Origin of the sequence: Streptomyces sp. NPDC017520, assembly GCF_044329855.1 — a bacterium.
Taxonomy (GTDB): Bacteria; Actinomycetota; Actinomycetes; order Streptomycetales; family Streptomycetaceae; genus Streptomyces.
Genome location: NZ_JBIRKB010000004.1, coordinates 1 through 57,671 on the forward strand (window position 1 = coordinate 1; position 57,671 = coordinate 57,671).

General features: G+C 70.8%; 44 protein-coding genes (1 of these 44 running past the window's edge). 19 read left to right on the top strand and 25 right to left on the bottom strand.

What is annotated here, in order from left to right:
- Positions 1–211 precede the first annotated feature (211 nt).
- Complete coding sequence (locus ACH4KB_RS10805; RefSeq protein ID WP_398065645.1) at positions 212–895, bottom strand: alpha/beta fold hydrolase; 684 nt, start codon at positions 893–895, stop codon at positions 212–214.
- A 182-nt stretch (positions 896–1,077) separates the two neighbouring features.
- Positions 1,078–1,407, bottom strand: a complete 330-nt coding sequence (locus tag ACH4KB_RS10810; RefSeq protein WP_398065646.1) for a hypothetical protein — start codon at positions 1,405–1,407, stop codon at positions 1,078–1,080.
- Positions 1,408–1,709: 302 nt separating this feature from the next.
- Here ACH4KB_RS10810 and ACH4KB_RS10815 point away from each other — a divergent pair, with 302 nt between their 5' ends.
- On the top strand, positions 1,710–2,648 hold the full coding sequence (locus ACH4KB_RS10815) for an RICIN domain-containing protein (protein WP_398065647.1): 939 nt from the start codon (positions 1,710–1,712) through the stop codon (positions 2,646–2,648).
- Positions 2,649–2,753: 105 nt separating this feature from the next.
- On the opposite strand, the gene ACH4KB_RS10820 is transcribed toward ACH4KB_RS10815, so the two are convergent.
- The 10 genes from ACH4KB_RS10820 to ACH4KB_RS10865 form a co-directional block, all read right to left on the bottom strand.
- A complete protein-coding gene (locus ACH4KB_RS10820) occupies positions 2,754–4,211 on the bottom strand; it encodes a nucleobase:cation symporter-2 family protein (protein WP_398065648.1) in 1,458 nt (485 codons plus the stop codon).
- A 365-nt stretch (positions 4,212–4,576) separates the two neighbouring features.
- Entirely contained in the window at positions 4,577–5,965 is a 1,389-nt protein-coding gene (locus ACH4KB_RS10825) for an 8-oxoguanine deaminase (RefSeq protein WP_398065649.1), read from the bottom strand.
- A gap of 45 nt (positions 5,966–6,010) precedes the next feature.
- The gene (locus ACH4KB_RS10830) at positions 6,011–7,414 is read right to left on the bottom strand and encodes a nucleobase:cation symporter-2 family protein (RefSeq protein ID WP_398065650.1); all 1,404 of its coding nucleotides are present in this window, start codon (positions 7,412–7,414) and stop codon (positions 6,011–6,013) included.
- Positions 7,415–7,482: 68 nt separating this feature from the next.
- Complete coding sequence (pucL, locus tag ACH4KB_RS10835) at positions 7,483–8,406, bottom strand: factor-independent urate hydroxylase (RefSeq protein WP_359617874.1); 924 nt, start codon at positions 8,404–8,406, stop codon at positions 7,483–7,485.
- A 7-nt stretch (positions 8,407–8,413) separates the two neighbouring features.
- Positions 8,414–8,803 (bottom strand): hydroxyisourate hydrolase, encoded by a 390-nt coding sequence (gene uraH / locus ACH4KB_RS10840; protein WP_018514694.1) that lies wholly within the window; start codon positions 8,801–8,803, stop codon positions 8,414–8,416.
- A 20-nt stretch (positions 8,804–8,823) separates the two neighbouring features.
- The gene (uraD, locus tag ACH4KB_RS10845; protein ID WP_398065651.1) at positions 8,824–9,360 is read right to left on the bottom strand and encodes a 2-oxo-4-hydroxy-4-carboxy-5-ureidoimidazoline decarboxylase; all 537 of its coding nucleotides are present in this window, start codon (positions 9,358–9,360) and stop codon (positions 8,824–8,826) included.
- 174 nt (positions 9,361–9,534) lie between these two features.
- Positions 9,535–9,972 carry a helix-turn-helix domain-containing protein gene (locus ACH4KB_RS10850; protein WP_398065652.1) on the bottom strand — a complete coding sequence of 146 codons (438 nt, stop codon included), beginning with the start codon at positions 9,970–9,972 and terminating at the stop codon, positions 9,535–9,537.
- A complete protein-coding gene (locus ACH4KB_RS10855; RefSeq protein ID WP_398065653.1) occupies positions 9,969–10,220 on the bottom strand; it encodes a hypothetical protein in 252 nt (83 codons plus the stop codon). Before ACH4KB_RS10855 ends, ACH4KB_RS10850 begins: the two co-directional genes overlap by 4 nt.
- Positions 10,221–10,329: 109 nt before the next feature.
- Positions 10,330–11,628, bottom strand: a complete 1,299-nt coding sequence (locus tag ACH4KB_RS10860) for a lactonase family protein (protein ID WP_398065654.1) — start codon at positions 11,626–11,628, stop codon at positions 10,330–10,332.
- A 124-nt stretch (positions 11,629–11,752) separates the two neighbouring features.
- The gene (locus ACH4KB_RS10865) at positions 11,753–12,592 is read right to left on the bottom strand and encodes a GntR family transcriptional regulator (RefSeq protein WP_398065655.1); all 840 of its coding nucleotides are present in this window, start codon (positions 12,590–12,592) and stop codon (positions 11,753–11,755) included.
- Between the two features lie 323 nt (positions 12,593–12,915).
- Here ACH4KB_RS10865 and ACH4KB_RS10870 point away from each other — a divergent pair, with 323 nt between their 5' ends.
- The 8 genes from ACH4KB_RS10870 to ACH4KB_RS10905 all read left to right on the top strand — a co-directional run bounded on the left by ACH4KB_RS10870 (position 12,916) and on the right by ACH4KB_RS10905 (position 22,960).
- The gene (locus tag ACH4KB_RS10870; protein ID WP_398065656.1) at positions 12,916–14,184 is read left to right on the top strand and encodes an extracellular solute-binding protein; all 1,269 of its coding nucleotides are present in this window, start codon (positions 12,916–12,918) and stop codon (positions 14,182–14,184) included.
- A 37-nt stretch (positions 14,185–14,221) separates the two neighbouring features.
- Positions 14,222–15,217: a carbohydrate ABC transporter permease gene (locus tag ACH4KB_RS10875; protein ID WP_398065657.1), complete on the top strand. Its 996-nt coding sequence runs from the start codon at positions 14,222–14,224 to the stop codon at positions 15,215–15,217.
- On the top strand, positions 15,214–16,059 hold the full coding sequence (locus tag ACH4KB_RS10880; RefSeq protein ID WP_398065658.1) for a carbohydrate ABC transporter permease: 846 nt from the start codon (positions 15,214–15,216) through the stop codon (positions 16,057–16,059). The genes ACH4KB_RS10875 and ACH4KB_RS10880 overlap by 4 nt, the downstream gene beginning before the upstream one ends.
- A 57-nt stretch (positions 16,060–16,116) precedes the next feature.
- Positions 16,117–17,757 carry a beta-N-acetylhexosaminidase gene (locus ACH4KB_RS10885; protein WP_398065659.1) on the top strand — a complete coding sequence of 547 codons (1,641 nt, stop codon included), beginning with the start codon at positions 16,117–16,119 and terminating at the stop codon, positions 17,755–17,757.
- A gap of 41 nt (positions 17,758–17,798) precedes the next feature.
- The gene (locus ACH4KB_RS10890) at positions 17,799–19,247 is read left to right on the top strand and encodes a cellulose binding domain-containing protein (protein ID WP_398065660.1); all 1,449 of its coding nucleotides are present in this window, start codon (positions 17,799–17,801) and stop codon (positions 19,245–19,247) included.
- A gap of 215 nt (positions 19,248–19,462) precedes the next feature.
- On the top strand, positions 19,463–20,302 hold the full coding sequence (locus tag ACH4KB_RS10895) for a TIM barrel protein (protein WP_398065661.1): 840 nt from the start codon (positions 19,463–19,465) through the stop codon (positions 20,300–20,302).
- Between the two features lie 79 nt (positions 20,303–20,381).
- The gene (locus tag ACH4KB_RS10900) at positions 20,382–21,275 is read left to right on the top strand and encodes a 2-hydroxy-3-oxopropionate reductase (protein WP_398065662.1); all 894 of its coding nucleotides are present in this window, start codon (positions 20,382–20,384) and stop codon (positions 21,273–21,275) included.
- Positions 21,276–21,502: 227 nt separating this feature from the next.
- Complete coding sequence (locus tag ACH4KB_RS10905) at positions 21,503–22,960, top strand: catalase (protein WP_398065663.1); 1,458 nt, start codon at positions 21,503–21,505, stop codon at positions 22,958–22,960.
- A 596-nt stretch (positions 22,961–23,556) separates the two neighbouring features.
- Here ACH4KB_RS10905 and gcl read toward each other — a convergent pair.
- On the bottom strand, positions 23,557–25,341 hold the full coding sequence (gene gcl / locus ACH4KB_RS10910; RefSeq protein ID WP_398065664.1) for a glyoxylate carboligase: 1,785 nt from the start codon (positions 25,339–25,341) through the stop codon (positions 23,557–23,559).
- Positions 25,342–25,602: 261 nt separating this feature from the next.
- Here gcl and ACH4KB_RS10915 point away from each other — a divergent pair, with 261 nt between their 5' ends.
- The 4 genes from ACH4KB_RS10915 (at position 25,603) to ACH4KB_RS10930 (ending at position 29,304) form a co-directional block, all read left to right on the top strand.
- Positions 25,603–26,313, top strand: a complete 711-nt coding sequence (locus ACH4KB_RS10915; RefSeq protein WP_398065665.1) for a hypothetical protein — start codon at positions 25,603–25,605, stop codon at positions 26,311–26,313.
- Positions 26,314–26,451: 138 nt separating this feature from the next.
- Positions 26,452–27,081, top strand: coding sequence for a GNAT family N-acetyltransferase (locus ACH4KB_RS10920; RefSeq protein ID WP_398065666.1), 630 nt, complete (start codon positions 26,452–26,454; stop codon positions 27,079–27,081).
- Between the two features lie 9 nt (positions 27,082–27,090).
- A complete protein-coding gene (locus ACH4KB_RS10925; RefSeq protein ID WP_018956753.1) occupies positions 27,091–27,288 on the top strand; it encodes a hypothetical protein in 198 nt (65 codons plus the stop codon).
- A gap of 213 nt (positions 27,289–27,501) precedes the next feature.
- On the top strand, positions 27,502–29,304 hold the full coding sequence (locus ACH4KB_RS10930; RefSeq protein WP_398065667.1) for a SpoIIE family protein phosphatase: 1,803 nt from the start codon (positions 27,502–27,504) through the stop codon (positions 29,302–29,304).
- 91 nt (positions 29,305–29,395) lie between these two features.
- Here ACH4KB_RS10930 and ACH4KB_RS10935 read toward each other — a convergent pair whose 3' ends face one another.
- Complete coding sequence (locus ACH4KB_RS10935; protein ID WP_398065668.1) at positions 29,396–31,003, bottom strand: AMP-binding protein; 1,608 nt, start codon at positions 31,001–31,003, stop codon at positions 29,396–29,398.
- Positions 31,000–32,676, bottom strand: coding sequence for an AMP-binding protein (locus tag ACH4KB_RS10940; RefSeq protein ID WP_398065669.1), 1,677 nt, complete (start codon positions 32,674–32,676; stop codon positions 31,000–31,002). Before ACH4KB_RS10940 ends, ACH4KB_RS10935 begins: the two co-directional genes overlap by 4 nt.
- A 132-nt stretch (positions 32,677–32,808) precedes the next feature.
- Between ACH4KB_RS10940 and ACH4KB_RS10945 the strand changes: the two genes are divergently transcribed.
- Complete coding sequence (locus ACH4KB_RS10945; protein WP_398065670.1) at positions 32,809–33,651, top strand: response regulator transcription factor; 843 nt, start codon at positions 32,809–32,811, stop codon at positions 33,649–33,651.
- Between the two features lie 46 nt (positions 33,652–33,697).
- On the opposite strand, the gene ACH4KB_RS10950 is transcribed toward ACH4KB_RS10945, so the two are convergent.
- The 5 genes from ACH4KB_RS10950 to ACH4KB_RS10970 all read right to left on the bottom strand — a co-directional run bounded on the left by ACH4KB_RS10950 (position 33,698) and on the right by ACH4KB_RS10970 (position 47,893).
- Positions 33,698–34,834: a winged helix DNA-binding domain-containing protein gene (locus ACH4KB_RS10950; protein WP_398065671.1), complete on the bottom strand. Its 1,137-nt coding sequence runs from the start codon at positions 34,832–34,834 to the stop codon at positions 33,698–33,700.
- 486 nt (positions 34,835–35,320) lie between these two features.
- Complete coding sequence (locus ACH4KB_RS10955; protein ID WP_398065672.1) at positions 35,321–35,584, bottom strand: hypothetical protein; 264 nt, start codon at positions 35,582–35,584, stop codon at positions 35,321–35,323.
- Positions 35,585–35,659: 75 nt separating this feature from the next.
- Positions 35,660–44,458 (bottom strand): SpvB/TcaC N-terminal domain-containing protein, encoded by an 8,799-nt coding sequence (locus ACH4KB_RS10960; protein WP_398065673.1) that lies wholly within the window; start codon positions 44,456–44,458, stop codon positions 35,660–35,662.
- Between the two features lie 901 nt (positions 44,459–45,359).
- Positions 45,360–46,397 carry a glutathione S-transferase family protein gene (locus ACH4KB_RS10965; protein WP_398065674.1) on the bottom strand — a complete coding sequence of 346 codons (1,038 nt, stop codon included), beginning with the start codon at positions 46,395–46,397 and terminating at the stop codon, positions 45,360–45,362.
- Positions 46,394–47,893, bottom strand: a complete 1,500-nt coding sequence (locus ACH4KB_RS10970) for an MFS transporter (RefSeq protein WP_398065675.1) — start codon at positions 47,891–47,893, stop codon at positions 46,394–46,396. The genes ACH4KB_RS10965 and ACH4KB_RS10970 overlap by 4 nt, the downstream gene beginning before the upstream one ends.
- Positions 47,894–48,021: 128 nt before the next feature.
- On the opposite strand from ACH4KB_RS10970, the gene ACH4KB_RS10975 reads away from it, so the two are divergent.
- From ACH4KB_RS10975 to ACH4KB_RS10985, 3 genes are all read left to right on the top strand, one after another.
- Complete coding sequence (locus ACH4KB_RS10975; protein WP_398065676.1) at positions 48,022–48,417, top strand: VOC family protein; 396 nt, start codon at positions 48,022–48,024, stop codon at positions 48,415–48,417.
- A 204-nt stretch (positions 48,418–48,621) separates the two neighbouring features.
- On the top strand, positions 48,622–49,701 hold the full coding sequence (locus ACH4KB_RS10980) for a glycoside hydrolase family 5 protein (protein ID WP_398065677.1): 1,080 nt from the start codon (positions 48,622–48,624) through the stop codon (positions 49,699–49,701).
- Between the two features lie 188 nt (positions 49,702–49,889).
- On the top strand, positions 49,890–52,298 hold the full coding sequence (locus ACH4KB_RS10985; protein ID WP_398065678.1) for an endonuclease/exonuclease/phosphatase family protein: 2,409 nt from the start codon (positions 49,890–49,892) through the stop codon (positions 52,296–52,298).
- 89 nt (positions 52,299–52,387) lie between these two features.
- Here ACH4KB_RS10985 and ACH4KB_RS10990 read toward each other — a convergent pair whose 3' ends face one another.
- From ACH4KB_RS10990 to ACH4KB_RS11000, 3 genes are read right to left on the bottom strand one after another with little or no spacing between them, the layout of a single operon-like run.
- Positions 52,388–53,296, bottom strand: coding sequence for an alpha/beta fold hydrolase (locus ACH4KB_RS10990; RefSeq protein ID WP_398065679.1), 909 nt, complete (start codon positions 53,294–53,296; stop codon positions 52,388–52,390).
- A 22-nt stretch (positions 53,297–53,318) separates the two neighbouring features.
- A complete protein-coding gene (locus tag ACH4KB_RS10995; RefSeq protein ID WP_398065680.1) occupies positions 53,319–54,584 on the bottom strand; it encodes a beta-ketoacyl-[acyl-carrier-protein] synthase family protein in 1,266 nt (421 codons plus the stop codon).
- Positions 54,581–54,814, bottom strand: coding sequence for an acyl carrier protein (locus tag ACH4KB_RS11000; protein ID WP_398065681.1), 234 nt, complete (start codon positions 54,812–54,814; stop codon positions 54,581–54,583). The genes ACH4KB_RS10995 and ACH4KB_RS11000 overlap by 4 nt, the downstream gene beginning before the upstream one ends.
- A 243-nt stretch (positions 54,815–55,057) precedes the next feature.
- Here ACH4KB_RS11000 and ACH4KB_RS11005 point away from each other — a divergent pair, with 243 nt between their 5' ends.
- Positions 55,058–55,504: a nitroreductase family deazaflavin-dependent oxidoreductase gene (locus tag ACH4KB_RS11005; protein WP_398065682.1), complete on the top strand. Its 447-nt coding sequence runs from the start codon at positions 55,058–55,060 to the stop codon at positions 55,502–55,504.
- A 169-nt stretch (positions 55,505–55,673) separates the two neighbouring features.
- On the opposite strand, the gene ACH4KB_RS11010 is transcribed toward ACH4KB_RS11005, so the two are convergent.
- Both ACH4KB_RS11010 and ACH4KB_RS11015 read right to left on the bottom strand, forming a co-directional pair.
- A complete protein-coding gene (locus tag ACH4KB_RS11010) occupies positions 55,674–56,222 on the bottom strand; it encodes a hypothetical protein (protein ID WP_398065683.1) in 549 nt (182 codons plus the stop codon).
- Positions 56,219–56,821, bottom strand: a complete 603-nt coding sequence (locus ACH4KB_RS11015; RefSeq protein ID WP_398065684.1) for a TetR/AcrR family transcriptional regulator — start codon at positions 56,819–56,821, stop codon at positions 56,219–56,221. The genes ACH4KB_RS11010 and ACH4KB_RS11015 overlap by 4 nt, the downstream gene beginning before the upstream one ends.
- A 152-nt stretch (positions 56,822–56,973) precedes the next feature.
- Here ACH4KB_RS11015 and ACH4KB_RS11020 point away from each other — a divergent pair, with 152 nt between their 5' ends.
- Positions 56,974–57,671 carry the 5' portion of a nitroreductase family protein gene (locus ACH4KB_RS11020; protein WP_361874796.1) on the top strand. It continues 34 nt past the right edge of the window, so 698 of the gene's 732 nt are visible here — the first part of the coding sequence; the start codon lies at positions 56,974–56,976; its stop codon lies beyond the right edge, outside the window.

A 57,671-nucleotide genomic window follows, 5' to 3' on the forward strand; every position in this document is an offset into this window, starting at 1 on the left:
GATCCCACTCCGCATTCGTCAGATCCCCACGACCCATGAAGCCAGCCTGGCCCCAACACCCCACCCAAGTCAGGCGATCCGAGAAACAGTGCCTAAAACACCTACCCAACGCGATCAACTTCACCAGCTCCGCTTGAACCTCGACGGGTCCCGCTCAATCTTCGATGAGAATCGCTCAACCTTCGCTGAGACAGGTCAACTCGGTAGCGCGTCAGCTGGTGAAGAACTCCGTGATGTGCGCGGCCACCTGGTCCGCCCGGGTCTCGTGCATCCGGTGGCCGCCCGGGACCGTGATCAGCCGGCAGTCCGGGATCAGGGAGGCCACGTCGGCCTGGCGGTGCTGTTCCATCGTGCTCTCCGGGCCGCCGGTGATGATCATCGTCGGGGAGACGATGTCGCCGAGGGCCTCGTCGGCGTCCGGGCCGGGGTCGGCCAGCTGGTCGTGTACGGCGGGCACCGCGTTCTCGTCGTAGTCGACCGGGCCCTCGGCCCGGCCCGCCGGACCCGGGTCGCCGGGGAACGGGGCCGGGGTCTCCACCAGCACCAGCCGCTCCACCCGGTCGGAGTGCTCCTGGGCCACCAGCCGGGCGACGACGCCGCCCATGCCGTGGCCGACGAGGCCGACCCGGTCCAGCTCCAGTTCGTCGAGGAAGCCCACGACGTCCTCGGTCATCAGGTCCAGGTCGTAGTCGTCGGGCCAGTCGCTCTCGCCGTGGCCGCGCAGGTCCAGGGCGTAGACCCGCCACTCCTGGCCCAGCAGGGAGCCGGCCGCCTCCCAGTTCGCGGCCGAACCGCCGAGGCCGTGCAGCAGCACGACGGGCGAGCCGAACGCGTCGCCCCAGGTCCGGTACGCGAGGCGCACATCGCCGACATCCACAACAGACTGGTCTTCCATGCCCCTGACGCTACAGCCGGCCGGTGCCGGCCGGCCGCCGGGGGCCCGGCCGCCGGTCCGGGGCGACGTGCCACGGGTGACGTCTGGCGGAACGCCCGGCGAGGACGCGTCGCGCGTAGCGGTGCGGAGGGCCCCGAAGAGCCCTCCGCATCGCCGCTACCCCCGGCCGGGAACCCCCTCGGTCAGCAGGGAGCCTCGTCGTAGGCGGCGTAGATGTTCTTCCACTGGCCGACGTCCCAGTCCGCGTTCGGCAGCACGCAGAAGGTCTCGTTCGCGGTGAAGTACTTCGTCACCAGGATGCGGCGGCTCTCACCCTTGCAGTTGTGGTAGACCCCCCGCTCCCCCACCTGCCGAAGACCGCAGATCACCGCGGCACGGTCCGCCTCGGACGCCGCCGCACGGGGAGGCTGTACAGGCGTCTCCGCCCGGGCGGGGCCGACCAGGGTCACGAGGGTGGCTGCCAGGGTGGCCGAGGCCACCAGCCCTCCGGTCAAACGCTTGCGCAACGACACGGGATTCTCCTTGTTCGGAAGCGGGACGCCGGTCCCGCGAGGGTGGGCGAAGCGGCCTTGGCCGGCCCGACCGTGAACACCGGCACGCTCACCCGTGCAGGTGAAGCGCGGAGGCGGGGCACCGAGTGGCCCGCCCTGCCGGTAGGCCGAGTTTGCACAGGTTGCTCCCGTCCCACACCCCGATCCCGGTTGCTTCCGTCAAGTCGGGATAAATACACTTCCGACCTGCTGGGACGTGCCTGTCCCGGGACGTGGAAGAAGCGAACGGGACACCGTTTCGGCCCTTCAGGGAGACGCCCTCGATGATCGCCCGCGGACGACGTGAGCACGCGGTGGAGCTGGGCGCCGCGTTACGCGCACTGCAACAGCGCTCGGGCCGCACACTGCGGGCCCTGGAGGAGCAGGTACGCATCAGCGACTCGTCCCTGTCCCGGTACTTCCGCGGCGACACCGTGCCGCCCTGGCCCGTCGTCCGCGACCTGTGCAGGGCGCTGGGGGCCGACCCCTTCGCGTACCGGACCCTGTGGGAGGCCGCCGAACGCGGCCCCGACGGGCCGCCCCCGCCGGCAGACGCCCAGGTCCCCCCACCGTCCCCGGTCCCGGTCCCGCTCCCGGCCCCGCTCCCGCCTCCGGCCGAGGAGCCGCCACCGGCCGAGGAGTCGGCCCCGGGGGCGGCCCCCGCCGGGCGCCGCCCGCGCACTCTCCTCACCGGCCGCGCCACCGCGGCCGCGACCGGCGCCCTCGGCGGGCTCACGGCCGGATTCCTTCTCGCTCTCCTGGTCCTGCCCACCGCCCCCACGGGCTCCCCCGGGCACGGAACGGCCGCCGAAGGAGACGCGCCGACGACCCGGGCCACCTCCGCCGGGGCTCCCGAACGCTCCGGAGCCGCCCGTACCTTCGTCAGCCGCGCCACCGGGTACTGCCTGGACTCCAGCCTCGATCACGGGCTGCGGTCCTATCCCTGCAACGGGATGTCCTACCAGCGGTGGGGCGTGCTTTCCGGTGCGGACGGCACGCACCGGCTCCGTAACCACGCCACCGGGCTGTGCCTGGAGGACAGCGGCACGGCAGTGCGTGCCCGCCCGTGCGACGGCTCGACCGCCCAGACCTGGACGCTCACCGAGCGGGAGGACGAAGCCGTCCGCCTCCAGAACGCGTCAACCGGTCACTGCCTCGACGAGAGCTCCGCGGGCCTGCGCGCCCTCACCTGTGCCGACGGGCGCCGACAGGAGTGGGGCTGACCCGGCCGGACGCCGTGCTCCTGGACAGCGGCGGCCCGAACGGCACGGCAGCCGGGGCCTCGCGTCGCGCGGGGCCCCGGCTGCTCCGGTCGAAATCCGCAGGGGTCAGTGGACGCCGACCCCGGCCGCGGCAGGCACCACGTGCTCGCCCGGTGCCTGCTCCTCGTCCGCCGTGTCGGCCTTGCGGCCCAGGTGGTTGAAGGCGAGGTTCAGCACGATCGCCACCACGCAGCCGGTGGAGATGCCCGAGTCGAGGACGACCAGCAGGCTCTCCGGGAAGGCGTGGTAGAACTGCGGCGCCGCGATCGGGATCAGGCCGATGCCGAGGGCCGCCGCCACGATCAGCGCGTTCTCACCCTTCTCCATGGCCGCGGTGGCCAGGGTCTGGATGCCGCTGGCCGCGACCGTGCCGAAGAGGACGATGCCCGCGCCGCCGAGCACCGGCAGCGGTACGAGGGCGATGACGGAGGCCGCGACGGGGACCAGGCCGAGCACGATGAGGATGCCGCCACCCGCGGCGACGACGAAACGACTGCGGATCTTCGTCATGGCGACGAGGCCGACGTTCTGGGCGAAGGCGCTGCACATGAACCCGTTGAAGAGCGGGCTGATGGCACTGCCGAGGGTGTCGGCGCGCAGACCGCCCTCGATGATCTTCTCGTCGGCCGGGCGGCCGACGATCTTGCCGAGGGCCAGCATGTCCGCGGTGGACTCGGTCATGCAGACCAGCATCACGATGCACATGGAGATGATGGCGGCGATCTCGAACTGCGGGGCGCCGAAGGCGAACGGCGTCGGGAAGCCGACCACGTCGGCCTCCTTGATGGCGCCGAAGTCGGTGATGCCGGCCGGGATGGCGACCAGGGTGCCGATGACCAGACCGAGCAGGATCGCGATCTGCTGGAGGAAGCCGCGCAGGAGCTTGCGCAGGGCCAGCACGATGACCAGGGTCACGGCGGCCATGGTGATGTTGGTCATCGAACCGTAGTCGTCGGCCGTGGCGTTGCCGCCCTGGGACCAGTTGAAGGCGACCGGGAGGAGCGAGACGCCGATCAAAGTGATCACGGTGCCCGTGACGACGGGTGGGAAGAAGCGCACCAGTTTGCAGAAGTACGGGGCGAGGACGAACCCCAGAAGACTTGCGACGATGATCGCGCCGAATATGACGGCTATCCCGTCGTGTCCCCGGTCCCTGCCTATCGCGATCATCGGGGCGACCCCGGCGAACGAGACGCCGTTGACGAAGGGCAGCCGGGCGCCGACCTTCCAGAAGCCGATGGTCTGGAGCAGGGTGGCGATCCCCGCGGTGAAGAGGCTCGCCCCCATCAGGAAGGCGGTCTCCTTGGCGGTGAGGCCGACGGCGGGCCCCACGATGAGCGGCGGGGCCACCACGCCCGCGTACATGGCGGCCACGTGCTGGAGGCCGCTGGTGAACATCTTCAGTGGGGGGAGGGTCTCGTCGACCGGATGTTTCCGGTCGCCTCCCGCTTCCGCGGCGTTGTCGGCCGTCGTGTCGGGGGCGGCTGCATCTGCGTCTTTGCGAAACCTGGGCTTGGCGGCCACGGCGGTTCCTCCGGTCGGTTACACGTCGTCGGCGACGTGGGATTCAGGGAGGTGGTGCGTAAGTGGTGCGGCGGTGCGGCTCTCTCAGGTGGTGCAGGTCGTGCAGGTCGTGCGGGTGGTGCGGGTGGTGCGGATGGGGGTGCGGATGGGCGTGCACGGGGGTGTGTGCGGGCAGCGTTCATCACCGGTCCGGCGGGCGCGCACCATGCGCGCGTCCGCCGGACCGGCTGCCGTGGGCCCCGCTCGGGTCCACGGCGGCCGGTCTCGGGCCGTCCCCCTCGACCGGCCGGTCGGGGATACCGCGCGGAGCCGGGCTCCGCGGGGATGCCGCACGGAGCCGGGCTCCGGCGGGGTACCGCTCGGAATCAGGCTCCGGCGGCGATCTGCGCGAGGCGGCGGGCCTCGTCGCGGGTGACGTGGGCGATGGCGTCCTCGTCCACCGTGGTGAGGTGGCTGCCCTCGACGACCGGCTTGCCGTCGACGAGGGACAGGGTCACCGGGGCGGCCGCGCCGAAGATGAGCGCGGTCACCGGGTCGGCGATCGAGGAGTGGGCCAGGGTGTCCAGCTTCCACAGGACGAGGTCGGCGAGCTTGCCGGCCTCCAGGGAGCCGATCTGGTCGGCGCGGCCCAGCACTTGGGCCCCGCCGTAGGTCCCGAGGCGCAGGGCCTGACGGGCGTTCAGGGCGGCCTCGCGGTGGGCGCCGAGGCGGTTGATGAGGAGGGCGTTGCGCAGCTCGGTGTGGAGTTCGCCGGACTCGTTGGAGGCGGTGCCGTCCACGCCGAGGCCGACGGGGACGCCGGCGGCGAGCATGTCGGGGACCCGGGCGATGCCGGCGGCGAGGCGGGCGTTGGAGGACGGGCAGTGGGCGACGCCGGTTCCCGTACGGGCGAAGGCGGCGATGTCCGCGTCGTTCATGTGGACGCAGTGGGCCATCCACACGTCGTCGCCGAGCCAGCCGGTCGACTCGAAGTAGTCCGTCGGGCCCATCCCGAACAGTTCCTTGCAGAACTGCTCCTCCTCGACGGTCTCGGAACCGTGGGTGTGCAGCCGTACGCCCTTGCGGCGGGCCAACTCGGCACCCTGGCGCATCAGTTCGGTGGAGACGGAGAACGGCGAGCAGGGCGCGACGGCGACCTGGGTCATGGCGTCGAAGGAGGCGTCGTGGTGGGCGTCGACCGTCGCCTCGGTGGCGGCGAGGGCGCCTTCCAAGGTCTCGACGGCGAAGTCCGGGGGCAGGCCGCCGTCCTTCTCGCTGCGGTCCATGGAGCCCCGGGCGAGGGTGAACCGTACGCCCATCTCGCGGGCGGCGCCGATGATCGCGCCCGAGAGGTCGCCGGAACCCTTCGGGAAGACGTAGTGGTGGTCCATGGCGGTGGTGACGCCGCCGCGGGCCATCATGGCGAGCGAGCCCTGCGCGGCGGCGCGGGCCATCGGCTCGTCGATGCGCGCCCAGGTCGGGTAGAGGGCGACCAGCCAGTTGAAGAGGTTGTGGTCGGTGGCCAGGCCCCGGGTGATCCACTGGTAGAAGTGGTGGTGCGTGTTGACCAGGCCGGGGGTCGCGAGGTGTCCGGTGCCGTCGATCCGCCGGACGACTCCGGCGAGGCCCTCCGGAGCCTTGCCGGCGCCGATGGACTCGATGCGGTTGTCCGCCACGACGATGTACCCGGACGCGTACTCCGTGTCGTGGGCGTCGACGGTGGCGATCGAACAGTTTTCGATGACGATGCGCTGAGGGTCTGCCGAAGCTGCCATGGCGCTTCCTTCTTCTCTCTGTGGCGATGTGGGCACGGCAGGACCCTAGGAGGATTTGAGTGCCACAGCGGCGCGGCTGTGGGTGCCGAGATGGTGGAAGAACAGATTGAGCACGACCGCGAGCAGCGCTCCCGCACTGATTCCGGAGCCGAGGACGGTCTGCGCCCAGGCGGGGAATCCGGCGTAGAAGGTGGGCGCGGCGAGCGGGATGATGCCCGCGCCGAGCGCGACGGCGACCAGGATGATGTTGGAGCTGTCGTCCAGGCCCGCCTCGGAGAGCGTGCGGATGCCGCTGACCGCGATGGAGCCGAAGAGGACGATGCCGGCGCCGCCGAGGACGGGCATCGGGACGAGCGAGACGACGGCGCCGAGGACCGGGAAGGCGCCGAGGACCAGGAGCGCCCCGCCGGCGGCCGCGACGACGTACCGGCTGCGTACGCGGGTCAGGGAGACGACGCCGACGTTCTGGGCGAAGGCACTGGTGGGAAAGCCACCGAAGACCGGGCCGAGGAGGGTGGCGATGCCGTCCGTGCGCAGGCCCCGGGTGATCGTGCGGCCGTCGGTGCGGCGGTCGCAGATCTCGCCGAGGGCGAGCATCCCGGCGGAGGACTCCGTCATCAGGACGAGCATGACGATGCAGAGCGACAGGATCGCGGCGGGCTGGAACTCCGGCGCGCCGAAGGCGAAGGGGGTCGGCAGGGCGGCGAGCGGTGCGGACTTCAGCGCGGAGAAGTCGGCGAGTCCGAACGGGATCGCGGCCAGCGTACCGACGAACATGCCCATGAGCAGGGCCACTTGCTTGAGGAAGCCGCGGCCGAAGCGCTGGATGAGCAGGATGACGACGAGCGTGAAGGCGGCCAGCGCCAGGTACTTCATGGCGCCGAAGTCGGCGGCGGTGGCGTCGCCGCCCTGCGCCCAGGCGACCGGGACCGGCATCAGGGTGACGCCGATGAGGGTGATGACCACGCCGGTGACGAGCGGCGGGAAGAAGCGCAGCAGCCTGCCGAAGAAGGGGCCGACAGCCAGACAGAAGACTCCGGCGACGAGCACCGCCCCGTAGATCGCCGGGAGTTGGTGACCGGGTGCGCTGGTCTCGGCGATGGCGAGCATCGGCGCGATCCCGGCGGAGGAGGCCGCGTTGACGAAGGGCAGCCGGTTGCCGGCGAAGCTGCCGAGACCGACGGTCTGAAGGATGGTGGCGAGCCCGGCGATCAGAAGGCTCGCCGCGATGAGCCGGGTCATCCCGGCGGTGTCCAGGCCGACGGCCTGGCCGATGATCAGCGGAGGGGTGACGACGCCCGCGTACATGGCGGCGATGTGCTGGAGCGCGGCGGGGAAGAGCCGCGCGGGAGGAAGCTTCTCGTCGACCGGGTGAACCGCCGTGTCGGCAGCGGTGGTCGGTGAGGTCGTGCATGGGCCTTCTGCCGGCCCCGTTGCAGGCTGTGCCATGGGATTTCCCTCCGGGATGACCGGCCGCCGTCCGGCTGTGGACGGACGGCGGCCGGTTCAGTGCCGCGTCAGAGGTTGGTCATGTCGACCGGGATCTTCGGCTCTACGCCGTCCCGGAGCACGGTGGCCTCGATCAGACCGTAGGGACGGTCGGCCGCGAAGTAGACCTCGTTGTCGTTCTTGAGGCCGAACGGTTCGAGGTCCACCAGGAAGTGGTGGTTGTTCGGCAGCGAGAAGCGGATCTCGTCGATCTCGCTGCGGCTGTTGATGATGCGCGAACCCATCTGGTACAGGGTCTGCTGGAGCGAGAGGGAGTACGTCTCGGCGAAGGCGTGGAGCATGTGCTTGCGCGCCTGCTCGTAGGACTTCTCCCAGTTCGGCATCCGCTGCTCGTCGCTGGTCCAGTTGTAGCGCCAGCGTGCGGAGACGTCCGTCGCCAGGATGCGGTCGTACGCCTCCTTCAGCGTCGTGTACCGGTCCTTGACGTAGCCCCAGAACTCGGAGTTGGTCGAGTTCATCACCGTCAGGTCCTTGAGGCCCGAGATGACCTCCCAGTTCTCTCCGTCGTAGGTGATCTGGGAGACGCGCGTCTCCTGGCCCTTGCGGACGAAGGAGTGCTTGACCTCGTCGGCGCCGATGAAACGGGAGTTGCCGTCGGAGGTCGCGATGCGCTCCCAGCTGTACTCCTCGATCCGGATCCGGGCGCGGTGGATCGGTTCCTGGGAGGAGACGAAGTGCCGGGCGAGGTGGATGCCGAACTGCTCGGCGGACTCGATCCCGTGCTCCTTGGCGAACGCGAACACCGTGTTCTTGGTGGTGTCGGTCGGCAGGACGTTGGCGTTGGAGCCGGAGTAGTGGACGTCGTCCATGTCGCCGGAGAGGGCGACCGAGACGTTCAGGTCCTTGATGTGGTGGGTGTCGCCGTCCCGCGTGATCTTGACGACGCGGTTCTCTGCTTTGCCGTACTGGTTCTGGCCGAGAATCGTGGGCATGTCGGTGCTAGCTCCCTCGGTAAACGGAGTAGCCGAACGGGTTGAGCAGCAGCGGTACGTGATAGTGCTCGCCCGGGACGACCGCGAACGCGATGGTCACCTCCGGGAAGAACGCGCCGCTGTCCCTTACGCGGGGGGCGTCCTGCTGCGCCTCGGCTTGCTTCTTGGAAAAGTACGTCTCGGTGTCGAAGTCGAGACGCACGTGGGTCGTACCCTCCGGCAGCGCCGGGAGGTCCTTGCAGCGCCCGTCCGCATCGGTCGCGGACGCTCCGAGCGTCACGTACGGCGCGTCGCTTCCGCTGCGGGCGGCGAGCGAGACGGCGACGGACGCGGCGGGGCGGCCGATGCTGGTGTCCAGGATGTGGGTGGACACCGATGCGGTCGTGTCGGTACTCAAGACCGTCACTCTCCTAGATCTCAAGAGTCCTGTGAGGGAGCGCCCTCTGCGAGGGTCTCCGTCACGAGACGGGTCAGCCGGATGCGGTTGATCTTGCCCAGTTCGGTGCGCACGATCTCCTGCTCCTGCTCGGGCGAGTTCCCGATCCGGGACTTCACCGCGTCGCGCATCTGCTCACCGGTGGCGCCGGTGGCACAGATCAGGAAGACATGTCCGAACCGCTCCTGGTAGGCCAGGTTCAGTTCGAGCATCTCGGTCTTGAGCTCCTCGGAGGCGCCGGCCATCCCCCGCTGCTCGCGGGAGGAGGTCGGGTCGCCGGGCTTCGGGCGGCCGATCGGCGGGTGGCCCGCCATCGCTTCGGCCAGGTCCTCCGCGGAGAGCTCCGCCATGGCGGCGTCGCTCGCGGAGAGCAGGGCTTCTTCGGTGGCGTACGGGCGCCCGGCGAGGATGGTGTTTCCCCAGGTCGCACTGGCACACACCTCGTGCAGTGCGGGAGTGGCCTCGCCGTCCGCCAGGGTGTTGAACCGGGTGAGGCCCGGTGTGTTGCTCGAAGTCACGGGAGCCTCCGTGGCTGTTTTTCGCTGTGCGTTGTTCGGGCTGCGGATAGCTAACGCCCTCCGCAACACGACGTCAACACTTTGTTGAAATCTCGCGAACGAAGAAAGCCGCCGTCCCGGCATGCGGACGGCGGCTTTTCCTGCTTCTTCGGCGTGTTCGGTGGTTTCGGTCAACTACTCACCCTTGGCCGCATGTTCCCGGTTCAGGTAGTTGTACACGGTGAACCTGGAGACGCCCAGGGCGCCGGCCACCGTCTCCACCCCGTGCCGCACGGAGAAGGCACCGCGTGCCTCCAGCGTGCGGACGACGCTCTGCTTGGCCTTGCGGTCCAGGTCGGCGAGCGGCATCCCGTGCCGTCGCTCCATCGCGGCGAGGATGTGGTCGAGCGAGTCGGAGAGCTGTGGCAGGCGTACGGCTATGACGTCCTGGCCCTCCCAGGCGAGCACGACGTCGTCCTGCTGGGCCTGGTCCGGGCCCAGCAGCTCCGCCCCCATCGCGTCGACGAGCGGCTTGACCGCGGAGACCAGCGGGTGGTCGAGCGTTGCCGAAGGGTTATCGAACGCGGCGGAGGTGTCGGCGGCGGCCGGGGGGTGATCGGCGGATTCGGTCACGACACGTCACCCTCGATCACGTTCACCTGGAGCGAGACCCGGGTGGCGCCCGAGGCCAGGGCCCGCCGCAGCAGGGAGTCGACGGCGGTGAGCACCTCGTCCGCGCCCCCTTCCGCGGTGTTGCCGAAGGGGCCGACGTCCACGGCGTCGAGCCCGGCGCCCTGAATCACCTCGCGGGCGACCACCGCGTGGGCGGGCGCCTCGTCGAGATCGAACGGCTCGGTGGTGAATTCCACCCTCAAGCGCACTGTGCCTCCATGAAGTCCTCGCCCCGGGTGCGGGCTCCCGCGGCTCGGCCACGACTGTAGCCGCTGGACGGGGCCCCGAACCGGTGCGCCGGGGCCCCGAGGTTGTTGGTTACGGAAGCGGCAGGACGCAGGCCGCGACCGGAGCCGGGAAGGGGCCGCCCGCACCGGTCAGGGAGCCGTCGGGGCCGACCCCGAACACGGTGACGGTGGAGGAGCGCTGGTTGGCGGCGAGGAGCAGGGAGCTGTCCGGGGACAGGGCCAGCTGCCGGGGCCAGTCGCCGCCGACGGGCACGGTGTCGAGCAGCCGCAGGACCGCCCCGTCGCTCTCCACGGCGTAACGGGTGAGGCTGTTGTGGCCCCGGTTGGCGAGGTAGACGTACGCCCCGTCCCCGGTGACCACCGGCTGGGCGGGGTAGCTGGTGCCGCATCCCGTACCGGTGGACTGCTGGGGCCCCGGGGTGAGAGCGCCGGTGGCGGGGTCGTACGCGCAGACGACCATGGTGTTGTCCAGCTCGCAGGCCAGGTACGCGAAGCGCCCGCCGGGATGGAAGGCCAGGTGGCGGGGGCCGGAGCCGGGAACCAGAGCGGCCCGGGCGACCTCGGTGAGGGTGCCTGCCGACTCGTCGAGCGCGTACGTGTACACGGTGTCGGTGCCCAGGTCGACGGCGAGGACGTGACCGCCGTCGGGCGAGGTGACGACCTGGTGGGCGTGGGGTCCGCCCTGGCCGGGCCCGGACGGCGGCGAGCTGTGGGCGACCAGGTCCGTCCGCTCCCCCAACGAGCCGTCCCCGGCGATCGGGTGGACCGCGACGCTCCCGGAGGTGTAGTTGGCGCTCAGCAGCCAGCGTCCGGACGGGTGGACGGAGAGGTGGGTGGGGCCGGAGCCGCCGGTGGGGCGGCTGCCGAGCACCTCGTACGTCCCGTCCGGCGCGATCGCCACGGCGGTGACCGCGCCCGCGCCCTGCTCGGCGACCGCGTAGACGGTGGCGCCGGAGGGGTGGAGGGCCAGGTAGGAGGGGTTCTCGACGCCGGTGATCACCGGGCCGGGAGTGATCGCGCCGGTGCCGGTGTCGTACGCGGCGGTGCCGATGCCGGCGCCGCCTCCCGCCTCGGAGGTGTACGTGCCGAGGAGCAGCGGGCGGGTGACGCGCGGGCCGGCGGGCGGGGCGGGCATGGGGGCCGGACGGACCCCGGCCCGGGCCGGCGCGGCGTGGGCGGGGGCGGCGTGGGCGGGGCCGACGGCGGCCAGGGCGGCTCCGGCCAGCAGGCCGCCGAGGAGGTCGCGACGGCTGGGGAGGCCGGGCGCGGAGGCGGAGGCGGAGGCGGAGGCGGAGGCGGAGGCGGAGGCGGAACGGTCACCGGGGCTGGGGCGGGCGGGGCCGGAGCTCGGGCGGGGGGCTGGGTTCATGCGAAACACCTCGTGTGGGGGTTCGGCTGCTTCGGATGCGTCCGCCACCCTGGCCCGCCGACGACCGTTCGACAAGAGGTGCAACCGGAGTTGCATCCTGCGCAACGCGACCGGCGTTCGGCGGTCAGCCACCCGCCTGGATGTCCCCCCTGGTCGAGGAGGCGATGGCGTCGCCGTGCGCGAAGTCGCCGGGCGGGATGCCCGGATGGTGCCCCTCCCGGTCGGGGGCGACCTCGGCCGCCGGGCCGAGCGCGAGCCGGGAGACGATCCGGTAGCGGTCGCCCCGGTAGAGCGAGTGGACGTACTCCACCGGGCGGCCCGCCGTGTCGGAGGTCAGCCGCTCGAAGAGCAGCGCCGGCGACAGCTCCGGCACATCGAGAAGCCCGGCCTCGGCACGGGTGACGACGGTGGGCTCGATGGCCTGGACCGCCTCGTGGACGTGCACCCCGTGCGTGGAGCGCAGATGCTCGTACAGGTCGCCGCTCTCCAGCTCCCGCGCACTGAGGCCCGGCACCAGCTCGGCCCGGATGTGCAGGTGCTCGATGGCCATCGGCGCACCGTCGACCAGCCGCAGCCGCGCCACGTAGACGATCTCGGCGGCGGGCGACATCCGCAGCTTGCGGCCGACCCGGGCCCCCGCCTGAAGCGTGGTGAACTCCAGCAGCCGGCTCGACCAGGCGCCTGCCGCCTGCGGCACGCCCAACGCCCGGTCTCCGGCGACCAGTTCCTGGGTGATCTTGGCGGGGGCGACGAACATGCCCCGGCCGTGCTCGCGCACCAGGAGCCCGGCGGCGACCAGCTCGTCGGCCGCCGCGCGCACGGTGGGCCGCGATACGCCGAGCAGGGCGCACAGGGCGCGCTCCGAGGGGATGGCATCACCGGGGCTCCGCGACTCGATCAGCTCCAGCACGGCATCGCGGGTCCGCTCCCGTTTGAGCACCGTCCCCGGCACGTCCGCGTCCATGTTCCCCTCCCGACGGGTCACAGCCTCTTACCAGTTGACGACCACTGCGGCCGAACTGGCTTGCTGGTCAGGCGAAGTGTAACGCCACTCGTGAGCAGTGCCAGCGGTCCGGCACATCAGCAGATCATCAAATCCCCCGTATACGCAGGGGGTTGACGACCTCATTGGTCTATGCCACCTTCAACCCCCATCGACAGGTGAGCTGTCCAGTGAATCCGACTGGTCAGGTGGTCAGGTGGATTTCAGATCAGGTGGATTTCCGGTCAGGTCAGTCGGGTCAGGTCAGTCAGGTCAGTCGCATCGTTCTGCTTCCGAGGTGAACCATGAAGTACCGCTTGCTCGCCGGTGGGTCCGTGCTCGTCCTGACCGCCGCGCTCAGTGCCTGTAGTTCGTCGTCCGGAACGGACTCCGGCAACGGGGGCGGCCGGACGACGGTGGACGTCTGGCTGATGCGCGACAGCGTCTCGGACCGATTCCAGAAGGAGTTCGCCGCGGACTTCGAGAAGCGCCACCCGACGATCGACGTGAAGATCCAGATCCAGGAGTGGGACGGGATCGGCGAGAAGATCACCGCCGCCCTCGCCAGCAACGACGCCCCGGACGTCATCGAGGCGGGCAACACCCAGGTGGCGCAGTTCGCGGAGAGCGGCGGGCTGCTCGACCTCAGCGACCGTACCGAGGAGCTGAACGGCGGGGACTGGCTGAGCGGCCTGGCCGAGCCGGGGTCGTACGAGGGCAAGCAGTACGGCATCCCGTACTACGCGGCGAACCGGGTGGTCGTCTATCGCACCGACCTCTTCGAGAAGGCGGGCGTCGACGCGACGGCGATCAAGACCCGTGAGCAGTGGATCGACGCCACCACCAAGCTCAACAAGGGCGGTACGCAGGGCATCTACCTGCCCGGACAGCTGTGGTACGCGCTGGCCGGGTTCATCTGGGACGAGGGCGGTGACCTCGCCGCGGAGTCCGACGGGAAATGGTCCGGCGCGCTGGACACCCCCGAGGCGCTGCGCGGCATGGCGTTCTACCAGGAGCTCCAGGCGCTCGGCAAGGGCCCCAAGGACTCCGACGAGGACGACCCGCCGCAGGCCGAGGTGATGGCCCAGGGGCAGGTGGCGCAGGTCATCCAGACCCCGGGCGGGGCCAAGGTCATCGAGGAGCAGAACCCCGGACTGGCGGGCAAGCTCGCCTTCTTCCCGATCCCGGGCAAGACCGCGGACACCCCTGGCGCGGTCTTCACCGGCGGCTCCGACCTGGTCGTGCCGGCCGCGGCGGCCCACCCCGACGAGGCGGTGGCCTTCATCAAGGAGCTGACCGGGGACACCTGGCAGAAGAAGCTCGCCGTCGCCATGAGCTACGTGCCGAACCGGACGTCGCTGGCGTCCGCCGTGGCCGACGACCCGGGTGCCGCCGCGATGGCGGTCGGCGCGGCCAACGGGCACGCGACGCCCAATACCCCGGGCTGGGCGGCGGTCGAGGCCGAGAACCCGATCAAGGACTACATGACGGCCGTGCTCACCGGGGGCGATCCGGCGAAGGAGGCGGCGAAGGCCTCGGCGGACATCACCCGGGCCATGAACGCCGGCTCCTGACCTCGATCCGCCACCACAGCAGCGAAGGAGGCGTGCCGTGCCGGCCGTCGACCAACGGACCGCACCCCGCACACCCCGGCGGCGTCCCGTACCGCGCCTCGCCGGACGCAAAGCCCCGTCCCCACGGAGCAGGGCACGGAGCAGGGCGCAGAGCGCCTGGCCGTACGCCCTGATCGCCCCCGCGGTCGGCGGCATGCTGTATCTGCTGGTCTATCCGCTGGTGCGGGCCGTCCTGATCTCGTTCCAGGACTTCCGGCTACGCCAACTGATCACTGGTGACGCGGAGTTCGTCGGGCTGCGCAACTACCGGACGCTGCTGGCGGACCCCCGGTTCTGGGAGGTGGTGCGCCGCACCTTCCTCTTCATGGCGGTCAACGTCGTCCTGATCATGGTGATCGCCACCCTGGTCGCCCTGATGGTGGAGCGGCTGGGCCGGATCGGGCGGACGGTGGTGCTGTGTTCGCTGGTGCTGGCCTGGGCGATGCCGGTGGTGGCGGCGACCACGGTCTTCCAGTGGCTGTTCCACTCGGAGTTCGGCATCGTCAACCAGTCGCTGACCTCGCTCGGCTTCGATTCCTTCGACCGCTACCCGTGGTTCGCGAACGGCACAGCCGCCTTCGCGATCCTGGTGACGCTGATCGTCTGGCAGTCGGTGCCGTTCGCCGCGATCACCCTGTACTCGGCGCTGACCACCGTGCCCCTGGAGCTGTACGAGTCGGCGCGGCTGGACGGGGCGGGTGCGGCGCGGATCTTCCGTTCGGTCACCTTCCCGATGCTGCGGCCGATCTTCCTGCTGGTTCTCTCGCTGGAGGTGATCTGGACCTTCAAGGCGTTCGTCCAGATCTGGGTGATGACGCGGGGCGGCCCGGGTGACGCCACGACGATCCTGCCCGTCTACGCGGTCCAGACGGCGCTCTCCGGTCAGCGGTACGACCTGGGCTCCGCGGCCTCGATGGTCACCGTGGTCCTGATGTCCGGGGTGCTCGTCCTGTACTTCCGCCAGATGCTCCGCCAGGAGGACGAGACCCGATGAACCCACCTCTCGTACGCCCTCGGCTCCGGCGCCTTCCGCTGAACATCGCCGCCGCCGTGACCGTCGTCGTCTGCCTCTTCCCCGTCTACTGGATGATCTCCACGGCTTTCACGCCGTCCAAGGACATCCGGTCCCCCGACCCGAGGCTCTTCCCGCACACCTGGACGCTCGACCACTTCCGACGGGCGGTGGAGGCCGATGGGTTCGCGCTGTTCTGGCGCAACAGCATCCTGGTCACGCTGGGGGCGGTGCTCCTGGCGCTGCTGGTCGCGCTGGGCGCGGCGTACGCCGTGGCGCGGATGCGGTGGAGGGGCCGGCGGCAGTTCATGCTGATGATCTTCATCGCGCAGATGGCGCCCTGGGAGTCGCTGATCATCCCGGTCTACATCATCTCCCGGGACACCGACATGCTCGACCGGCTGCCGACGCTGACGTTGATCTACTTCATGATCACACTGCCGTTCACCGTCGTGGTGCTGCGCGGCTTCATCGGGACGATCCCGCCCGAGCTGGAGGAGGCCGCGCAGGTCGACGGGTGTACGCGGACCGGGGCGTTCTGGCGGGTGGCGATGCCACTGCTGACGCCGGGGCTCATGGCGACCTCGCTGTTCGGCTTCATCACCGCCTGGAACGAGTTCGCCTACGCCAACTTCCTGATCATCAAGCAGCAGGACAACCGGACGCTGCCGGTGTGGCTGTCGTCCTTCCAGAACACCTTCGGCACCGACTGGGGCGCCACGATGGCCGCCTCCACCCTCTTCGCCCTGCCCGCCCTCGTGATCTTCCTGCTGCTCCAGCGCCATGTCACGTCCGGCTTCGCCGCCGGCGCCGTCAAAGGCTGAGCAGCGGAAGACGCCCGCCCCCGCCCGCCCGCCCGCGAACCGAATCCGGAGACCGCCGTGCCCGCATCGCGCCCCGACCTCGCCCTCCTTCCCCGGCCCACCAAGGTCTCCTCGCTCGGCGGCCGGCTCACCCTCGACCGGGACACCACCGTCCGGGCGCTGCCGGGCGCGGAACCGGCGGCGGACCTGCTGCGCTCCCTGGTCGGCCGCGCGGCCGGGCTCCCCCTCGCCCCGGCGTCGGACGGCCGGGTCGTCCTCGCTTTGGACGACCGGCTCGGCGGCCTCGGCGAGGAGGGGTACGGGCTGACAGTCGGCCGGCAGGCCCTCCAGCTGCGCGCGGCCCATCTCACCGGGCTGCTCCGGGGCGTCCAGACGATCCGCCAGCTCCTGCCCGCCGAGGCCCTTTCGGGCGGGGCGTCGGGGACCGAGAGCTGGGAGCTGCCGTGCGTCGAGATCACCGACGTGCCGGACCGGCCGTGGCGCGGGGCGATGCTGGACGTGGCGCGGCGCTTCCAGCCGGTCGGCTATCTGCGCCGGTACGTGGACCTGCTGGCGCTGCACAAGCTGAACGTCCTGCACCTCCACCTCACCGACGACCAGGGCTGGCGGATGCCGGTCGACGCCTACCCCCGGCTGATCTCGGTCGGCTCCCGGCGGGCCCGGTCGCAGAAGGGCCCGACCGGTCCGGACGGGGCGTACTTCGACGCGGTGCCGCACGAAGGGGCGTACACCAAGGCGGAGTTGCGGGGCCTGGTGCGGTACGCGGCGGAGCGCGGGGTCACCGTCGTACCGGAGATCGAGATGCCCGGCCATGTGCGGGCGGCGCTCGCCGCCTACCCGGAGCTGGGCAACCACCCAGGGCGTGAGCTGGACGTGTGGACCCGCTGGGGGGTGTGCGACACGATCCTCGGCGTGCACGAGGGGGTCTTCGACTTCTGCCGGGCCGTGCTGGAGGAGGTGATGGACGTCTTCCCGTCTCCGTACGTCCACGTCGGGGGCGAGGAGTGCCCGACCGCCGAGTGGGAGGAGAGCCCGGCAGCCCGGGAACGCGCGGCGGCCCTGGGGCTCGCGGACCCGGCGGCGTTGCACGGCTGGTTCATGGGCCGGGTCGGGGCGTTCCTCGTGGAGCGCGGCCGGATTCCGCTCGGCTGGGTCGAGAACGGCGCCGAACTCCCGCCGGAATTCGCGGTGATGACCTGGCGCGACTCCTCGCACGCGCGGGCCGCCGCGCACCGGGGCCATCAGGTGATCGCCGCGCACCACCGGGCGACCTACCTCGACTACGCCCAGTCCGGCGACCCGTCCGAGCCGGTGGCGCAGCCCGGGGCGCCGGTCCCGCTGCACACGGTCCACGGCTACGAGCCGGCGCCGCTGGACTGGCCGGAGGCGGACCGGGCGCGGGTGCTCGGGACCCAGGCCCAGCTGTGGACCGAGTACGCCCGCACCCCCGAGGAGATCGAGTACCTCAGCTACCCACGGCTCTGCGCGCTGGCCGACCGGTCCTGGTCCGGCGGACGCGGCGACTGGCCCGGCTTCGTCGAGCGGCTGCGTCACCACACCGCCCGGCTGGACGCCCTGGGCGTCCCCTACCGCCCGCTGGACGCACGGTCGCTCGCGACAACCGCGTACGCGTCCCCGTCCCCATCCACGTCCACGTCCACGTCCACGTCCTCAGGAACAGCGCGACCCCACTCGTAGCCGCTCCCCCACCATCGACCGTTCCGGAGAGGAACGCACCCGTGAACACAGCACGCAGGAATCCGCGCGGGTCCAGGCTGCGCACCGTCGCTGCCTCGGCCGCCGCCGTGGCCCTGGCCGCCACCGGTCTGGCCGCGCTGCCGTCCTCGGCCAACGCCGCGGCGGACGGGATCGCCGTCCAGTACCGCACGAGCGCGTCCGGCGCGAGCGCCGACCAGAGCGAGCCGTGGCTGAAGGTCCGTAACACCGGCTCCACCTCCGTACCGCTGAGCAGCGTCAAGGTGCGCTACTACTTCAAGGCCGACGCGGCGTCCGCCGCCTACCGGTTCGCCTGTTCCTGGGCGGTGAAGGGGTGCGCGAACATCACCGGCACGTTCGGGACGCTCGCCGACCCGACCGCCACCGCTGACCGCTATCTGGAGATCGGCTTCACGTCCGGGGCCGGTTCGCTGGCGCCGGGGGCGGACACCGGGGACATGCAGCTCCGCTTCCACCAGAGCTCCTGGGCCCCGCTCGTCCAGTCCGACGACTACTCCTTCGGCGCGGACAGGACGGCGTACGGCGACTGGTCCAAGGTGACCGCCCATGTCTCCGGGGCGACCGTCTGGGGCGAGGCCCCCGGGGGCAACGGCCCGACCGACCCGCCGGACCCGACGGACCCGCCCACCGACCCGCCGGGGGACGCGCCGACGCTGTTCGACGACTTCGACTACAGCTCCCACACCGACCCGGAGATCAACGCGAACGGCTGGAGCGTACGTTCCAACTCCGGCGGTCCCGGGGTGCCGGGCGCGACCTGGGCCCCGGAGAACGTCACGTTCGCCGACCAGGGCGGAAACTCGGTGATGAACCTGGAGACCTCGACGGCCGGCACGGGGGCCTCGACGAAGCACACCGAGATCCTGACCAAGTCGATGAAGTTCAAGAACGGGACGTACGCCTCCCGGGTGAAGTTCAGTGACGCGCCGCGTTCGGGCCCGGACGGCGACCGCATCGTGCAGACGTTCTTCACGATCAACGACCTGAAGGCGCCGATGGCGGACGACTACGCGGAGTACGACTTCGAGTATCTGCCCAACGGCGGCTGGGGCGAGCCCGCGAACATCCTCTACACGACGTCGTGGGAGACCTACCGGCCCGACCCGTGGGAGGCGGTCAACGCGCACAGCGAGGTCCGGCAGTCGTACGCGGGCTGGCACGACCTGGTGGTGACGATCGACGACGACGAAATCACGTACTACGTCGACGGGCAGCACTTCGGGACGCACGGGGCGGCCTATCTGCCCGAGCGGCCGATGTCGATCAACTTCAACCAGTGGCTGATCGACCTCCAGGGGCAGCCGAGCACCACGCCCCGCGCCTACGACCAGCAGGTGGACTACGTCCTGCACGTGAAGGACCAGGTGCTGACCCCGGCACAGGTCAACGCGATGGTCGGGGCGTACCGGGGTGCGGGGACGAGTTTCGAGGACACGGTTCCGGCCGGATAGCGGGCGGACGTACGGCGTGAGAGCCGGGCGGGGCGGGGGTCGAGGGCGGCCCCCGCCCCGCTTTCGTATGCCCGGAGGCACCCGCGCCACCGATTCCGGGCGCCGTCGGCCGGGGCGAATTTTCCGGCACCCCTTGACAGCCCTGCCACCCTCCGGGCAATCTTCCGTTAAGCAGAAACTAACTTCCGCAATACGGAAGGAGCGCCGACATCCTCATGGGATACCCGGACCAGCGCTTCGATGTGAACCTTTCGATCCTCTTCACGGAACTCCCGCTCCTGGAGCGTCCCGCGGCAGCCGCCGCGGCGGGCTTCACGGCGGTCGAGCTGTGGTGGCCCTGGATCGAGACCCCCACCCCTCCGCAGGCGGAGCTCGACGCCCTCAAGAAGGCGCTCGACGACGCCGGCACCCAGTTGGTGGGGCTGAACTTCTACGCCGGACAGCTGCCCGGCCCCGACCGCGGCGCGCTCTCCGTGCCCGGCACGGAGTCGGACCGCTTCCGGGCCAACATCGAGGTGGCGGCCGACTTCGCCGCCTCGGTCGGCTGCACGGCGCTCAACGCGCTGTACGGCAACCGCGTCGAGGGCGCGGACCCGGTGGTGCAGGACGCGCTCGCCCTGGAGAACCTGGCGCTGGCCGCCCGCGCGGCGGACCGGATCGGGGCGATCCTCCTCGTCGAGACCCTCAACAAGCCGGAGTCGCCGCTCTATCCGCTGGTCAGCGCACCGGCCGCGATCGAGGTCGTCGACAAGGTGAACGCGGCGACGGGTCTCGGGAACGCCAAGTTCCTGCTGGACCTCTACCACCTCTCGATGAACGGCGAGGACCTGAGCCAGGTCATCAAGGCGTACGCCGCGAAGACCGGCCACGTCCAGATCGCCGACAACCCGGGGCGCGGTGCGCCGGGCACCGGCTCGCTGCCGCTGGAGCAGCTCCTCGACGAGCTGAAGGACGCCGGCTACGCGGGCTGGGTCGGCCTGGAGTACAAGCCGGGCGACCGGCCGAGCGCGGAGTCCTTCGACTGGCTCCCGGCGTCGGCCCGAGCGGCCCGCTGACCGGTCGCGGGCGGGCCGGGCCGACCTCCGGTCGAGCCCAACCCCCTTACGTACACACGTTTTTCAGGAAGGCACCCTCATGAGCAACAACCTCCCCAAGGTTGCGTGGATCGGCCTCGGCATCATGGGCTCCCCCATGTCCGAGAACCTGGTCAAGGCCGGTTACGACGTCACCGGATACACCCTGGAGCAGGACAAGGTCGACCGCCTGGTCGCGGCCGGCGGCACCGGCGCCTCCTCGATCGCGGACGCGGTCAGGGACGCGGACGTCGTCATCACGATGGTGCCCGCCTCCCCGCAGGTCGAGGCCATCGCCTACGGCCCCGACGGCATCCTGGAGAACGCCAAGCGCGGCGCCCTGCTGGTGGACATGTCCTCCATCACCCCGCAGACCTCCGTGGACCTCGCCAAGAACGCGGCCGAGAAGGGCATCCGGGTCCTGGACGCTCCGGTCTCCGGCGGTGAGGCCGGCGCCATCGAGGCGGTCCTGTCCATCATGGTCGGCGGCGAGCAGGCGGACTTCGACGCCGCGAAGCCGCTGCTGGAGGCGCTGGGCAAGACCATCGTGCTCTGCGGCCCGCACGGCTCCGGCCAGACGGTGAAGGCGGCCAACCAGCTGATCGTGGCGGTCAACATCCAGGCCTGCGCCGAGGCCGTGGTCTTCCTGGAGAAGTCCGGCGTCGACCTCGCCGCCGCCCTGGACGTCCTCAACGGCGGCCTGGCCGGCTCGACCGTGCTGACCCGCAAGAAGGACAACTTCCTGAAGCGGGACTTCGCCCCCGGCTTCCGGATCGACCTGCACCACAAGGACATGGGCATCGTCACGGACGCCGCCCGCAACGTCGGCGCGGCCCTGCCCGTCGGCGGCGTGGTCGCCCAGCTGGTCGCCTCGCTGCGCGCCCAGGGCGACGGCGGCCTGGACCACTCGGCGCTGCTTCGCTCGGTCGAGCGGCTGTCCGGCTCCCAGGTCTGACCCCTCCGGCTCCGCAAGGAGCTCCTGGCCTCGTACGGGGCCACGGCCCGCACGACGGGCCCCCTGATCTCCGGGCCGCGGTGGCGCTGACACCTGTCCTGTCGCGCCCAGGCGCTGCCGCGGCCCGGAACCACACACTTCGTTTTCAACAAACTGTTGACGTTGCTCCGCGGCGAATCTACGCTCCTCAAGCCGTCAGCAGCTCGTACGAAAGGTCATCCCGCCACATGGCTAAGCGTGTGCTCACGACCGAGTCAGGCGCCCCGGTCGCCGACAACCAGAACTCCGCCACCGCCGGTGTCGGTGGACCGATCCTCCTCCAGGACCAGCACCTCCTGGAGAAGCTCGCCCGCTTCAACCGTGAGCGCATCCCGGAGCGCGTGGTGCACGCCCGCGGTTCCGGCGCGTACGGCTACTTCGAGGTCACCGACGACGTCACGGGCTTCACCCGCGCCGACTTCCTCTCCGAGGTGGGCAAGCGCACCGAGACGTTCATCCGCTTCTCGACCGTCGCCGACTCGCTCGGCGGCGCGGACGCGGTCCGCGACCCGCGTGGCTTCGCCCTCAAGTTCTATACGGACGAGGGCAATTACGACCTGGTCGGGAACAACACCCCGGTGTTCTTCATCAAGGACCCGATCAAGTTCCCCGACTTCATCCACTCGCAGAAGCGCGACCCGTTCACGGGCAAGCAGGAGCCGGACAACGTCTGGGACTTCTGGGCCCACGCCCCCGAGGCGACGCACCAGATCACCTGGCTGATGGGCGACCGCGGCATCCCCGCCTCGTACCGTCACATGAACGGTTACGGCTCGCACACCTACCAGTGGACGAACGCCGCGGGCGAGGCCTTCTTCGTCAAGTACCACTTCAAGACGAACCAGGGCGTGCGGTCCCTCTCCGCCGACCAGGCCGCCGAGCTCGTCGGCAAGGACGCCAACTCGCACCAGACGGACCTGCTCCAGGCCATCGAGCGCGGCGTCAACCCCTCCTGGACGCTGCACGTCCAGGTGATGCCGGCCGCCGACGCCGCCGACTACCGGTTCAACCCGTTCGACCTCACCAAGGTGTGGCCGCACAGCGACTACCCGCTCCAGCGGGTCGGCCGCCTGGTCCTGGACCGCAACCCGGACAACGTCTTCGCCGAGGTCGAGCAGGCCGCGTTCTCCCCGAACAACTTCGTGCCCGGCATCGGCCCGTCCCCGGACAAGATGCTCCAGGGCCGGCTGTTCGCCTACGCGGACGCGCACCGCTACCGCCTGGGCGTCAACCACACCCAGCTGCCGGTGAACGCCCCGCGCACCGCCGTCGTCGACAACTACGGCCGCGACGGCGTCCACGCGACCCGCAACGGCTCGCGCCACGACAAGAACTACGAGCCCAACTCGTACGCCGGTCCGGCGCAGACCGACGCGGCGCTCGCCGCCCCGCTGGCGGTCCACGGCTGGACGGGCACGCACGAGGCGCCCGCGCACACCAAGGACGACGACTTCTTCCAGGCGGGCGAACTCTTCCGGCTCATGTCGGAGGACGAGAAGGGCCGCCTGGTCGCGAACATCGCCGGAGGCCTCTCGCAGGTCACCCGTGACGACGTGATCGAGAAGAACCTCGCCCACTTCCACGCCGCCGACGCCGACTACGGCAAGCGCGTCGAGGAGGCCGTCCGCGCCCTGCGCGAGGACTGAGCCTCCCCTTCTCCAGGCCCCTGCCCGTACCGCGCACCCGGATGAGGGGTGCCGCGCGGCACGGGCAGGACGACGAGGCCGCGGCGGTCGAGCGATGCCAGTGCGGTGGTGAAGGACCCGGGGAGCGTCTCCTGACCTGAAGGTGACGCCCCCCCCGGGCCGATCGCCGCCGCCGCGGTCCCTGTCACCCGGCGACACCTCTGTCGCTCCCCGAACGAGGGCGCGGAGTACGGATACGGTCCCGTACTCCGCGCCCTTTCGCGTGGGCGGGCACGGTGTCCGCCCCCTCCGGCGCCTCACCAGCCCGTCCGGCGCCCTCCCAGCCCGTCCGGCGTTTGAGGACGGAACCGTGGCTCCGGAGCAGGCCGCTCCCTGCGTGAGGGACACCCCCTGAACCCTGCCTGCGGAGTCCGGCCCCTCCCCGCGAGGCTTCCGTCCTCAATCGCCGGACGGGCTGGAACGGTGCGTATCCAGCCCGTCCGGCGATTGAGGACATCTTCGGCGGGGCGGAAGCGGCCCGCACGCAGCGACAGGCCCCCACCCCGGGGAGGAACCCGGGGCGGGGGCCTGTCGGCTGTGGCGGGTGGGTCGGTCCGTCAGGACACGGTCAGGGGGCGGATCGCGGTGGGCGCGTGGGACGCGTCCGTCGCGATGTCCTCGAACTCGTTGACCGACGCGATGTCACTGCCGCTCATCGCGATGTTCGTGACCCGCTCCAGGATCGCCTCGACGACCACCGGCACCCGGAACTCCGCGGCGAGCTTCTTCGCCTCCTCGAAGGCCGGCAGCAGCTGGTCCGGCTCGGTGACCCGGATCGCCTTGCAGCCGAGTCCCTCGACGACCTTGACGTGGTCCACGCCGTAGACGCCCAGCTCCGGCGAGTTGATGTTCTCGAACTCCAGGTTGACCTGGAAGTCGATGTCGAAGTTGCGCTGCGCCTGGCGGATGAGCCCCAGGTAGGAGTTGTTCACCAGGACGTGGACGTACGGGATGCGGTGCTGCGCGCCGACGGCCAGCTCCTCCAGCATGAACTGGAAGTCGTAGTCACCGGAGAGCGCGACGACCGTGCCCTCCGGGTCCGCGGTGGCGACGCCCAGCGCGGCCGGGATCGTCCAGCCGAGGGGGCCCGCCTGGCCGCAGTTGATCCAGTGACGCGGCTTGTAGACGTGCAGCATCTGCGCGCCGGCGATCTGGGAGAGCCCGATCGTGGTGACGTAACGGGTCTCGGGGCCGAACGCCCGGTTCATCTCCTCGTACACGCGCTGCGGCTTGAGCGGCACGTTGTCGAAGTGGGTCCGGCGCTGGAGGGTCGACTTGCGCTCCTGCGTGGACGCGGCCCAGGCCGAGCGGTCCTTCAGCCCGCCCGCGGCCTTCAGCTCGCGCGCCACCTCGACGAAGAGCGTCAGCGCGGCCTTGGCGTCGGAGGCGATGCCGAGGTCCGGGGCGAAGATCTTGCCGAGCTGGGTGGGCTCGATGTCGACGTGGACGAAGGTGCGGCCCTGGGTGTAGACGTCCAGCTTGCCGGTGTGGCGGTTGGCCCAGCGGTTGCCGATGCCGAGGACGAAGTCGGACTCCAGGAAGTTCGCGTTGCCGTAGCGGTGCGAGGTCTGGAGGCCCACCATGCCGGCGTTCAGCTCGTGGTCGTCGGGGAGGATGCCCCAGCCCATCAGCGTCGGGATGACCGGGACGCCGGTCAGCTCGGCGAACTCCACCAGGAGTTCGGAGGCGTCGGCGTTGATGATGCCGCCGCCCGCGACGAGCACCGGGCGCTCCGAGGCGTTCAGCATCTGGATCGCCCGCTCGATCTGCTTGCGGGAGGCCGCGGGCTTGTGGACCGGGAGGGGTTCGTACAGCTCGGGGTCGAACTCGATCTCGGTGAGCTGGACGTCGATCGGCAGGTCGATGAGGACCGGGCCGGGCCGGCCGGTGCGCATCAGGTGGAAGGCCTGCTGGAAGACGCCGGGGACCTGCGCGGCCTCCAGGACGGTCGTCGCCGCCTTGGTGACCGGCTTGGCGATCGACGCGATGTCGACGGCCTGGAAGTCCTCCTTGTGCAGCACGGCGGTCGGGGCCTGGCCGGTGATGCAGAGGATCGGGATGGAGTCGGCGATGGCGGAGTACAGACCGGTGATCATGTCGGTGCCCGCCGGGCCCGACGTGCCGATGCAGACACCGATGTTGCCGGCCTTGGCACGGGTGTAGCCCTCGGCCATGTGGGAGGCGCCCTCGACGTGCCGGGCCAGGGTGTGCTGCACCCCGCCGGAGGCCTTGAGGGCCGCGTAGAAGGGGTTGATCGCCGCACCCGGCACACCGAACGCGTTGCTGACGCCTTCGCGCTTGAGGATCTCAACTGCCGCTCGGGCAGCGGTCATACGAGGCATTGAGTGCTCCTGCTCGGGATTGGTGGAGTCGGGCTCTGTCGCGCCACCTGAGAGCACCAATTCCGTATTACGGAAATTCAGTTCTGCTATACGGAAGCAATCTAAATCGTGCGACGACCCTCGTCAAGGGCGCGGACGGCCACCCGCCCCCATGAAGTCCGCCAACCCCCTCCCCAGGGCCTCGCTCCTGGTGGACGATGGCGTGACGAGGGAGGTACGGAGCGCAGTCGGCGGCGCCGTCCGTGCCGGAGGGAGACGATCGTGGAGTTCGTGCCGGTACGGTGCCCTGTCTGCGGCCGGGACCACGCCTACAGCACACCGGCCTACCGCTGCCCGTGCGGGACGCCCACCGCACCGCCGCTGCTGCGGGACGCCCCGGCGGTCCTGGTCACCCACCGCAGCTGGAACGACGCGTGGGTGACCGTCCGCTGCGCGTCCTGCGCCCGGGAGAACCAGTGGCCCCGGCCCGAGCTGTGCTGTCCGTGCGGGACCGTCCTGCGGATCCCGGTACGCCCGGTGGCCGCCGAGACGGCCCCGGCCCCGCCGGTCTCCCCCGCCCACATCCCTCTCCCGCGCACCGCCGCGCACCCGCGCCCGGCCTTCCGGCCGATGACGATCCGCACGGGCCACGACGCGGTGAGCGCGGCCGGCCTCTATCTGACCTGGCTGGGCTGCCGCGACGTCGGCCGGCCCGGGGCGGGCCCGGCCTCCGGCATCGACCTGCGGGCCGACGGGCTGATCGCGCGGGTCGACTCCAGCACCCGGCCGACGACGCTGCGCGCGGTCGAGACCCTCTGGCTCAACGCACTGGGCGCGTCGGCGACCGGGGTGTTCTTCTCCCTCGCGGGATACGCGGCCGACGCCCGGGCCCGCGCGGACGGCGTCGGCCTCCCGCTCTTCGTCATGGACCTCACCGGGACCCCGCAGCCGGTGAACAGCCCCGCGGACGAGCTGGTGAGCACCGGCGCCTGAGCGGTGCCGGACGCGAGGACGACGGGGAGCGACTCCGGAGGGGCTCCGGGAGCACGCTCGTGCCCGGGTGGTGTCGGCCGGACATCCATATCCGGCCACCGCGTACCGGTCCGCCGTCCGGCGCGGCACACTGAGTACATGCGTATCCGCTCCGCCAGACGCTCGGATCTCCCGCTGCTCCAGGACATCGAGCGCGCCGCAGGGGAACCGTTCCGGGACCTGGGCATGGCCTTCGTGGCCGACGACGATCCGCCCCCGCTCGCCCTGCTGGAGAGCTACCGGCTGGCAGGCCGCTGCTGGGTGGCCTCCGACCCCCTCTCCGCCACCGGCGACCGGCCGATCGGCTATGTGCTCGCCGACCCCGTCGACGACGCCCTGCACATCGAGCAGGTCTCGGTCGACCCCGCCGCCGCCCGCCGGGGCATCGGCCGGGAGCTGATCGCCCACCTCGCCTGCCTGGCCGCGGCCCGGGGCATGGCGGCCCTCACCCTGACCACCTTCACCGATGTGCCGTGGAACGCGCCGTACTACGCCCGTATCGGCTTCCGCGTCCTGGCCGAGGGCGAACTCACCGACGGTCTGCGCGCGATCCGCGCCGAGGAGGCCCAGCACGGCCTGGACCGCTGGCCCCGGGTCTGCATGCGGCGCGAACTGGCCTCCGCCGCCCGGCCGTCGGGCGCCGCGGGGACCCGGAGGATCCCGCGTGTGCCGAACGCCTCGGGGTCCTCGGACACTTCGGAAGCCGTGGCTGTCAGTGGCGGCACGTAAGCTGTGCGCATGGCTTTACTCCCGGACAGCTCCCGCCCCGCAGACCGCCCCGCGCCCGCCGCCGAACACGCCAACGAGGCCATCCGTGCCCTCGTCGACGCCTCCGGACAGGACTGGTCCGAGGTGGAGGCGGCGACCTACGAAGTGCTGCTCATCGAGTGGGCGGCGGCGACCCGGGGCGGCCCCGACATCATCGAAGCCGCCTGACCTCGTCGGGGAAGTCGAATCCGGGAGCCGGACCACCAGACGGAGCCGAATCACCAGACGGAGTCGGACCACCAGACCAGTAGGGCCAGGACCCGGCGCCGGGGCACAGTCCCCGCGCAGGTGAGCCGCATCAGGGCAACCCGGAGGTGCCGCGGCCGTTTCCGGTGCACACTGGGCACCAAGAGGCGTCGAGTCCTGTTCGGAGGCGGAAGAGTGAACGCCGGCAGTGGTAGACGGCGCCTGCCCGGCCGGGGCTCCACCGGGCGACGCACGGCCGGGGCGAATGTGCGCTTCCGCCGGAGCAGAGGCGTCCTGCCGCCGGACCGGTTCACCACGCGCAGCCGTCTCGCCTGGCTGAATTCCGCCAGCTCCCGCATCGGCACGACCCTGGACCTGGAGCGCACCGCACAAGAACTCGCCGAGTTCACCGTGCCCCGTTTCGCCGACGGGGCGGCCGTGGACATCCTCGAGAGCGTCCTGCGTGGCGACGAGGGCTCCCGGAAGACCGGGCCCGGCATCCCGCAGATGCGGGCCACGGCGCTGTGCGCCATCGAGGAGCTCTCCAACCTGGAACCGACCCCGGTGGGCGAGATCTACGAGCACTCCCAGCAGCCGCACGAGACGCTGCTCCACCGGTACGTCCTCCGGCAGGGCAAGCCGGTGCTGCTGAGCAGGATGCGCGACGACGACTTCATCCACGTCGCGCCCACCGCGAGCGCCGCCGCGCAGTTGCGTGTCGCAGGCGTGCACAGCTACCTGGCCGTGCCCCTGATCGCCCGTGGGCTGCTGCTCGGCAGCGCCGACTTCGTGCGCGGCCGCGGAACTCCGCCGTTCTCCACCACCGACCTGGCGCTGGCGGAGCAGCTCGCCTCCAAGGCGGCGGTCTTCATCGACAATGCCCGTCTGTACGGGCGGGAACGCGAGCACGTCGTCTCGTTGCAGCGCTCCCTGCTGCCGCGCGTCACCCCCGGGACGCCGGGCCTGCGGGTGCACTCCGAGTACGCGCCCGCGGCGGCGCATCACGGCGTCGGCGGGGACTGGTACGACGTGATGGCCCTGCCCGGCGGACGGACGGCCCTGATGGTGGGCGACGTGATGGGGCATGGGCTGCCCGCTGCTGCCACCATGGGGCGCCTGCGGACGGTGGCCCGCACGCTGATGACCCTGGACATGGCACCCGAGCGGATCCTCGCGCGGCTCGACCTGGCCACCCGCGACCTGGAGGACGAGCAGGTCTCCACCTGCCTGTGCGCGGTCTACGACCCCGCCGACTCCTCCTACACGCTGGCGAGCGCCGGGCACCTGCCGCCGCTGCTCCTCGACGGGCAGGGCGCCGCCGACCTCGTCCCGGTGCCGACCGGAGCGCCGCTGGGGGCGGGCGTGATCCCGTACGACCCCCTGCGGCTGCGCGTCCCGGACGGCTCCCACTTGGTCATGTACACGGACGGTCTGATCAAGTCCCGGGACGAGGACGTGGACGCCCAGTTGGACCGGCTGCGTGCGGCGGCGCTGAGCCTGCCGCCCGGGTCGCTGGAGAAGGGCGGTCTGGTGGAGCGCGCCCCGGCCGCCGCCGCCCGGTTCGACGAGGCGGTGCTCCTCGTCACCACGAGCGCCGCACTCCCGGCCGGGGACCTGCGGGTGTGGGAGCTGCCGCAGGACGGCCGGGCCGCCTCGGTCGCCCGTGGTCTCGTCACCGGCCAGCTCGCCGCGTGGGGGCTCGAGGAACTCGCCGACGTCTCCGAGCTCGTCGTCTCCGAACTGGTCGGCAACGCACTGCGCTACGGGAACGGCCCCGGCGAGCTGCGGCTGCTGCGCGGAGAACGCTTCGTCGTGGAGGTGTCGGACACCGGGCCCGACCTGCCCCAGATCCAGCACGCGGGCCTCAGCGACGAGGGCGGACGGGGCCTTCAGCTCATCAACATGCTGTGCCGCCGCTGGGGTTCGTCCCGCACGGTCACCGGCAAGGTGGTCTGGGCGGAACAGAACATGCCGGCCTCGGTGCTGGACCGCAGCTGACAGCCATGGTCCTGGCCTGGCCATGGCTGCTACGGCCCACCCCTTGCCCGTCATGGGGCCGGCGCCGCGCACCAGGATCGAAAGCGGGTCCTCAGTCCGCGTACGCCTCGCGCAGTTCGATCTTGCGGACCTTTCCGCTCACCGTCATCGGGAAGGTCTCCAGGATCCGCAGCCTGCGCGGGATCTTGTAGTGCGCGAGCCGCTCCCGGCAGTACGCGGAGATCTCCTCCAGGGTGGGCGGGTCGGCGGGGTCCCGGGGGATGACGCAGGCCAGGATCTCCTCGCCGTAGCGCTCGTCCGGCACCCCGACCACCTGGACGTCGGCGACCTTCGGATGGCCGTACAGGAACTCCTCGATCTCCCGTGGGTACACGTTCTCGCCACCCCGGATGATCATGTCCTTGATCCGGCCGACGACCTGGACGTATCCGTCCTCGCGCATCACCGCGAGGTCCCCCGTGTGCATCCACCGGCCGGCGTCGACGACCTCGGCGGTGCGGTCGGGCTGGTTCCAGTAGCCGAGCATCACGCTGTAGCCGCGGGTGCGCAGCTCGCCGGCGGTGCCGCGCGGCAGCGTGACGCCGGTGACCGGGTCGACGACCTTGACCTCGATGTGCGGCAGCGCGCGGCCCACCGTGCCGGTACGGCGATCGAGATCGTCGTCGCGGCGGGTCTGGGTGGAGACCGGGGACGTCTCCGTCATCCCGTAGCAGATGGACACCTCGGCCATGTGCATCTCGGCCACGACCCGCTTCATCACCTCGGCCGGGCAGGGCGAACCGGCCATGATCCCGGTGCGCAGCGAGGAGAGGTCGTACCCGGCGAACTCCGGCAGGTTCAGCTCGGCGATGAACATGGTGGGCACCCCGTACAGCGAGGTGCAGCGCTCCTGCTGGACGGCGGTCAGCACGGCGGCGGGCTCGAAGGAGGGGCCGGGGATCACGACGCAGGCGCCGTGCGAGGTGCTGGCGAGGTTGCCCATCACCATGCCGAAGCAGTGGTAGAAGGGCACCGGGAGGCAGACCCGGTCGGCCTCCGTGTACGCGATCGTCTCCCCGACGAAATATCCGTTGTTGAGGATGTTGTGGTGGGAGAGCGTCGCCCCCTTGGGGAAGCCCGTGGTGCCCGAGGTGTACTGGATGTTGATCGGGTCGTCGCAGGACAGCTCCGCCTCGCGGGCGGCCAGTTGCTCCCGGCTGACGGCGGGCGCGGCGGCGGTCAGCTCGTCCCAGGACGGGTCGCCGATGTAGTGGACGGCGCGCAGGTCGGGGCAGGCGGAGCGGACCTGTCCGACGAGGGCGCGGTAGTCGCTGGTGCGGTGGGAGAGGGAGGCGATCAGCAGGGAGACGCCGGCCTGCTGGAGGACGAACTCCACCTCGTGGGCGCGGTAGGCGGGGTTGATCGTGACCATGATGGCCCCGATCCGGGCCGTGGCGTACTGGACGAGCACCCACTCGGGGCAGTTGACCGCCCAGATGCCGACCCGGTCGCCCTTCGCCACCCCCGACGCCATCAGGGCGCGGGCCAGCACATCGACGTCCGCGACGAATTCCGTGTAGGTCCAGCGTCGCCCGGAGGCCACGTCGACCAGCGCCTCGCGGTCGCCGTGCGCCGCGGCCGCCCGGTCGAGGTTCCGGCCGATGGTGTCGCCGAGCAGCGCGGTGTCACCGACGCCGTGCGCGTAGGACAGGCCGCTCATGTGAGGTCCCCCTCGACGAACTCGGCGCCGGAGCCCAGGGCGGTGTGTTCGCGCAGCTCGATGCGGCGGATCTTGCCCGAGACGGTCTTGGGCAGCTCCGCGAACTCCAGTCTGCGGATGCGTTTGTACGGGGCGAGGACCGCCCGGGAGTGCTCGAAGAGGACCGTCGCGGTGTCCGGCCCCGGCTCCCAGCCCTCCGCGAGCACGACGTACGCCTTCGGGACGGAGAGGCGGAGCGGGTCGGGGGCGGGCACGACGGCGGCCTCGGCGACCGCCTCGTGCTCCAGCAGGGCGCTCTCCAGCTCGAACGGGGAGATCTTGTAGTCGGATGCCTTGAACACGTCGTCGGCGCGGCCCACATAGGTGATGTAGCCGTCCGCGTCACGTGCGCCGATGTCCCCGGTGCGGTAGTAGCCGCCCGCCATCGCCTCGGCGGTGCGGTCCGGGTCGCCGTGGTAGCCGGTCATCAGGCCGACGGGGCGGTCGGCCAGGTCGAGGGAGATCTCGCCCTCGGCCGCCCCGGGCCGGCCGGTGATCGGGTCGAGCAGTTCGACGGTGAAGCCGGGGCTCGGCCGGCCCATGGAGCCGGTCTTGAGGAGCTGGCCGGGGGTGTTGGCGACCTGGACGGCGGTCTCCGTCTGGCCGAACCCGTCGCGGATGGTGACGCCCCACTCCCGCCGGACCGTCTCGATGACCTCCGGGTTCAGCGGCTCACCAGCTGCGACGACCTCGCGCGGCGGGACCTTCAACTGGCTCAGGTCGGCCTGGATGAGCATGCGCCAGACGGTGGGCGGGGCGCAGAAGCTCGTGATGCCCGAGCGGTCCATCTCGGCCATCAGGCGGCCCGCGTCGAAGCGGGTGTAGTTGAAGATGAAGACGGTGGCCTCGGCGGTCCACGGGGCGAAGAGGTTGGACCAGGCGTGCTTGGCCCAGCCGGGCGAGGAGATGTTCAGATGGACGTCGCCCGGCCTGAGCCCGATCCAGTACATCGTCGACAGGTGGCCCACGGGGTAGGACACATGGGTGTGCTCGACCAGCTTGGGGCTGGCGGTGGTGCCGGAGGTGAAGTAGAGCATCAGCGGCTCGTCCGCGTCCGTCTCCCGGTCCGGTGTGAAGACGGCGGACGCCTCGGCCACCCCCGCGTACGGCAGCCAGCCCGCCACCTTCTCGCCCACCGCGATCCGGGTGTAGTCCCCGGGGACCTCGTCGAACTTCGCGGTGTCCGCGTCCCGCACCAGCACATGGCGCACCCGGCCGCGCTCCACCCGGTCGCGCAGGTCGGCGGGGCCGAGGAGCGGGGTGGCGGGGATGACGACGGCGCGCAGCTTCATCGCGGCCAGGGCGGTCTCCCACAGCTCGACCTGGTTGCCGAGCATCACGAGGACGCGGTCGCCCGCCCGTACGCCCTGTGCCTTCAGCCAGTTGGCGGCCCGGTCGGAGCGCTCCGACATCGCCGCGAAGGACACCTCGGTGCGCCGGCCGTCCTCCTCCACGATGTGCAGGGCGGTGCGGTCGTTGTTCTCGGCGATGACGTCGAACCAGTCCAGGGCCCAGTTGAAGTGGTCCGCCCGGGGCCAGCGGAAGCCCGCGTAGGCCCGCTCGTAGTCCTCGCGGTGCTCCAGCAGGAAGTCCCGGGCGGCCCGGAACGTCTCGGTAGCGCTGGTTGCCGACATGTGCCCTCCTCATTACGGACCGGTCGCCTAACATCATGTAAACAGTGACCCAGGTCTCACCACCCCCGGACGGGGGTGGTCCGCTCCCCCGTGCGGGGGAGAGCGGCACGGGCCGGGTGGGAGGACGTCGGAGTGCCGGAACCGGTCGACGCGGTCGAGATGCAGGCCGCGCTGTTGAGGCTGCGTCGCACGAGCGGGCTTCCCGTGGTGTTCGGCGGTCTGCTGTCCGACGCGCGCCATGCGCGGATCGCCGAGCTCAACGGGGCGCAGACCAGTGCGCTGCGGGGGCTGGTCGTCTCCGCCGGGAGTGGTCTGGGCGGCAAGGCCATCGCGCTGTCCCGGCCCTGTGCCGTGACGGACTACGCCTCTTCGCGCCACATCAGCCACGAGTACGACGCGGCGGTGGCGGCGGAGGGGCTGCGCTCGGTCGTCGCGGTCCCCGTCGTCGTACGGCGTGCGGTGCGGGGCGTGCTGTACGGGGCGTTGCGTACGCCGGTCACGCTCGGCGACCGGACGTTCGACGCGATGGTGGCGGCGGCCCGTGACGTGGAGCAGTCGCTCGCGGTGCGGGACGAGGTGCGGCGGTTGCTGGCGGCGGGCCGGGAGCAGGTGACCGATCCGGACACGGCGCCCGGTGCCTGGGAGGACGTGCGCGAGGCCCACCGCGAACTGCGCGCGCTGGTCCCCAGGGTCCTGGACCCGGCCCTGCGCGAGGAGTTGCTGGACGCCTGCGGGCGGCTGGCCTCGGCGGCGGGGGCCAAGGCGCCCGCGGCCCGGGAGGTCCGCCTCGCGCCGCGCGAGGTGGACGTGGTGGCGTGTGTGGCGGCGGGCGCGACGAACGCGGCGGCCGCCGAGCGGCTGGGGCTGCGGCCGGAGACGGTGAAGGGGTATCTGCGGTCAGCGATGCGGAAGCTGGGGGCGCACACGCGGCTGGAGGCCGTGGTGGCGGCCCGCCGGGCGGGGCTGCTTCCCTGACCCCTGCCCCTGCGCCTGACCTGCGGGCCGCTGGGCCGCGGGGGTCTCAGTCGCCGTACTCCAGGAACGTGCCGAACCGGATGTCGTGGTCCGTCGCGTCCGTCATCACGGTCAGCATCCGCGCCGCCTCCTCGGTGATCTCCGCGCGCTCGGAGCGGACCAGGCTCCGCAGCGGCTGGACGGTCAGGACCGCGGTGCCGTTCTCGCGTTCGACGCGCCAGACCGCGTCGAAGAACCCGTCGATCAGCACGGATCCGTACGCCTGGTTGCCCACCCCGTTGCGCCCCTTGTTCACCGGGGCGATCACGCGGGTGCGGTCGGCGTGGCCGAGGAGGAGGTTGTCGAACTCGGGCAGGAAGCGCGGCGGGGCCGAGGTGCCGGGGTCGGGGCGCGGGGCGTCCGGGAGGTCGAACAGCTCGACGCCCCTCTCGTCCCGGAAGGTGAGCAGCCGGGGCCTGAGCCGTTCGAAGACCTCTTTCGTGCGGGTGAGTCCCGCCCATGACTGGAAGTCCATCACCGAGGCGGGGCCGAACGTGCCGAGGTAGCGCAGCACGGTGGCGTCGGGGGCGGACGCGGGTTCGGCGGGCCGGCCCAGCCAGTGCTCCACGGTGGTCAGGGCGACCTGTCCGCCGCGTCCCCACAGTCCACGCGGGGTGACCTGGACCAGGGGCAGCAGACAGCGGGCGGCGGCGGTGAGTGCGAGGGGGTCGGCGTCCGGCCAGCGGGCGAGGAGTTCCTCCCGCAACTCCTTGACCGGGCGCGGTCGCTCCACGACCAACTCCTCGGCCACCGCGGCGAGCCGGTCCAGGTCTACTCCTTCCAGCCCGCGCCGGAAGGTCTTCAGCTCCCGCTCGCGCGCCGCCTGCACCAGGGGGCGCAGGGTGAGCGCGTCGTCCGCCGTATGGGTGTGGAGGGTGGAGCGGAGGGTGACGATCCGGACCACCTCGCGGGATGCCATCAGGGCGGACAGCTCCTCGGGGCCGAAGTCCGCGAGGCGGGCGTACAGCTGGAAGTACGGGGGCTTGGTGTTCTGGGCCTGGAGCCCGATGAGGTGGGCGACGGCGTCCTTCGCGGACATCGGCGACCGGTGCAGCAGGAGCTGACGGTCCAGGGTCGCCCGGTTCAGGGCCCGCGCGGAGAGGACGGCGGGCTGTGCGGCGGTGCGGTGCGTCTTCGCTGCCATGGTCCGCACGCTATCGGCCCTTGCGGACAGTTACGGTCCGCAAGGAGTGGTGGGCGCACGGCACCCCCACCGGACCCGTGCGCCGGGCGCACCCGGGGGCGGGCGCGCGTTGCGCCCACCGGACCCGTGAAGCCGACGGGTTCGCGGAATCTCGCGCGTCTCTACGGATGAACCCGCGGGGGATAAGTCAGTCATGGCTGCTCCTGCAGTGGGTTCGGGCCGTGGCCTTGCCCGACGTGGGCCCCGGCCCGGGGAGGTGGGTAAAGCCTACGGAGCCGACAGCCCCACCTCGGGGCCTCCGCCCTGGCCAACTTCCCGCCGTCGCCTCGCCTTGATCCGGTAGAGAAACTCCTAACAGCTCACCCGCTGTCGGAGCGCGGATGGCCGCCGCCAACCCGGAACGTGCGCTTCAGTGCCGATGCCTTCGCACAATCCGCTGACGTTGCCGTCACCCCTGGCCGTCAACGGCCAGCCAGTACGAGAAGATCAATTTTTCTCAACCCGCTCAAGAATGAGGTCGATTTCAGATTCGATCTCTTGATCCGCCGTTAGGTGAATATGAGAACCTTCACGGACGCCCTGCTGGGCAAGAGTCAACAGGTGACGTGCCAGTGATGTCAATCCAGCACGATTCGCCTTGATGACCACCTCCGTCGATCTGACCGTCAATTCAATTTCGAAATCATCATCCCAGGCGAAGTGCAGCCCTTCGTCAATTCGATATTCTGGAACATTGATCACGTGGTCCATCGCTACTATCACTTCCTGTGTCGACGCAATGGGGGGCCGTCGAGATTTCGTTCGACGACCCCCGGTCTGCAGGTTCTATTCTATATAGATGTGTCGATTTTCTACAACCATCGACTTTCCGGGCTTGCTTGGATTAGGCGCCATGCGCTCAAAGTTCATGTGAGGGCCGCCGCCGTGCTGTCCAGTGATGTCCGATTCACCCATCCTGGCCACACGCGTGCCGTCCTTTGAGAGGAATCGCCCACTGCCCTTGACTGGTTCGGAGTACCCGGGCCCGACCCACCTCTCCGCCGCGTCGAGAGCCTCATTCGTTGGCACTCGGGTTCCATCCACCGGATGGCCTGAGTCATCGAATTTCCGGTCAGAGGTCCAAGGGTCGCAGTTTGAGTTGTGAACTAGTACCGGAGTATCACCCGCCAGCACATAGTACGTGTGCAGGTCGTCGACCGTGAGATTGTGGACCTGCTTGTGCTGGGTCCACGCACGAACGGCGTCTACCTGAGTGTAGGAGCCGTTGCCGGTCTGCAGCAGCATTCCGGGGGCGATTTCCTTGGCGTAGACCCACGTGCCGAGTTCGGGTGCCCAGAACGGGTGGTTGTCCGTCGCGACGACCTTGCCCGAATGCCCGCCGGGGTTGGTGACGGTGATCTCGACCAGGTTCTTCCGGCCCTCGCCGGTGATGAGCGCGGTGATCATGCGCGGGCCGGTTTCTCCGGTCGCCGGGTCGGTGGCGGTGACCTTGTCGCCGACGCGGACCTGTTTGATGGCCTTGTGGTTGCCGTCGGCCATCACGACCAGGGTGTCCGGGGTGAAGCTGTTGCCGGTGCCGCAGCTCCCTGCCCTGCTGTCGGCCGGTTTTGGTGCGGGAGGGCTGTCTGCCGCCTTCGGTACGGGAGTGTTTTCGGCTGCCTTGGCTGTCTTCGCCGCGTCCGTGGCGTTGCTGGCGTTCTTGGCAGCCTGCGCGGCGTCGAGTGCCTTGTTGCCGTACTTGGCCGCGTTCGCCGCGTAGCCCGCGCCCGGGATGGCCGAGGCGGCGGAGAGGCCGGCGTTGACGTAGTCGCCCTCCCCGGCGTACCAGCCCGCGTTGACCAGGTCGGCGGGCTCGCCGACGACCGGGACCATGCCGACGACGTCGAGGGTGGTGTGGCCGATCGTCTTCCAGGACGGCATCTTCGGCCACTTGCCGGTCGGGTCGGTGAGCACGACCGGGTTGTTGTGGGTGTAGGTGTAGGCAGCGAGGTTGCGCGGCTCGGCGATGCCGCCCGCCATGTTCCCGTCGAGGTAGTCGGGCAGCGCCGGGTCGGTGCTCGCCCAGAGCTGGGTCCGTGGGTTGTAGTAGCGGGCTCCGTAGTAGTAGAGCCCTGTCTCTGCGTCGAGTTCCTTGCCGGTGAACTGGTAGGGCGTGTCAGCCTGTCCGGTCCGTTCCTCCACCCAGGTTTCCCCGTACGGGAAGTACTCCAGGTGCTCGGTGACCTTGCCCTGTTTGTCGGTGACGTAGCCGGAGGAGCCGATGTGGTCGGCGTGGAAGAACTGCTGGGCGTCTTCGGGACCGGTGGTCGCGACGGTCTTGGTCGTCACGCGGCTGTCGCCGACGAAGATGTGCTTGTAGCCGGTGGTGTCGCGTTCGCTGTAATAGCGGTTCGGGTACAGCGAGAGCCCGTCCTCGCTCCGCTTGACGAGGCGGTCGCCCTTGTCGTCGTAGACGTAGGAGACGGTGGCGCCGGCGCAGCCGTTCGGGTCCTGCGTGAGGGTGCCGGTCGCTGTGTCCTGGTTGCAGGCGAGGCGGTTCTCCTCGTCCCACACGTACTGCCGGCGCTTGTCGGTGACGGCTGTGTTGACCGTGCCTGTCAGGTTGCCGTTGGCGTCGTAGGCATGGCTGATCGGACCGACCTTGCTCGGGGCGTGCGGCTTGGTGCCGCCGTAGGAGTAGGTGTAGTCGTAGGTGGTCCGGTCCTGGACGTCGCCCGGGTTGGACGGGTCTTCGACCGGTTCGATCGGCCCGGCTGCGCCGCCCGGGAGCGGGAAGGCCGGGGTACCGCCGGTCACCTCATGGGTCTGCGACTTGCTCGTGGTGTTGTGGATCGAGTCGTAGCCCAGGCTCAGTGTGTACGTGTTGACCGCGTTGTTCTTGTCCGTGTACTGGCCGGACGCGGAGGTGAGCCGGTACTGGTCGTCGTATCCGTAGGTCTGGCTGCTCGGACCGCCGATGTCCCCGCCCTGCGGCGCGTTGTTCGCCAGCGAGGTGATGTTGCCGATCTTGTCGTACGTGTAGCCCAGGTCCTGGAACGCGGTTCCGCCCGGCGCCACGGACTTGAGCGCCGCGAGTCGGCGGTCCTCGGTGTCGTAGGTGTAGGTGGTGCGTACCCCGTTGCCGGTCTGCTGCAGGATCTTCTGCCCGAACTTGTCGTAGTCGAGCCGGTCCAGGTACGTGTGGTCGGTGCCGTTCTTGGATCCGGTGGCCCGGCTGACCTGGCCCCCCGAGTCGTAGTCGTAGGTCAGGATCTCGCCGTCGGGGTAGGTCATCTGCAGCACTCGGTTGAACGCGTCGTAGCGCCAGGCGGTGGTGTAGGTGCGCGGGGCGTCGCGGACCGCGGTAATCGTGCGGGTCTCCTGGATCACCTCGCCCAGCGCCCCGTAGCTGCGCTTCACCGTTCCTGCCGCGTCGTGGATCTCGGTGACGCGTGAGGCCGCGTTGTCCGGTGCGCCGGGGGCGCCGTACTGGTAGGAGACGTTGTTGTCCGGGAACGTTGGGTAGCGGATGGCCTTCAGCCGCGAGTACTCGTAGTCGTACTCGACGGCCTGGTCGGCAGCCCGAAGGTTCGCGGTGATCTTCGAGGTGACGTTCCCGGCGAGGTCGTAGCGGGTCTCGGAGCGCCCGGCGTCCGGGCTGTCGAACGAGGTGCGGCGTCCCAGTGCGTCGTAGCCGGCGCGCGTGATGTTGTTCTGGTCGTCGGTGATCGTCGTGACCCGACCTGTGGGGTCGTACGCGTAGCTGGTCCAGATCTGCGAGGAGTCGTTGAACTCCTTCACCGAGGTGGTGGCACCCCGGACGTCGGTGTAGGTGCGGCGCTCCTTGCCGTTGCCGTCGGTCACCGTCCGCTCGAAGCGGGTCGCGCCTGCCCGGTCCTCGCCGAAGCCGTATCCGGTGCTGGTGGTGACGCCGTCCGGTTGCACGGTCCTGACCGAGCGGTCCAGGACGTCGAAGGTGTCCTTCGTGGGTGCCACGGAGTCGAAGGAGGCGTTGAACGTGGTGTTCGCGGCTCCCTTGTCCTCGGTCACCGGGTAGTACTTCTCCACGGCGCGGCCGAGAGAGTCGAACTTCAGCCGGCCGGAGACCGTCATCACCTGGGCGGGCGTGGCCCCGGGCGAGGCGGACACCGAGGCGTCCTTCTTGGTCTGCAGGACACGCTCGAGGCCGTCGGTGAAGGTGACGGTGTCGATGGTGTCGTCGCGTACGCCCGAGGCTGCACGGTCGAGGTGCTTGGTCGTGGCGTACGGGACGGTCGCCTCGGGGTGGTAGCCGAAGGTGATCGTGGCCTGGTCGCCGTCCTTCTCGTAGGGCCCGGTCACCTTGTCGAGTCGGCCGACGCTGTCGTAGGACATCCGGAGCGGCTGGCCGTTGTGGTCGGTGTTCCGCTCGGGCTGGCCGTATTTGAGGTTGTACGCCGTGGACGAGCGGTAGCCGAAGCTGTCTTCGATGGACTCGACGTGTACGCCGACGACGGTGTCGTAGCCGTACTCCAGTTTGTAGCGCTGCCCTTCTGCGTTGGCCGGACCAGTCACCGATTTCAGGTTCCCGTCCGGGTGGTACGTCAGGTCGGAGACGGCCGGGGTGTCGTCGTCGAGGTATTCGCGTGTCTGGCGCACGGCGCCGGTCGCGCAGTCGACGGTGGATTCGCGGTGGCGCAGTAGTGCGCCGGTGGCCGCGGCCTTCTGCCGTATCGCGTTGGCGATGCCGACGAGGTGCTGGTCGCGGCACTGCGTGTCCGAGCCGCTGTAGGCGAAGGCGGTCTCCAGGTCGTCCGCGGTGCCCTCGTCACCCGCGTCGAAGGTACGGGTGACGTTGCCGTAGTCGTCGTAGGAGAGGTCGGTGAATGTGGACTTTCCCGCGGTGGCAGCGCCTTCGTAGTGCTTCTCCTCGACGCGGGTGAGCTGCGGGAAGACGGTGGCGGTCCGGCTCTTCGGGTCGGCTTCCTGGTCCGTGGAGGTGTCGAGCAGCCGGTAGGTGTTGAGTGTCTCGCGGTACGGGTGGCCGGCGTCGTCCTCGGTCAGCGTGCGGGTGAGCAGGCCGCGGCTCACGTACCCGTCGGTGCGGTACTCGTCGGTCACCGTGCGGCGCACGGCGTCGTTCGTACTGGTGTCGCGGTTCTCGGTCACGACGCGGCCGAAGCCGAGGAACTCGCGCTCCGCCCGGTCGTAGCGGCCCTTCTCGTAGCGGAAGGTGGTCAGGCGCGTGTCAGCGCCGTCGCCCTCGAGCCCGTCGAACACGGTGGTGCGGGAGAGCACCCAGCGGCTGTCCGGCATGGCGGTGGTGTTGCCCGACCGTGTGTAGCCCAGGTCTATGCGGGCGCCCATCGGGCGGGTGACCGAGCGCAGCAGGTTGGTGCGGCCGCTCTTGTTGACTGCGACGAGCAGTTCGTTGTCCTGGGTCGACTTGACGTGGTCGGCCAGGCCGTCACCGTTGATGTCGCGCAGCGCCACTTCGGCCCGGCCGATGCTGGTGGAGGCGTTCATACCAGGGTTGAACACGATGTGGCCGGCGCCAATGGGGAAGCCGAAGGTGAAGTAGGCGCCGCCGCCGAGGGTGGCGTTCTTGTCCACCGCGATGTTGCTGAACGCGCCGCGGAACGGTGTCGGTGCGGTGAAGCCGGCACCGGTGTTCATCGCGACCTTGACGGGGTTGGCGCCGTCGGTGAATACGCGGTCGGTCAGGCCGTCGCCGTTGACGTCGGCCAGTGTGGCGTTGGTCTTCGAGGTTCCCAGTGTTGCGGAGACACCGCCCGCGAAGCCGTAGTTGTCGAGGTTGAAGCCCAGGTTGACGCCGGTGTTGCGGGTGGAGGCGTCGTTTACGGGCCCGCCGCCCCAGGGTTCGCGGGGCGCGAAGCTGTAGCCGAGGTTCAGCTGGGCGTCGCCGCCTGCGTACACCTTGTCCGGGAGACTGTCACCGTTGATGTCGGTGAGGTCGAACTTGGTGTCGGACTCTCCGCCGCCGAGGTTGCCGCCGATGCCCAGCGCGGGCATCTCGACTCCGGTGCGGGCGGTGGTGGCCGAGGCGTCGCCGGAGGGTGCGTCGGTGCCTCCGGCGGTGGCCAGGGTGCGGACCGGGCTGCCCGCACTGAGCGACACGCCGCCGGAGATCGAGTCCGACTCACGCACGTTGCCGTTGAGTGTGCCGCGGGTGGCACCGAGGCCGCCGTCCATATCGGTGTACTGGATCCCCTTGGCGCCGACGACGTCCGGGAAGCGGTCGCCGTTGACGTCGAGGAAGTCGACCTCGCCCGCGGTGGTGCCGATGGCGCCGCTGCCGCCGAACGGGCCGAGTGTCAGCGTGGTGGAGATCTGCTGGGTGCGGCCGCGCCGGATCAGGCCGGTTGATCCGGCGAGGTCGGCGTCGGTAATGATGTCAATGGTGTCCAGGCCGAGCCGGGAACTGGCCGCCGCCGATGCGCCCACCCACGTGCTGTCGTCGGAGGCGACCCACCGGCCCGTGGAAGGCTGCGGGGTGAACACGGTGATCCGCGGGGTGGGGACCTTCGGATCCGCGGTGAACGTGGCCAGGTCGGCTTCGGTCGGCGACTTCGGCAGCGCGTCCTTGTAGCTCTGGTCGAGTACCAGTTCGTTCTGTGCGATGGGGAGGGCGGCCCTTTCACGGTTGCCCTGGTAGCCGATTACGCCCCAGCCGCGGTAGGGCTGTGCGAACGCGCCCTGCGCGGCGGGCGAGTGCATCGCGCTCGGCACCTGCTGAAAGCTCGATCCGCCGTAACTGACCTTGACAGTTTGCGATTTGAGGAGGCCGACCAGCTTGGTGTTGGTCGTAGACAGGTCGAAGAACAATTCGTCGCCCTGAGTGACCGGTACGTTCAGTCGGGTGAGGAACGAGGGTATTCCAGCACCCAGTGTGAGGTCGATGCTCCGTTTGCCGACCAGTCCGTTGCGTTTCTTGACCGTGAGGAAGATCCGTGCGTTCTCGGTGTTCTGATTCAGTTGGATGTCCGGCTCGACGGTGAGCGTGCCGGTGCGCGTGGCAGTCCAGGAGTCCTGAGGGCCGGTCAGGGAGTTCACCGGGTACAGGTTCATCTCGTACGGCGGGTTGACCACCACCGTCGGGTTGCCGGCGGAGTCGACGACGGACTCGACGCCGTCGGCCTTTGTGTAATGCGCCTTCGGCGTCCAGCGCAGCGCGTTCGCGTCGATCGGGGAGTCCACCAGCAGCTTCCACGACAGTCGTTCCCGCGCGGCCACCTGGACGCTGAGGTCGATCGGTGTCGTGCCGGTGGACGCCGCGGGAAGGACCTTGCGGATCAGCTCGCTGGTGACCGGGTTGCCCAGGAAGTCGGTGGTCTCGCGCGTGATCAGCACGGTCACGCTGTCCGTGGTCGCCGCAGATTTCACGAGGTCGCCGGTGATCCTCAAGGTGCCGGTCAACGGAGCGGTGACCAAGGACTCCCGCCCGGCCACGGTGAAGTCGGACTGCGCATCGAAGACCGTGGTGCTCAGCCCGTTGGCGTCGGTGCCCGTCGGCAGCCCGACGTAGCTGATCCTCGGGTCCCACGCCACGGTGTCGTACTTGCCGTCCAGCACGGACTGCACGCGGAAGTACACGGCTTCGCCCTTGCGTACCTGCACCGAGCTCACCCCGGTCGGGGCGAACTCGACGTGGTCGTCAGGTCCGATCCGCTGCGCCCACAATTCGGTGTCGTCGTGCTGGATGGTGACGCGGACGCCGTCGGCCTTCTCGTACGCCGCGCGCTGCGGGCTGGTGTCCTTCTCCAGCCGCACCCCGCCCTCGATCTGTATGGTGCCGTCGTAGGGTGCCACCCAGCGGCGCACGCTGTCCATCAGCGGAGAGTTGTCCACCGCGCGTTCGAACGCCTCGGTCTGGTCGCCCACGATCGTGCCCGTCGCGGCGCCCGATCCCACCGGGGCCTCGGTGTCAGCGCTGTCGGCGCCGTAGGTCGGTCTGCCGTCGGAGTCCAGGCGCCCGTAGAGCACCCCGCCGTTGTTGACCAGGTCGGCGATGCCGTCTGCATTGACGTCGGTGAAGTACCGGTCGGACGTCGTCGTGGTCGACACGTAGTCGAGCTGGCCGTTGACGCCGGCGTACGCCTCGATGCCGGCGGTGCCCGACAGGGTGGTTTCCCGGGAGATGCCGGGCAGTCCGGTGAGCTTGACCGGGGTGTCCCCGAACTTCGGCTGCCCGGATGGGCCGGACAGGTTCGGCCGGTAGAACACCTCGCCGTTCTTGCGGAACACCTTGTCCGGCAGGCTGTCGCCGTTGACGTCCTGCAGCGCCAGCAGGCCGTCGGATACCCCGGCGTTCACGCCGACCTTCACTCCGGCCGACCCGGACTTGACCGGCGCGCCCGGGTTGTAGCCGACATAGAGATGCCCGCCCGCGCTGACCGACGTGCTCGACGACAGTGCGCTTGCCTTACCCTCCCTGATGTTGACGCCGAGGTCGTCGTCGGGGACCGTCCAGCCCGCGGCGGCCTCGAACGCGGTGTAGGAGCCCGACTTGTCCCGCACGTCGTCGAAGTAGTCGAACCGGTGGGTGTTGAACACCCGGTTGTCCTCACCGAACTGCGACACCGACCGCAGCAGCGTCTTGGCGAACGCTCCCGTTTGGTAGTTGAGTTCGTAGGCACGGATCAGCTTGTCGTCGAGCTTGACCTCGACCCGACGCAGCAGGTCCGCGGTGACCCGCTTGAAGCCGTACCGCGCGTCGATCTGGACGTCGCCGCGGCGCGGCTCGTCCCGGTCGCGGTCCCGGAGGAAGGTGACCGAGTAGCGGCCCTCGGTTTCGCCGTGCCCGGTGTAGGTGATGCGCTTCGGGTAGAGCGCACGGCCCTCGACAGTGGAGTTCGCGACCCCGCCGTCCTCGACCCGGACATGGTGGTAGCGCAGCAGGTTGTCGTGCCCGTCGCGTACCTCGCGCACTGCCCACAGGGCGATGTTGCCGGCGGCGTCGGCGAGCGTGGTCTCCTGCGCCCCGCCGTACACGGTGCGCAGGCCCTGCTTGTCGGTGACCTCCCACCAATAGTTCGACGGCTTGTCGCCGTACCGGACGATCCGGTCGAACCGGCCCTCGACGCGGGAGTGAAAGATCTTCTCCGCGGTACGCGCCTGGAGGGCGCCGCGGTGCACCACCGGGGTGAGCTGTTCCCCGTTCAGCAGGTACGACTCGGTTTCCTTCGCTCCGTCGTAGCGTGGCACGCCCCACCGGGTGTCCACCGTGATCGAAGGGGTGCTCAGGTCCCAGCCGACGCCGGTCCAGCCGTTGCCACCTGACGAGTTGTAGGCGATTGACAGCTGGGGTTGCAGGCTCCCGCGCCCCTTGGGCACCTCGAGGGGGTATGCCAACCGCGCGTCGCCGTCGCTGTTGGCCGTCGGGGCCTCGATGAGGTTCACCCCGGCACTGGGATCGGCCGCCTTGATGTCCTTGATCTCGTTCGGGTCGAACGACGTGCCCTCCGGGCCCTCCGGTCCCTCCGGCCCGGCAACCGCTGCCCCCGCGTCCGGCCCCGCCGCGACGCTGCGGAACGGCTCGGTCGAGGCCGGCCCGATCATGGCGAGCGCCATGATCAGGACGAAGATCACGCCGGTCCGACCGCGTAGTACGCCGTTCCGACCGCGGAGCACATGCTGGACATTCATCGAAGATCCCCCACATCGTCCGACGTCCCCAGAGCACTCGTCCCCGACGACCGCGACTCCCTGCGCTCCGAACCGTAGGGTCGAGCCAGCTCGCTCGCACGGGTTTTCTCCGCGCGACCTGACCCGTACGGTTACGATCCGACAACGGGCGTCCTCACCAAGTGCTGACCGTTGGTGAGTACCAGTGCACCGACCTGAGACCTACCCCCGCCGGCCGCGTCCGGAGTCGGGCCACATATGCGTCGGACGGCATGGTGAGAGGCCGTCAAAGGAGAACTCGCCATCCGGCAGCCCCTCACCTTTCCCCTCGTCCCCGGCATGGCAGCGCCGCGACACACTCATTCGCAGACCGCGGGATACGTGACCCGTCCGGTCCGAGGGCACGGGCCTGCCGACGGCGACGCGGAACGTGAACGTGGCTGAGCGGGCAGGATCATGAAAGATGACCCGGGGTGTCGCATAGCCGAGATAGCCGCTCACCGTCTTCCAGCTGCACGGGCGCGATGGCCGCCGGCCCTCCCCGCGCAGCACAGCGATCCATACGTCGGCCTCGGGGAGCAGATGGCCAGAGATCCGTCGGCGCAGACGGGCGACACCGGCCCGGTGGGGGCCGGCGTGCCGTACGTGGTCAGCGATGAGCAGACCGCGCTCCGTGGGAAAGGGGATGAGCCGACGGGCGTTGCAGGCGTTTCCGCTACGAGCGATCGCCCAAAGGTCGGCCTCCTCCATCGGCGCTTCCACGCCCAACCACGCCGATCATGGTCAGTGTCCGTTGATGGGCGCTGGCGACCCGTGGACGCCACTGCTGACGGGCGGCGAGTACCTGCTGGAATGCAGGTTCGCGGCCGATCAGGGGGCGAGCGAACCTATCGGGACTCCAGTAGCGCCGGGCGCCCCGAAGTCAGGCGGCGGGCACGGGGGTGACCCGCTCGCCCGGGGGGACGGGGCCCGGGGGTGTGCCGTCGCCGAACGGGCGGCCGCCGAGCTGTTCGCGGTGGTGGGGAGCGGTCCAGCCGGAGAGGTCGGGGCCGACGGGGACGATGCCGGTGGGGTTGATGCCCGTGTGCACCTGGTAGTAGTGCCGCTTGATGTGGTCGAAGTCGACCGTGTCGCCGAATCCGGGTGTCTGGTAGAGGTCGCGGACGTAGCCCCACAGGACGGGGTCCTCGGTGAGTTTGTTCCGGTTGCACTTGAAGTGGCCGTGGTAGACGGCGTCGAAGCGGACCAGGGTGGTGAAGAGCCGGATGTCGGCCTCGGTGATGGTGTCGCCGACCAGGTAGCGGCGGTCCGCGAGGCGGGCGGAGACCAGGTCGAGGCGGCGGAACAGGGCGGCGTACGCCTCCTCGTACTCCTCCTGGGAGCTGGCGAACCCCGCGCGGTACACGCCGTTGTTGACGTCCCGGTAGATGCCCTCCATGACCTCGTCGATCTCGTCGCGCAGCGGTGCGGGGTAGAGGTCGGGGGCGCCGGGCCGGTGCAGGGCGGTCCATTCCGTGGCGAGGTCGAGGGTGATCCGCTGGTAGTCGTTGGTGACCAGTTTCCCGCTCGGTACGTCCACGATCGCGGGCACGCTGACACCGCCGGGATAGTCGCGCTCCCGGGCGTCGTAGGCCTCGCTCAGATGGCGGATGCCGAGGACCGGGTCCTTGCCGCCCGGGTCGAGGGTGAAGCGCCAGCTGCGGTCGTCCTGGATCGGGTCGGCGACGGCGAGCGACAGCGCGTCCTCCAGGCCGAGGAGCCGCCGGGAGACCAGCGCGCGGCTCGCCCAGGGGCAGGCGCGGCTGACGACGAGCCGGTAGCGGCCCGGTTCGACGGGCCGGCCGTCGCGTCCGTCGGCGGTGATCCGGTCGGCGAAGTGGCTCCGGGACCGCTTGAACGGCTTGTGGCCGTAGGAGGTGTTGCCGTCGCTCCCGGCGCTGTCCGCTGTCGTGTCGTTCATACCGCGCTCCTCGATGCGTCGCTCTGTTCGTGTGCTGTACGTCGTCGGCCGCGCCGGTCGGCTCCGACCTCGGCCAGCGCCACGACCAGGGCGGCCAGCACGAAGGCGACGGAGACGACGAGCCCGTGGTCGTAGGCGTCGGCCCAGCCGTCCGGGCCGACCTGGGCGAAGAACACCGCGCCGACGGCGGCGATCCCGATCGCGGAGCCGACCCGCTGGCCGGTCTGGAGGGTGCCCCCGGCGCTGCCGGCCCGGTTCACCGGGACCTCCGCGAGGGTCAGCGTCTGGTTCGGGGCGATGACCAGGCCGCTGCCGAGACCGGCGAGGAGCAGCGGGGCGGCCATAGCCCAGCCGACACCGGTGCCGGGGACCAGGTGGACGGCGAGGGCGGTGCCGGCGAGGCCGAGCGCGACCATGGCCAGGCCCGCCACCACGAGGGGGCGGCCGAAGCGCCCGACGAGCCGGCCGCCGATGGACGCGGCGACGCCGGAGCCGAGGGCGAAGGGGGTGATGGCGAGTCCGGCCTGGAGGGCCGAGTAGCCCAGGCCTGACTGGAGGTAGAGGGTCGTCACGAAGAAGATCGAGGTGAAACCGGCGAAGTAGAGCAGGATCAGCAGGCAGCCCAGCCAGAAGGAGCGCAGCCGGAACAGCGACAGGTCCAGGACCGGGTGGATGCGTCCGCCCGCGCACCGCGACTCCCAGGCCACGAACGCGGCGAGCAGGACCCCGGCCAGGACGAGCAGCAGCCACTTTCCGTTTCCGGGCCACTGCTGGGCCTGGACGAAGGGCAGCAGCAGCGCCAGCACCCCGGCCCCGAGCAGGGCGACGCCCACCGGGTCCAGCTCGCGTGGTCTCACCCGCCCGGCGGACGGCGTGTCGGGGAGCAGCCGGTGGGCGAGCAGGAGGCAGACGGCGCCGAGCGGGAGGTTGACGTAGAAGACCCAGCGCCAGCCGTGGTCCGGTCCGGCGGCCTGGATGAGCAGGCCGCCGAGCAGCGGACCCACGGCGGTCGAGATGCCGACGACGGTGCCGAACATGCCGAAGGCCCGGCCGCGCTCGCGCCCGGAGAACATCTGCTGGATCAGGGCGGAGATCTGTGGGGAGATCAGTCCGCCCGCGATGCCCTGCACCAGGCGGGCGACGACCAGCCACAGGCTGGACTGGGCGGCCCCGCAGGCGGCGGAGGCCAGGGTGAAGAGGGCGAGGCCCGCCATGAAGACCGCCCGGCGGCCCCGCGCGTCGCCCAGGCGTCCGGCGGGGATGAGGAAGAGCCCGAAGGCGAGTGCGTAGCCGGAGAGCACCCACTGGAGGTCGGACTCGGGGGTGTTCAGGCCCTCCCGGATCGACGGAAGGGCCACATTGACGATGGAGACGTCCAGCAGGGTCATGAAGCCCGCCACCAGGCAGACGGCCAGGGCCCGCCAACGCCGGGGGTCGGGTCCGTCCGGGGCGGCGCCGCCCCCGGCCGGCCCGGGATGCTCCGCGCTCCGTGCCATGGTTCGCACCTTAGGTCGCTCGGGGTGTTTCCTCACCCGGGACGCGTCCGCACCGGTGGCCCGGATTCCGGATTCCCGGACGGGCCCGTGGCGGCGTGGCAGCGCCCGGTGGGGGTACTGGTTCCCGCATGACTGTGGAGAAAACGAGCGTCCTCGTCCTTGACTGCGCCGAGCCCATGGAGCTGGCCGAGTTCTACGCCGCTCTGCTCGACGCGGAGATACGGATCGGCTCCGACCCCGATTTCGTCGAGATCGTCGGCAACGACGGCGTCCGGCTGGCGATCCGCCGCGACCACGGCTACGCCCCGCCGAGCTGGCCGCGCCCGGAGGACTCGCAGCAGGCGCATCTGCGGATCCTGGTCGGTCCCGAGAACATCGACGAGGCCGAGCGGGAGGCGATCGGGCTGGGGGCCAGGCCCGTCGACACCGGCGACAGCAACAGCGGCCCCCGGGACGTGAGGGTGTACGGGGACCCGGCGGGCCACTCCTTCTCACTGGCGGTCTATCCGCTGCCGCAGGGCTGAGCGCCCCGGGAGGGCCGGGCGGCACACGGGCACTATCGGCGCACAAGGACGCGCGCTCGGCGGCAGGGTCCCAACAGGCGCTGCCGCCGAGCGCGTTGATAGGCAGCAAAGTTTCCCAACGCTGTTGACGTCAATTGGTAGGAAGCTTTACTTTCAGTTCTGCCGACATGGCGCCTCCCACCCCCCTCCGAAGGGAGCACCACCATGCACCAGCGCACCAATCCCCCCACCGGATCCGCCCCCACGACCGGCCGCCGCTCAATGGCCCGCAAGGCCCTGCTCGCCGCGTCCGCGCTCGGTGTCGTCACCGCACTGATGGCTCCCGTCCGGGCGGGAGCCGCTCCGGCTCCCGTCTCCCCCACCGCCGCCACCCCGCTCGCCGCCAACGGACAGCTCTCCGTCTGCGGCCGTCAGCTCTGCAACGACTCCGGCCAGGCCGTCGCCCTCAACGGGATGAGCACGCACGGCACCCAGTGGTACGCCCAGTGCGTCACGGACGGATCGCTCAACGCCCTGGCCCAGGACTGGCGCGCCGACGTGCTGCGCGTCTCCACCTACGTACAGGAGGGCGGGTACGAGACCGACCCGGCCGGATTCACCGCCCGTGCGCAGAAGTTCGTCGACGCGGCGCACGCACGTGGCATGTACGCGGTCATCGACTGGCACATGCTCTCCCCGGGCGACCCGAACGCGAACCTGGCGCGGGCGAAGACCTTCTTCACGGCGATGGCGAAGAAGTACAGGAACCACCCGGGTGTGCTCTACGAGATCGCCAACGAGCCCTCGGGGGTGAGCTGGTCGCGCATCAAGTCGTACGCGGAGCAGATCATCCCGGTGATCCGGGCCCAGGACCCCGACGCGGTCGTGCTGGTCGGGACGCGCGCCTGGTCGTCCTTCGGCGTTTCCGAGGGTTCCAACGAGTCGGAGGTCGTGAACAACCCCGTCCGCGCATCGAACATCATGTACACCTTCCACTTCTACGCGGCCTCGCACCGTGAGGAGTATCTGAGCGCGCTCGACCGGGCCTCCAACAAACTGCCCGTGTTTGTCACCGAGTTCGGCACGCAGAACTACGCGGGCGAGGGCGCCAACGACTTCACCATGTCGCAGCGCTACCTCGACCTGATGAAGCGCAAGAAGATCTCGTGGACCAACTGGAACTACTCCGACGACCACCGTTCCGGGGCCGTCTTCAAGACCGGCACGTGCGACGGGACCAACTGGACGGGCACCGGGGTCCTGAAGGAGGCCGGGGTCTGGATCCGCGACCGCATCCGCCAGTGACCCCGGCCGTCCGGCCGGGACGCCCACGCTCATGACCCGCCCGGTGCGGTCCTCCCCCGACCGCACCGGGCGCCAGTTCGAGGTTCTCACCCGGGATACGCCCGGAATTAACCTCCAACGCCTTGTCATGCCTGTTCTACGCGCATAGTTTTTGCCCCTACTACTCAGTTCAGTTGGGGGCACCTCCCGTGCAGATACACAGATCCGGTTCCGTCCTGCTGACCGGCGCCGTCGCCGTCGCTCTCGCGGTGACCGCCCTGCCCGCCGCCCAGGCGGCCCCGTCGGCCACCGCCGTCATCGCCGAGGTGTACGGCGGCGGGGGCAACTCCGGCGCGACGCTGACCCGGGACTTCGTCGAGCTGGCCAACGCCGGCTCCGCGCCCTTCGAGGTCGGCGGCCTCAGCGTCCAGTACCTGCCGGGCAGCCCGTCGGCGGGCTCCCGGTGGCAGGTCTCCGAGCTGTCCGGGTCGATCGCGCCCGGCGGCCGCTACCTGGTCGCCCAGGCCGCGGGCACCGGCGGAAGCGTCGCCCTTCCCACCGCCGACACCACCGGCACGATCGCCATGGCGGCGGGGAGCGGCACCGTCGCCCTGGTCTCCGGAACCGCCCCGCTCACCTGCAAGTCGGCGGCGGACTGTGCGGCGGACGCCCGGATCGTCGACCTGGTCGGTTACGGTTCCGCGGTCGTCCGGGAGGGCGGCGGCCCGGTCTCCGGCGCGTCGGCCACCGCGTCCGTCGCGCGGGCCGCCTCGCTCGCCGACACCGACGACAACGCGGCCGACCTCGCCGCGGGCGCCCCGACGCCGGTCAACACCAAGGGCGAGACGTCCGGCGGCGGGCAGGAGCCGGAGGAACCCGGCCCCACCGAGCCCGGCGACGTACGGATCCACGACATCCAGGGCACCACCCGGGTCTCCCCGCTCGACGGCAAGGCCGTGACCGGCGTCCCGGGCATCGTCACCGGAGTGCGGGCCAGTGGCTCGCGGGGCTTCTGGATCCAGGACACGGCCCCCGACGGCGACCCGCGCACCGGCGAGGGTTTGTTCGTCTACACCGGGTCCACCGCGCCGGCCGTGCGGGCCGGCGACACGGTCCTGGTCAGCGGAAAGGTGACCGAGTACTACCCGGGCACCGGCACCCAGTCCCTCACCCAGATCACCGCGCCCCGCACCACCGTCCTGTCCTCCGGCAACGCGCTGCCCGCCCCGGTCGTCCTCGACGCCCGTTCGGTGCCCGGCCGTTACGTGCCCTCGGCGGACGGCGGGGCGATCGACGCGCTGCCCCTGGACCCGTCCCGGTACGCCCTGGACCTGTACGAGGCGCTGGAGGGCTCCCGGGTCGAGTTCGCCGACACCCGGGTGACCGGGGCGACGACCGCGTACGACGAGATCTGGGTGACCGTGAAGCCGCGGGAGAACCCGACCCGGCGCGGCGGCACGCGCTACGCCTCGTACGAGGACCAGAACACGGGCCGCCTCAAGGTGATGTCGCTGGACCCGGCGCGGCCGGTCCCGACGGCGAACGTCGGGGACGTGCTGGAGGGCCGCACCACCGGCGTGCTCGACTACGCGAGCTACGGCGGCTACAACGTGCAGGCCACCGAGCTGGGCACGGTCGTCGACAAGAAGCTGCGGCGCGAGGTGACCCGCAAGCAGAAGAAGAACGAGCTGGCGGTCGCCACGTACAACGTGGAGAACCTCGACGCGCGCGACGACCAGGCGAAGTTCGACACCCTGGCCGAGGGCGTCGCGGTGAACCTGTCCTCCCCCGACATCATCTCGCTGGAGGAGATCCAGGACGACAACGGTGCGGTGAACGACGGCACGGTGGGCTCCGAGGCGACGCTGAAGCGTTTCGCCGACGCGATCGTCGCGAAGGGCGGGCCGCGCTACGCCTGGCGCTACATCTCCCCCGAGAACAACAAGGACGGCGGCCAGCCCGGCGGCAACATCCGCAACGTCTTCCTCTTCAACCCCGAGCGGGTGTCCTTCACCGGCCGCGCGGGCGGCGACGCCACCACGCCGGTACGCGCCGTCGACACCTGGAAGGGCGTCGAGCTCTCCGCGTCCCCGGGCCGGATCAATCCGGCGAGCCCGGCGTGGGACAACAGCCGCAAGCCGCTGGTGGGCGAGTTCGTCTTCCGGGGCAGGCCCGTCTTCGTCATCGGCAACCACTTCGCGTCCAAGGGCGGCGACCAGCCGCTGCACGGCCGCCACCAGGAGCCGACGCGTTCCTCGGAGACCCAGCGGATCCAGCAGGCCGTCGAGGTCAACTCCTTCGTCGCCTCCCTGCTCGAGGCGGACAGGTCCGCGCGGGTCATCACGCTCGGGGACATCAACGACTTCGAGTTCTCCCCGACGATGAAGGCGCTGACCGAGAACGGGGCGCTCAAGCCGCTGATCACGACGCTCCCCTCCTCGGACCGGTACAGCTATGTCTTCGACGGCAACTCGCAGACGCTGGACCACATCCTGACGAGCCCGGGCATCCGGCGTCCCGACTACGACGTGGTGCACATCAACGCCGAGTTCGCCGACCAGGCGAGCGACCACGACCCGCAGGTGGTGCGGATCAAGGTCGGCGGCTCCTGGCACTGAGGTACCGAGGCACCGACCCGGCGGGGCGGACCGGATCACGGGTCCACCCCGCCGGGCCCCGGCTCAGGTCCACCCCGCCGGGGCCCCGCTCAGGTCCGCCCGGCCGGGGCGCCCGCCTGGCGCGGCAGGGTGACGGCGTCGGCCTCGTCGGCCACCGGCTCCCGCCCGGTGAGGAACCGGGAGACCAGTGCGGCCACTTCGTCGGCCCGCTCCAGGATCACCCAGTGGTCGGACTCCTCGATCGTCAGGAACCGGCTGCCCTCGATCGTCGCGGCGAACTCCCGCTGCCGCGCGGGCGACGTCACCGTGTCGTGCTCCCCGGCGAAGACCAGCGCCGGTACGCCCGTGAGGCCGCCGGAGAAGTCGGGCCGGTCGGCCAGCGCCCGGTACAGCGAGTCCGTCACGTGCGGCGAGTGGGTGGCCACGTGCAGGAAGGAGCGCCGCACATAGCGGCGGGCCAGCTCCCGGCGGTGTACGGGGCGTTCCGGGTCCAGGCAGATCAGGGCGTCGGCGGCCGTCGCGGCGAACCCCTCGCGGTCCCCTGCGGCCAGCTGCTGCCTGGCGCGCTCCCAGCCGGCGACCTGGACCGCGTCGACATGGACCGGGACGCCGCCGAGGGCGAGGCGTGCCACCCGCTCCCGATGGCGGCGGGCGAAGCCGAAGGCGATGGCGGTGCCGTAGGAGAATCCGAAGATGTTCAGCCGGGGCGCGCCGATGTCGTCGGCGATGCCGAGCACGGCCCGGCGCAGCAGCTCGGCGCTGGGGCCGGGCGGGAGCGGGTCGGCGCTGCCCATGCCGGGCAGGTCGGCGGTGATCACGTCGGTCGCCGGGCTCAGGTGGTCGTCCATCTGTGGCCAGCCGAACATGCCCTGGAGCGCGCCGCCGAGAATGAGCGTCGGCTCGGTGGCCGGGGGCTCGCCGGGGTGGGCGCGCGGCAGGACTCGGTAGCTGTAGCGCACTCCGTCGACCGCCAGGGGCCGGATGATCTCCTCGGGCATGTGCTCGTGCGTTCCCTTCCGTTCAGGTCCTGGTGAGGACGAGTGCCGCATTGTGGCCGCCGAAGCCGAGCGAGGTCTTGACGGCGCAGTCGAAGGAGGCGCGGCGGGCTTCCTTGGCCACCACGTCGATCGGGATGCTCGGGTCGGGGGCGTCCAGATTGACGGTGGGCGGCACCAGTTGCCGCTGGAGGGCGAGCACGGTGAGCGCGGTCTCGATGCCGCCCGCCGCGCCGAGGGTGTGGCCGGTCATCGCCTTGGTGGAGGTCACCAGGGGGCTCTCGCCGAGGACCCGGCGGAGCATCGTCGCCTCGATCAGGTCGTTGGAGAGCGTCGAGGTGCCGTGGGCGTTGACGTGCCCGACGTCGGCCGGGGAGAGGCCCGCGTCGGCGAGCGCGGTGCGCAGGGCACGTTCGATGCCGAGGCCCTCGGGGTCGGGGGCGACCGGGGAGTGGGCGTCGCTGGACGCCCCGTATCCGCTGACCTGGGCGCGGACCGTGGCGCCCCGCGCGCGGGCGTGGTCCGGGTGTTCCATGACGATCAGCCCGGCGCCCTCGCCGACGACGAAGCCGTCGCGGTGGGTGTCGAAGGGGCGGCAGGCGGCCGTGGGGTCCTCGCGCCGCGTGGAGGCGGCCTTGAGGCTGCAGGCGCTGGCGATCAGCAGGCGGGTGCAGGTGGATTCCGCGCCCCCGGCGATGACGATGTCGCAGGCCCCGGAGCGGAGCATCTGGTGGGCGGTGCCGATGGCGACGGTGCCGGAGGAGCAGGCGGTGGAGACGGCCTGGCTGGGCCCGTGGACGCCGAGGTCCAGGCTGACGCTGCTGGCCGCGCCGTTGACGACGCTGAGCGGGGCGAGCTTCGGGGAGACCCGGCGGGGTCCGCGCCCGGCGAGCGCGGCGTGCTGCTCGTCGTAGAAGGGCAGCCCGCCGTGGGCGGAGCCGACGACGACACCGACGCGGCCGCTGTCCCAGAGGGCCGGGTCGAGTCCGGCGTCGGCGACGGCCTCACGGGCGGCGATGACGGCGAGCTGGGCGAACCGGTCCATCAGCCGCTGGGCGGCCACCCCGAGGACGGCTCCCGGGTCGCAGTCGGTGACGGAGTAGAAGAAGTCGCAGGACAGCCCGTCCAGTTCGGGCCGCGGGCCGGCGGAGGGCGCGAGTCCCTCGGTGACGCCGTGCCAGGCGGCGTCCGCTCCCGTACCGGCGGCGGTGACCAGGCCGACGCCGGTGACGGCGGCGGCGAACGGGGCGAGCGGCGCCCGGCGGTAGGGCCGGCCGGTGGCCGCGCTCATGCGGAGACCTTCCCGTCCACGGCCTCGACGAGGCGGTCGAAGGTATCGCGCGAGGTGAGCGTGACGTCCTCCAGGTCCACGTCCAGTCGGTCCTCGATGTGCAGCCGCAGCTCCTCCAGCGCGAGGGAGTCCAGCCGCAGCCGGTGCAGCGGAACTTCGGGGCGGATGGCCCCGGGGTCGGTTCCGAACTTCGCTACCAGCAGGGCGCTGATCTCTTCCGAAGTGCTCATTGGCGCTCCTGGGATCGGTGACGCGGTGACGCCGGCCGCGTGAGGGAGGTGAGGGGAGGGGCCATCGGGGGACGCCGGCTGCTCCGGAAGGACCCTTTATACGCCTTCCCGGGCGGGTTCCCGGTCCGCGTTCCCCCGTCCGGTGGGAGGGCTGTCCAGGTGTACGAATCCGGGGTGCGGTCCGGGTGGGTGCCAGGATGGGGGGCGCAGCCCGTACGGGACGGCACGAGAGAAGGAGAAACCATGACGGCCGAGCAGGACGCCAACGCGGAGGTCGCGCTGAGCCCCGCCGACTGGGTCGCCCGGCAGGCCGAGCTGTACGAGTCCTCCGGCGGTACGCAGGGCACCACTCAGCTCGGTGTGCCCTGCCTGCTGATGGACTACGTCGGCCGGCGCAGCGGAACGGTGCGGCGCACGGTGCTGATGTACGGGCGGGACGGCGAGGACTATCTGATCGTGGCGTCCAACGGCGGCTCGGACCGCCCGCCGCTGTGGTACCTGAACCTCCAGTCCACGCCGGAGGTCGAGCTCCGCGTGAACACCGAGCGGTTCGGGGCCGTCGCGACGACGCTCCCGGCCGAGGAGAAGGCGCGGGTCTGGCCGGGGCTGGTGGAGCTGTTCCCGCGCTACGGGGAGTACCAGGCGGGCACCGAGCGGGACATCCCGGTCGTCCGGCTGACACGGCGCTGACCGGTCGTCCGGCTGACACGGCGCTGACCGGTCGTCCGGCTGACACAGCGCTGAGTCGTCCGGCTGACACAGCGCTGAGTCGTCCGGGGCCAGGGGGTGTCTGGTACACGTCGCCGCGCGGAAGTGTTGCAGACACCCCTGGGCACCGGTCCGTGCCGAGCGCCCGGGATCACCGCTCCGGGAGCAGGTGGGCCAGCAGCAGCTTGATCACCAGGACGGGTGCGAACCAGGCCAGCTCGCCGGGGACGGCCACCGAGGTCGTCGCGGCGGTGATCACCAGGGCGGAGACGGCGAAGGCGACCGGTCGCCGGAGCTCCGCAGGGGCGATCAGGACGCATGCCGCCCCGGCGAGCGTGAGGGCGTAGACGACGCCGGCGGAGATCCAGCCGAACCCGGGGACGAGCAGGGCCAGGGCGAACGGCTGGATGTGGGCGGCCACGAACGCGAAGTGGTGGAGCCGGGAGCGCCCCGGCCGGTGGAACCGGCGCTTGGCGGACCGGGTGGCGTTGACGACCGTGCCACCGAACAGATCGAAGGCCACCACGGCGATCACGGTCAGCGCCGGCCACGCGTACGGGGCGCGCAGGGCGAGGGCAGTCGCGAACACGGTGCCGGCGAGCGCCCCCGCGTAACAGACGGCCCGCTCGCCCCGCTCGGCGTCCGGGGCCACCAGCAGCGCGTCGAGCCGACGGGCCGCCGTGACCCCCGCGGCCCTCATTCCGCTCCCCCGCGGCGCAGACCTTCGACGCACACGTCGAGGAGAGGCTCCGTCAGCTCCGCGACCGGCAGGGTGGGGTCGACGAGCCACTGCACCAGACAGCCCTCGATCGCCCCGACGACGACCACCGCGTGCCCCGCGCCCATCCCGGCGCGGCAGACCCCCTCGGCCTCGGCGTCGGCGAGCAGCTCGGCGATCACCACGCGGTACTCCCGGTACACGGCCGCGATGTCCACCCCGCCGGGTGCGCCCCGCCGTCCGGCGGCCCACAGGTCGATGAGGATCCGGGCGAGTTCGGGCTCGGCCACGACCATGTCCAGCACCGACCGCACCAGCCGGGCGAGCCGCTCCAGTCCGTCTCCCGGGCCGGTGCGGGCCCGCTGGAGCACCGCCCGCGCGTGGGCCCTGTACTCCTCGAAGGCGGCCGTGAGCAAGGCGTCCCGGCTGTCGAAGTGGAGATAGACGCTGCCCTTGGCGACGCCCGCCTCTCCGGCGACGTCGTCCACCCGGGTGGCGGCGAACCCCTGCCGGGCGAACACCCGCACCGCGGCCTTCAGGATCAGGTCCCGGCGCGCCGCCGGGTCGGCTCTTCTGGCCATGTCGTGGCCCCCCTGTCGAATGACTGACCGGTCAGTCATTGTAGGGCACCGCACGCCAACTGCCGCCGCCGCAGCGGAAACCGGGGCGGGCCGCACCTTCGCGCGCAGGGCGGGGAGACAGCGGCGGAGTCACCTGCCTAAACTCCGCGATCATGACCATGGAAACGGTTCAGGCCGACCCGTCCGCCCTCGGCGGCCCCGCTCTCTTCGACACCATGTCCACCATGCGCGCCATGCGCCGCCTCAAGCCGGACGCGGTGCCGGACGAGACGGTCGAGCAGCTGATACAGGCCGCCGTCTGGGGCCCCAGCGGCGGCAACATGCAGTGTTACGAGTACGTGGTGGTGACCGACCGCCAGGTGATGGCGCGGCTCGCCCCGCTGTGGAAGCGGTGCGTCGACGCGTATCTGGCGACGACCGGGAAGTACGCCCCCGCGGGCATGGACGAGGCGGCCTACGGCCGGATGGTCGCGGCGATCGAGCATCAGCGCGACCACTTCGCCGACACCCCGGTGCTGATCGTGCCGTGCTACCGGTTCCCCGAGCCGCGTCTGGACGAGGAGGGCCTGGCCGCGTCGGCGCGGGCGCTCGGCCCGGCGGGCACGGAACACATGATGAACACGCAGACACGTTTCCAGGCGCTGGCCGAGGGTTCCTGCGTCTATCCGGGAGTGCAGAACCTGCTGCTCGCGGCCAGGGGGCTGGGGCTCGCGGCGAACATCACCATCTGGCACCTGATGCTGGAGCAGGAGTGGAAGCGGGAGCTGGGCATCCCGGAGGAGATGGCGACGTTCGCCGCCGTGCCGGTGGGGTGGCCCGCGGGCAACTTCGGCCCGGTCCGGCGACGGCC

What these genes read in the sequence shown, in the direction of transcription:
- ACH4KB_RS10805 (WP_398065645.1), bottom strand. Translation starts at nt 895, where the DNA reads ATGGAAGACCAGTCTGTTGTGGATGTCGGCGATGTGCGCCTCGCGTAC.
- ACH4KB_RS10815 (WP_398065647.1), top strand. Translation starts at nt 1,710, where the DNA reads ATGATCGCCCGCGGACGACGTGAGCACGCGGTGGAGCTGGGCGCCGCG.
- ACH4KB_RS10825 (WP_398065649.1), bottom strand. Translation starts at nt 5,965, where the DNA reads ATGGCAGCTTCGGCAGACCCTCAGCGCATCGTCATCGAAAACTGTTCG.
- ACH4KB_RS10830 (WP_398065650.1), bottom strand. Translation starts at nt 7,414, where the DNA reads ATGGCACAGCCTGCAACGGGGCCGGCAGAAGGCCCATGCACGACCTCA.
- pucL (WP_359617874.1), bottom strand. Translation starts at nt 8,406, where the DNA reads ATGCCCACGATTCTCGGCCAGAACCAGTACGGCAAAGCAGAGAACCGC.
- ACH4KB_RS10860 (WP_398065654.1), bottom strand. Translation starts at nt 11,628, where the DNA reads ATGAACCCAGCCCCCCGCCCGAGCTCCGGCCCCGCCCGCCCCAGCCCC.
- ACH4KB_RS10865 (WP_398065655.1), bottom strand. Translation starts at nt 12,592, where the DNA reads ATGGACGCGGACGTGCCGGGGACGGTGCTCAAACGGGAGCGGACCCGC.
- ACH4KB_RS10870 (WP_398065656.1), top strand. Translation starts at nt 12,916, where the DNA reads ATGAAGTACCGCTTGCTCGCCGGTGGGTCCGTGCTCGTCCTGACCGCC.
- ACH4KB_RS10880 (WP_398065658.1), top strand. Translation starts at nt 15,214, where the DNA reads ATGAACCCACCTCTCGTACGCCCTCGGCTCCGGCGCCTTCCGCTGAAC.
- ACH4KB_RS10895 (WP_398065661.1), top strand. Translation starts at nt 19,463, where the DNA reads ATGGGATACCCGGACCAGCGCTTCGATGTGAACCTTTCGATCCTCTTC.
- ACH4KB_RS10900 (WP_398065662.1), top strand. Translation starts at nt 20,382, where the DNA reads ATGAGCAACAACCTCCCCAAGGTTGCGTGGATCGGCCTCGGCATCATG.
- ACH4KB_RS10905 (WP_398065663.1), top strand. Translation starts at nt 21,503, where the DNA reads ATGGCTAAGCGTGTGCTCACGACCGAGTCAGGCGCCCCGGTCGCCGAC.
- gcl (WP_398065664.1), bottom strand. Translation starts at nt 25,341, where the DNA reads ATGCCTCGTATGACCGCTGCCCGAGCGGCAGTTGAGATCCTCAAGCGC.
- ACH4KB_RS10920 (WP_398065666.1), top strand. Translation starts at nt 26,452, where the DNA reads ATGCGTATCCGCTCCGCCAGACGCTCGGATCTCCCGCTGCTCCAGGAC.
- ACH4KB_RS10925 (WP_018956753.1), top strand. Translation starts at nt 27,091, where the DNA reads ATGGCTTTACTCCCGGACAGCTCCCGCCCCGCAGACCGCCCCGCGCCC.
- ACH4KB_RS10935 (WP_398065668.1), bottom strand. Translation starts at nt 31,003, where the DNA reads ATGAGCGGCCTGTCCTACGCGCACGGCGTCGGTGACACCGCGCTGCTC.
- ACH4KB_RS10940 (WP_398065669.1), bottom strand. Translation starts at nt 32,676, where the DNA reads ATGTCGGCAACCAGCGCTACCGAGACGTTCCGGGCCGCCCGGGACTTC.
- ACH4KB_RS10950 (WP_398065671.1), bottom strand. Translation starts at nt 34,834, where the DNA reads ATGGCAGCGAAGACGCACCGCACCGCCGCACAGCCCGCCGTCCTCTCC.
- ACH4KB_RS10955 (WP_398065672.1), bottom strand. Translation starts at nt 35,584, where the DNA reads ATGGACCACGTGATCAATGTTCCAGAATATCGAATTGACGAAGGGCTG.
- ACH4KB_RS10960 (WP_398065673.1), bottom strand. Translation starts at nt 44,458, where the DNA reads ATGAATGTCCAGCATGTGCTCCGCGGTCGGAACGGCGTACTACGCGGT.
- ACH4KB_RS10965 (WP_398065674.1), bottom strand. Translation starts at nt 46,397, where the DNA reads ATGAACGACACGACAGCGGACAGCGCCGGGAGCGACGGCAACACCTCC.
- ACH4KB_RS10970 (WP_398065675.1), bottom strand. Translation starts at nt 47,893, where the DNA reads ATGGCACGGAGCGCGGAGCATCCCGGGCCGGCCGGGGGCGGCGCCGCC.
- ACH4KB_RS10975 (WP_398065676.1), top strand. Translation starts at nt 48,022, where the DNA reads ATGACTGTGGAGAAAACGAGCGTCCTCGTCCTTGACTGCGCCGAGCCC.
- ACH4KB_RS10980 (WP_398065677.1), top strand. Translation starts at nt 48,622, where the DNA reads ATGCACCAGCGCACCAATCCCCCCACCGGATCCGCCCCCACGACCGGC.
- ACH4KB_RS10990 (WP_398065679.1), bottom strand. Translation starts at nt 53,296, where the DNA reads ATGCCCGAGGAGATCATCCGGCCCCTGGCGGTCGACGGAGTGCGCTAC.
- ACH4KB_RS10995 (WP_398065680.1), bottom strand. Translation starts at nt 54,584, where the DNA reads ATGAGCGCGGCCACCGGCCGGCCCTACCGCCGGGCGCCGCTCGCCCCG.
- ACH4KB_RS11000 (WP_398065681.1), bottom strand. Translation starts at nt 54,814, where the DNA reads ATGAGCACTTCGGAAGAGATCAGCGCCCTGCTGGTAGCGAAGTTCGGA.
- ACH4KB_RS11005 (WP_398065682.1), top strand. Translation starts at nt 55,058, where the DNA reads ATGACGGCCGAGCAGGACGCCAACGCGGAGGTCGCGCTGAGCCCCGCC.
- ACH4KB_RS11010 (WP_398065683.1), bottom strand. Translation starts at nt 56,222, where the DNA reads ATGAGGGCCGCGGGGGTCACGGCGGCCCGTCGGCTCGACGCGCTGCTG.
- ACH4KB_RS11015 (WP_398065684.1), bottom strand. Translation starts at nt 56,821, where the DNA reads ATGGCCAGAAGAGCCGACCCGGCGGCGCGCCGGGACCTGATCCTGAAG.